Source organism: uncultured Citricoccus sp. (assembly GCF_937871995.1).
Lineage (GTDB): Bacteria > Actinomycetota > Actinomycetes > Actinomycetales > Micrococcaceae > Citricoccus.
Map to the genome: position 1 here is coordinate 1 of NZ_CALMQR010000059.1, position 56,976 is coordinate 56,976.

Sequence of the window (56,976 nt, forward strand, 5' to 3'; positions counted from 1 at the left end):
TCAGTGCCTGCCGTCCGATGACCATGCCCACGCAGAGGTAGACCATCCACATGGCTGCCGGGTAGAAACCGGTCACCAGCATGTCCGAGAGGAACGGCACCGGTTGCTGGGCTGCGGTGACCAGCGTGTAGTCGGCGTCGGGATCGGCCTGTTCCGGGATGAGGCCGTGGAGGTTGAGCAGCTGCCGCAGGAGGGGTCCGAGGATGACGAAGACGGCCGCGGCCACGAGCAGGACGCGCGAGGACCGGCCGTAGAACGGCAGGGCCAGCAGGAACAGGACGCCGAAGTAGGGGATGATCGTGGCGATCGGGGTGTCCAGGTGCCCCAGCATCAGGCCGACCAGCAGGATGAGCAGGCCGCGGACGGCCAGGGCGGCCCGGTCGGCGGCCAGGGCGCGGCGCGAGTTGTCTCCGCGGGATCGTTTCTCCACGAACGCGATGGACACCCCGGCAAGCAGGGCGAACAGGGCAGAGGCCCGGCCGCCGGCGATGCCGAAAACCCAGGTCATATCGCCCTCGGGGGTCTCTTCAGGGAAGACATGGACAGCGATCATGCCGATCAGGGCCAGGGCCCGGGCCACGTCAACACCCAGGGCCCGTCGCGATGACGATGACGCGGCAGACTCCGCCAGACGAGCGGCGGGTTCACCAGTGGGGGCCGTTCTCGGCTCTTCAACGCCCATCAGGGTCCTCGAAACTCTTACCAGCCAGAGAGTGTCAGAGTAGTCCCAGCATTGCTCGGGGCGTCAAGACATGAGCACTGACCGGGAGCAGAACCGGACAAACGTACCGAGCGCCCACAGGACGGACAGCGCGTCAAATCGTGCGCACGCACGTACAGGCGCCGGCTGGATTGCAGACAGGCGCTCTTCCCCGAGGTTGGGTGAAACGGATCTACGTGGGCAGCAGCCCCCGGGGAACATCGTCACTCACCTCAGCGAAATCGATGCGGGTTGGCTCGAAGATGCGGCGCCACGGCTGGCCCCGCCGCGCCCAGCGTCCGTGAGAGGATCCCGTACCGGCACGGCAGTTTGCTGCCAGGTATTGCGGTCAGGCCTAGTCAGATCAAATGATGGGGCCATACCAGCGAGGCCGCACATGCGCTGAGCTCACCGAAACATGCGAAGGAGCCGCTGTGGCCCTGACAAGTACCTCGCAGGCCCGCGCCAAGCAGGTGCAAATCGCCGGTGGCGTCCTGATCGTGTGCCTGGGGCTGGTTCCCTGGGTAGTGAGCTGGCCCTACCTGTTTAGCCCCGACGCGGCCGCCCGCATGGTGGCGTGGCTAGCGGCAGCGTGTGGGACCGTGGCGATTGCGGCCGCGATCTTGATCCTCATCGGGATCGGGCTGCGGTCTCGGGGCCGGGCCCCGGAGCTCACGGGCCAGCGGTCGAGGTACATCTGGGCCGGGGTGATGGCGGCAGGCTCCCTGCTCATACTGTTCCTAGCACTGGGTGCATCACAGCCCCAGGTGATGACCGGGGTTCCCGCCCTGTTGATGGTCACCTCTGTCACATGGCTGTTCCAGCCGGCCGGCAACGCTCAGTAACCGGCCGACCCCCTGACGCCAACCCAGCACCACACCTGATTGCGGATCCTGGGCGCGAGCCTGGCCGCGGGGCTCGTGCTGGTCGACGCCGGGGTTTCAGGCCTGGCCTGCCCACGTGATTCCCGCTTCCCTTCGGAGTGATGCTCGTGGTCTTCGCGGTCCACATGGGGGGGCACCAGTCCTCCGCCCCCAACGCCGGGCCCTGCAGGACAGGCCCGAATAATCGACCCACAAACCGACCCCGGATGACGATCGGCATTAGGGATGGTAAGCCACGCGGCTGACCCACTCGAGGTTGTCCTCGTCGAGTTCTTCGGCCACGACGATGTCGAGGACTTCAGCAGCGTCGAGCTCCTCGAGGCCGGCGGCCATGTGCAGGACGTGGGCGCGAAAGCTGGGCGGCCAGGTCGCCATGCATGATCGAGGCGGGCCAGCAATGCCGTAGGAAAGGATCTCCTGTCCAATCGGTTCAGTCATCGGTGGACTCCGGGGCAAGATCGAGGTGAATACGGAAACCGCCTGGCCGGGCTGTCATGAGCAGTTGCTCGGGTTCCCATCCCGAGGGCAATGGATGCCCGGCGGCCACTCGGAGGGCGCCAGCGACCGCTTGGGGTGTGGCGGAAGCGCTGTAGTCCCATGTGAAACGCCTTCGGGAGTAACCATGCGAGTCAGTCATCGGGGCCTGTCCTGAGTCCGGGTGGGCGGTGTGGAGGTTCCCATTCTGGCCCGGTGCGTATTCCGGAGTTAGTCGCCGCGCTGGCCCGGGGATCGCGTTACCGATAACCGCCCGCGCCAGACTGCAACGAGGTACGCCGAAGCAGTGCCCTAAGGGGATCCCCTTGCGAACACGACTGGACGTAAACGGTCAGATAGCTCTGCGAAAAACCGGCCACTTATCTCTGCGATTCACAGCGTGATTCCGGGCCGGCTTTGTCTCAGAAACGGTCTCAGTATCGAAACCTCGGGGTGGACGGGGTTATGCGTCCGGGGTGTTCCAGTCGATCCGCACCTGCTCCGGGGCGAACTTGATCCCCGGTCCGGTCGGGAGGATCGTCACGGTTGCCACCTCCCGCAGGACGGCGCGGCGCTTCTCCAGGGATGCGGCCCACCATGCGGCCTCGGCGCCCTCCCCTGTCATGCCGTCCAGGATCTGCACCGGCTGTAGCTGGGCCACCCGGCGCTCGGCGGTTTCAAGCTCCCCCTTGAGCCGGTCAGTGATTCGGGCCAGCTGCCTTGCCGTGATCGTCCCCTCCGCGTACTCGTCCGCGGCAGTGTCCATGCGGGCGGCAATGGCGTCACGGGCGTCCATGGCGTCCCGGAGCGCGCTGGGGTCGGTAGACAGGTCCAGGGCTACGTCCGGCCGGGACAGGCGGGCGATCATGACGGCGTTCACCACCTCGTCCACGGCTTCGAGCTTGCGGGTGAGTCGGTTGCATCCGGGGCATCCGTAGGTCGGTGCCCGGTAGTTCGGTGAGTCTTTCGCTTGCACGATGGGGCGCAGTCCGGTCCCGCAGCGTCCACACAGGTAGATCCCGGATCCGAGGTAGCGGGGCTCGGGGCCACGGGTGGGGCGTCGGTTTGGGTCCGTGAGGATTGCCGTCACCCGGTCGAAGGTGTCCCGGTCGATGATGGGTTCCCAGTTGCCGGGGCCAACGACTTCCCCCTTGTGCGTGCGCAACCCTAGGTAGGTGGGTCGGCGTAGTGCCCGGCCGATGCTCACACCGGGCCACGGGTTCCCCTGGCGGGTGCGGATGCCGCGGGCCTTGGCGTCTTTGGCGATCGACCGCAGCGTCTCCCCTGACAGCACGCGCCGGTACCATTCGTGGATGATGGCGGCTTCCTCCGGGATGATGACGTCCCGGTTCCCGATGGGCCGGCCCTGGTCGTCGGTGATCTTCTCCCTCCGATATCCGAAGGGGACCACGCCGTGCGGCTGACCCTGTGCGGCGTTCGCTTGAAACTTCCGCTTGAGCCGGCGCGACTGCTGTTCCACCTCGTGCCGGGCAACGCTGCCCTTGATCCGTGCCGTGAGCCTGCCCTGTGGTGTGGACAGGTCCACGTCTCCCCCGACCGATGCGAGGGCCACGGTGTGACGGTCTGCCAGGTCGATGAACGACTCGAGCTCAGCGGGTGTGCGGGTGAGCCGGTCGACGTCCCAGACCACCAGCGCGTCGATGGCACCGGCCCTAATGGCGGACATGAGGGCCTCGTACTCGGGCCGGAAGCGGCCGCTGGATGCGCTCACGTCGTTGTCGATGAACTCGCGGGTGATGGGCCAGCCTCGGCGCTCAGCTTCCCGGCGGCAGTCGTCTAGTTGTCGCCCTACGCCTAGTGCGGTGCCGTCGTCGTCGCGGGATATGCGGGCGTACACTCCGCAGGACTGGACCTGTGCCATTTCCCCATGCTAGCGGGTGGATACATCTATGGAGACTTGACAGGGGCGTTGATCCAGATCTCCTCGACAGAGTCGTCGTCCAGCAGCGGTTGCAGTGCGCCGTACCCGGCCACGGCGTCGAAGACCGTCCGGGCCGCCTCGTCCCAGTCTGCCAGCAGCGGCAGGGAACCGATGAGCGAGCGCGCGTCGTAGTCGGCAGTGGCGTCCAGCACCAGGCGGCGTACCTCGTCCGGTTCGCTCAGCGGATCCATGCCGCGTCGGCGGATCAGTTCGCGGACCTCATCGGTCAGTATTCGGACGGCGTCCATGGTTCCCCCTCCATGCATGCCCTGTTCGGGCCTCATCCCTCCCATCGAGACTACCGACCCCCTCGGGGAACGCGCATGTCACCTCAGCATTGGCTGTGGACAATCCGACCCGCGGCACGGCCGGGCCACGTCCACCGGGCGTGTCGTCCACACCCTGACGGCGAGCGCGCGCGACGTGTCTTTTCCGTGGATGAGAGTGGGCCCGGGACAGTGGCATCGCCTGCGAACACAGGACTGGTGCCCGCCACGGCGATCGGGACCGGAGGAGGTGGCATCCATGCGAGTGCGCATCCTGGGCCTTGCGGACGGCGTGCCGTGCTGGTGGTCGGCACGGAACATGGAGGGTTCCGATGGGCCGCGATGGGACGCACTGTTACGGCGTCGACTGCCCGGGTACCGCTTCTCGGTGTGCGGCAGACCGCTGGAAGAGGCGGGAACCGACGTCCTGGGTCCGAGCCCCACCCTGTGCGTGGTCGCCCGCCCCTCAGTACGTCCGGTCACCGGGCGCGAGAGTGGCCCGGAGGTCGTGCTGGTGGTCGAGGACGGGCCCGACGCCGGGCTGCTGGCTCCCCTGCCCCGGTCCGGGGTGTCGGTGGGCCGCAACCACTCCGAACTGAGGATCGCCGACCCCTTCCTGTCCGCACCCCACTTCCGGGCCGTCGTCGAACCGGACGGCGTCCGGATCGTCCGCCTCGCCGGATCCCGCGCCAACCCGGCCACCGACGGCGACGGCCCGCCCCGGACGGGTTTCTCCCCGTGGAGGGAGGGCAGTTCGGGGTTCCGCCTCGTTCGGGGACGGCCCGAACCGTTGCCCGCCAGGGCACCGTTACCGTCACTCACCCTTGATCCCGGCCAACAACCTACGCGCCCGAACGTCGTCATGCAGGCCGTCATGGCCCTGGGGCCGTTGGTCATCGGTCTCGTGCTGGCCGTGGTGACCGGTCACTGGTACTTCCTGTTGTTCAGTCTCATCTCGGTGGGGGTTGCCGGCGTGATGTGGGCCCAGCACCGTTCGGCCCGGTCCGCACACGGCCGCCGGATCACCGCGGAGGCCGCTCGCCTCGGGGAACGGTTGGAGGCGTTGGCCCCCGCCCCCGGCGCGGTGGCCCTTGCGGCCCGGTCGGCCGCCACGGATCGTTTCGGCACCCTCGGACCGGCCGCTGCGCCGCCACTCATCCGCTGGGGTACCGGCACCGCCACGCTGCCTCTGGCGACGGGCCGGGAGGGTGCCGACTGGTCGGCGTGGTCACGGGCCACCCTGCCAGTCATCACCGACCTGCATCCCGGGGGGACGACCCGGGTCATCGGGCAGCGTTCGACGGTGGAGGCGATCTCCCACTGGCTGGTGGTCCAGCTGTGCCGGGACGCGGTTGCCACGTCCCGCGGCGTCCTCGTCCGGAGGGCGGCTGGCGACGCCTACTTCGGGGGCGGCATCACGGCGGCCGAGGGCACGGCCGTCCTGCACGCCGGAGCAGCGGAGGGAGCCTTACCGGCGGGCTGGCACCGCGTCGTGCTCGGCGGCGCGGAGGATGGCGGGGACGACCGGACCGGGGGTGATCGGATACTTCCCGATCAGGCCCGCGCCACCGTCGGCGGCCTGGACTATGAGGACCTCCGGTGGCACGGCATGTCCGCCTCGACCGCGGGCTGGCTCGTGGACGAGCTCGGTGGTTCCCCGCGCCCTCGCGTGCCCCCGTCACCGCCCCGCATGGAGCTCCCGCTGCGCGACCGCCCCGACACGGCGGTGTCGTCCTTGCGGTCACCGCTCACCGGTGGCACCGATCCGGTCCGCCTCGACCTGGTCCGCGAGGGTCCGCACGCCTTGATCGCGGGGACCACGGGATCGGGCAAGTCCGAGCTGCTGCTCACCGTCCTCACCGGGCTGGCCGCGGCCTACCCCCCGGGCGAGGTGTCTTTCGTGCTGATGGACTTCAAGGGCGGATCATCGTTCGCGCCGCTGTCCGGACTCCCGCACACGATGTCCGTCGAGACCAACCTGGTGGAGGCCGAGTCCTTGCGGACCTTCGACGCCCTCACGGCCGAATTGCGTCACCGGGAAGAACTCTTCCTGTCGGCCGGGAGCGTCGACTACGCCGCGTACCGCCGTTCACACCCTGGAGAGGTGCTGCCCCGGCTGGTCGTGGCCATCGACGAGCTTCGTGTCCTCGTCGAGGACCATCCCCAGTCGGCAGCGGTCCTGGCGCGGCTGGCGGCCACCGGCCGCTCCCTCGGTTTCCACCTCGTGCTCGCCACCCAGCGAGCCCAGGGCGCGGTGGGCCCCGACGTCCGCTCCAACCTGGGCACGATCGTCTGCCTGAGGACGGCCACCGAACAGGAATCCTGGGATCTGCTCGGATCCCCCCAGGCGCACTCCATAGGCCCCGACTCCCCCGGGCAGGCCTTCATCCGGCACGGCGGCGCGCCTCCCCGGGCCTTCCGGGCCGGCCGGTTCACCGCACCGCCAGGTCCACCAGACCTGGTCCCCTGGGACGGTCGCGACGGTGCTCCAGGGGGTGACCCGGGTGGGGGCGGGCCGGCCGACTGGCCCGGCATCGTCGACCGGATCCGCTGCGGCGTCGAGCGAGGGAGACTCGCCATACCCGAACCGGTCGTCATGCCGGCCTTGCCCGATCGCTGGTGCCCGACGGCTGCCGAGCGCCTCGCACACCCCGGTGCCGTCGTCGTGGGGCTGGCCGACGCCCCGGGTGCACGACGACAGGGGCCCGTGGTCTGGAGTCCGGGCCGGGACGGCCCGGCGGCCTGGATCGGGACGGACACCGGCGGGATCCGGGACGCGGCACGGTCCACCCTCCGTCAGCTGGTCGGCCTTTCGGTGACACCCACCGGATCGCCCACCGCTCCACGCACCGTGGTCCTGGACGGCGATGGCGACATCCTTCCCGAGGGGGTCCCGTTCAGCATCGGAACTGGTGAACACCGCTCCCCCGGCCGGTGGACGGTCCTCTCCCCGGCGCTGGCCGTTGCCGAGCAGCTCGGGGCTGTGCTGGCGGACGTCCGGGAGGACCTGGCGGCGCGACGGCCGGTGCGCCTGGTCGTCACCGCCTGGGGCCGGTGGGCAGGATTGCGCGTCGGGACCGGATACGAGACCGCGGAGGAACACCTGTCGCTGCTCCTTCGCGATCACCCGCCGTCCCTGCTCGCCGTCGCCCTGTTCGGTGGCCGCGAGCTGGCCGGCGGGCGCGTGCTCGGACAGGTGCCGACCCGCTTCTATCTCCCCGCCGGCTCCACCCCCGAGCAGCGGATGGTCTGGCCCACTCTCCACCGGGTCCGAGAGGTTCCGGGACGAGCCGTCATGGTCACGTCCGAGCACCCCGCCCCCGGCGTCGCGGTCCAGCTCGCACTGGACGTCACCGAGCCGGGGTCAGCACCACCGGCACCGACGAGAACCCACCGTTCGGCGTGATGGACCGCTCGGGCCGGAGGACGGGGTCGAGGGTGATGTCCGCGAAGGCCGCCACGATCTCCTCCACCGCCACGCAGAGTTCGAGGGTGGCCAGGGGCCGGCCGGGACACACGTGCGGACCCGTGCCGTACACCAGGTTGTTCCCGGCGTTGCCGTCCGGATCGAAGCGGTCGGGGTCGCCGAAGACCTCCTCGTCGCGGTTCGCCGACGTCCAGTTCAGGACCACCCGTTGGCCCGCGGCCACCTGGAGTCCGCCCCGGGAGACCGGGCAGGTGGTCATGCGCCGGTTGGCGACGAACGGGTCGTCGATCCTCAGGATCTCGTCCACGATCGCGGTGAGCTCGCGCCGAGTGAGGCCCGATCGGATCCGGGCCTGGAGCACCCGGTGGGTGGCCAGGTAGTGCAGGACCACACCGAGGCTCAAGGCGATGGAACCCAGGTCCCCACCGGTCCAGTTCCGCAGGACGGAGACCAGCTCCTCGTCCCGGAGCGGCCGGCCCAGTGCCCGGTCACTCATCAGCTCCGCCGTCACGTCCTGGCGACTGCCGTCCGCGTCACCGCCCCTGCCGCGCCGCGGTGCCAGCACGGACCGGATGATCTCGTCATACCGCCGGGCCACGTCCGCGGTGGCGTCCAGCCGCCCGGACCGGGTGGCCGTCTGGTTGTCCGCCATCCACTCCAGCAGGGTCGGTTCCAGGCCCGCCGGCCACCCGAGCCATCGCATCATCGCCCGCACGGCGAACCGGGAGCCGAGTTCGCCGACCGCGTCACACCCCACGGCCCCGGTGCCCACCCCCGCCGCGCCCGTCACCTCAGCGCACACCTGCCGTGCGGCCTCGCGCACCCCCGGTTCCAGGGCAGCCATGCGCTCGGCGGTGAAGTACGGCTCGATCAGGCGGCGGAACGCGGCGTGTTCCTCCCCGTCCAGGCCGTTGGGCAGTTGCAGGAACCGGGAGACGGCCGAGGAGAACACCTCGGGGTCCCGGGCGGCCGCGACCACGTCGACATGCCGCAGCAGCACCATCGCCCCGGACGAGGACAGCGCGATCCGCGCATCGGGCCGGATGGCGTCCGAGACGGCGCGCGGATCGTGGCTCGGGACGGGGAAATCCGGCAGGTCGACGGCCGGGGCCGCCGTGTGGGCACAGCGATCGGCGGCGTGGTCCTCAGCGCTCACGGTGCCGACCGTACCACCGGGGGCCGCGAGTCGGGTCGACCCCGGGATGCCCGGCCCGTTCAGCCCTCGCCGTCCGCGAGGCGTCCGGTGGCCTGCCGCGGCGCCAGCCTGCCCGAGCCCTTAGGCCCGGGCCCTGCGGCGCCGCCGCAGCATCGTCCGTGCCAGGACCGCGAGTCCCACCATGAGCAGCGCCACGGCCGCGGCGAACACGTAGCCCGCCTCGGCCGAGATGCCGTCGATGAACGCCCCGGCGGCGGGGGCACCCAGGGCGGCCCCGGCGGTCATGGCCGATCCGTAGTAGCCCATGGCCTCGCCGCGGCGGTCTTCGGAGACCACGTGCGCCATCAGGGCGGAGGCGGCCGCCAGCGTCGGAGCCGTGAACAGTCCCCCGATGAGGGAGATGACCGCCAGGGCCCACACGCCGTCCACCAGGGCCATCGGCAGGGTCCCCAGGGCGAACAGCGTCAGGAGCAGCAGCGGCGAGAGCCGACGGCCCAGCGCGCCGTAGAGGATGCCGCCCACCGCGGAGGCACCGCACCAGAACGCAATGACGACGCCGGCCTGGGCGGCCTGCCCGGAGCGCTCCAGTTCGGCGACGATCGCCACCTCGGTGCCGGACATCAGCATGCCCGAGCCCATCGAGACCGCCAGGACCGCGAGCGCAGTGCCGCTGAGCCAGCCGAACGAGGCCTTTAGGCGGGCGAACGGGCCGGTGCGGACGCCCTCGTCCGCCCCGGTGCCGGGCCGGTGGTCCTCCCCCCGGATGACGGGGATGGCGCCCGTGGGCACCTCGGTGGCGGTCAGGTCCAGGTGGGCCGGGGCACCGTGGACGGCGCCGTCCACGGCCCGGCGCAGGTCCTCCTCGGCCGTGTACTCCCCACTGCTGCCGGGGCGGGCGAGCTGCGAGGAGCGAGTGGGCGGGTTGAACCACATCAGGTAGAGCCCGGCGAGCGTCGCGGACCACCCGACGATGGCCATCCCCCAGGCGCTGGACCAGGCCGTGGCGACGACGGCACCGACGGCGGGGCCGATCATGAAGATCGTCTCGGTGATGATCGAGTCCAGGGCGAAGGCGGTCTCGCGCCGCGCGCCGTGCGTCAGCACGCCGATGGACTGGCGCACCAGGGAGAAGACGGGCACGGCGAACAGGCCGCCGAGGAAAGCCCCGACGAGCAGCCAGGCGAAGGGCAGGAACGGCACCGCGGTCCAGATGACCCCCAGGGTGACCACGGACGGCACCAGGGCCCGGCGCAGGCCGAGCCGGTCCACCAGCCGGCCGCGCCACGGGGAGCCCACGGCCATGCCGAGGGTCATGGCCGCCACGGCGAGCCCCGCCGCCCCGTACCCCTCCCCCAGGGTCACGGCCACGTGCAGGGTCAGGATGATGCCCAGGGCGGCGTTGGGAAACCGGGCGACGAACCCGACGCCGAGGACGCGGCGGATCCGCTGGTCCCGCAGCAGGTGTCCGTAGGCGGCGAAGTTCACCCCAGCATGCTATCCGGGTGGGGTGGCGAACGCGCAGGTCGGCCCGGGGCACCCGGTGGCCCGCCCGGACGGGTCGGTGACCTCGGGGCCCCCTCGGCCGATCGCGCACCCGGAGCGCACCCGGTCCGTTGCGGGGCCCGGCCGCCGTCGGGAATAGTCCTGCCCAGGGGACGGTTGTACAGGTGATTCAAATTTGCACTAATCTGATGGCAGGCCACCAGAGCACCGGCACACCACTCGAGGAGCAACCATGCAGTTCGGCGTCTTCACCATCGGTGACATCACCACCGATCCGACCAACGGCACCACGCCCACCGAACACCAGCGCATCAAGGACACCGTCAGGATCGCCCAGCACGCCGAGCAGGCCGGGTTCGAGGTCTTCGCCACGGGCCAGCACCACAACCCGCCCTTCGTGGCCCCCGGCAACCCGCCGACCCTGCTCGCGTTCCTGGCCGCCCAGACCCAGAAGCTGATCCTGTCCACGGCGACCACCCTGATCACCACGATGGACCCGGTGCGCCTGGCCGAGGACTACTCCTACCTCCAGCACCTGGCCGAGGGCCGCGTGGACCTGACCATGGGCCGCGGCAACACCGGCCCGGTCTACCCCTGGTTCGGCAAGGACATCCGCCAGGGCATCCCACTGGCCGTGGAGAACTACCACCTGCTGCACCGGCTGTGGCACGAGGAGAACGTCGACTGGCAGGGCCGCTTCCGTACCCCGCTGCAGGACTTCACCCTGACCCCCCGGCCGCTCGACGGCGTCGCGCCCTTCGTCTGGCACGGTTCCATCCGCTCGGCCGAGATCGCCGAGCAGGCCGCCTACTACGGCGACGGCTTCTTCCACAACAACATCTTCTGGAACAAGGAACACGTGATCCAGATGGTGCAGCTCTACCGCCAACGCTACGAGTACTACGGCCACGGCAAGGCACACCATGCCTACGTGGCCCTGGGCGGCCAGGCGTTCATGCGCAAGAACTCCCAGGACGCCGTCAACGAGTTCCGCCCCTACTTCGACAACGCCCCGGTCTACGGACACGGCCCGTCCCTGGAGCAGTTCACCCGGATGACCCCGCTGACCGTGGGCTCCCCGCAGCAGGTCATCGAGCGCACCCTGTCCTTCCGGGACTGGGTGGGCGACTACCAGCGCCAGATGTTCCTCATCGACCACGCGGGACTGCCCACGGACGTGGTGCTGGAGCAGATCGACCTGTTCGGCGAGGAGGTCCTGCCCGTGCTGCGCAAGGAGTTCGCCGCCCTGAAGCCCGCCGACGTCCCGGAGGCCCCCACCCACGAGTTCCTGGTGGCCCGCCACGAGCGCGGCGAGGACCCGGTGCCCGGCGGCGCGGAGGGCTCACAGGCCTGGAAGGACGCCCAGGAGCGCGCCGAGAAGGCCCAGGCCTCCGAGAAGGCCGGGGCCTGAGCCGTGGAGGAGCTACCGGACCTCGGCGGCCCGGAGGCGTTCGGCGCACCCGAGTCCACCGACCCGTTCACCCCGCAGGCCCGGCACCTGGTGGTGGTCTCCGGCGGGCTGGGCGACCCGTCGTCATCCCGCCAGCTGGCCGACCGGCTGGCCGCCGCCGCCTCTGACCGCCTCTCCGCCGAGGAAATCGTCCCGGAGGTGCACGTGGTGGAGCTGCGCCTGCTGGCCACGGACATCGCCGAGGCGATGGTCAACCCGTCACGGTCCGAGGCGCTGCAGGCGGCCCTGGAGGAGGTGTCCCAGGCCGACGGCATCATCGCCGTCTCCCCCACCTTCAAGGCCAGTTACTCGGGGCTGTTCAAGTCCTTCTGGGACCTCGTGGAGGACGACGCCGTCCGGGACGTCCCGGTGCTTCTCGGCGCGACCGGCGGCACGCCGCGGCACTCGCTGATGATCGACACGGCGATGCGCCCGCTGTTCAGCTACCTGCGCACCAAGGTGCTCTCCTCAGGGATCTTCGCCGCCTCGGACGACTGGGGCGAGGTCGAGGGCGGCCAGGCCTCCACCCGCACCACGCCGTTGCAGACCCGCATCGCCGCGGCCGGGGCGGACCTGGCCTCGGTGGTCGGACGGTTCCCCGCCCGCCCGCGCCGGGCCTCCGGTGCGCCCGCACCCCTGGAGGTGATTCCCTTTGACCAGCTCCTCCGCGGAGAGTGACACCGGCTCGTGGTCCCGCAGCGCGGTCCCGGGACGGCAGCCGGCGGACACCTCCCGTCAGGCCTGGCGCGCCTACTTCGAGGCGACCGCCCTGCTGCAGGACCGCCTCGAGCGGAGCCTGAAGGCGGGTGTGGACCTGCACCTGGCCGACTACAACCTGCTGCTGCTGCTCACCGAGGCCCCGGGCGGGCACCTGCGCATGGGCGAGCTGGCCAGCCTGATGGTGTTCTCGCCCTCGCGGGTGACCTATCAGGTCAAGACCCTGGAGAAGCGCGGGCTCGTGGAGCGTCGCGCCTGCGTGGAGGACGGCCGTGGCTCGGAGGCCGTCATCACCGACGCCGGCCGGAGCCTGTTCCGCAAGGCAGCGACCCTGCACGCGCGCCAGGTGAAGGACCTGTTCATGGACCGGCTCGACGAGCAGGAGACCGAGACCCTGCTGCGGGTCTTCTCCCGGCTGGGCTGCGCCCTGGAGGACGGCGAACGGGTACCGGAGGGTCCCGGGACTACCGGCTGACCGTGATCTCCACGGAGTCGGCCCGCTCGGCCAGGGCCGGCACCTCACCGAGCACCTGTTGCAGGGTGGCGGCCATCAGCCGCAGCGCGGCCTCGTCGCCGGAGGTCGCCAGCGCGGGGTCCGGGTAGGCCACCAGCCGCAGTTCCGGTCCGGAGCCCCCACCGGGCAGCACGGCGCCGGAGGCGGTCCGGGAGGCCACGCCGGCCCCCGGCGTCAGCGCGATCCTCGCGAGCCCGGGCACCAGGTCCACCACGGACGCCAGTTCCTCGGCCAGCTCGGTGTCCTGGTAGGACGGGATCCAGGCCTGCTGCCGGGCCAGTGCCCAGACAGCCGGGCGGCGCACCACGAACGTGCGCTCGGCTGCCGGGTCCACGACGACCAGTTCGGCACCCTCGTCCACGGCGGACAGGCAGGCCCGCGGCATCCAGGTCGCCACCGGCCGCGCCTCGGGGTGCCAGGCGGTCAGCGCCGGGACGTGGGTGAACACGGGCAGGGCGGCCCGGCCGTCGGGGGCCCTGAGCGTCACCAGCGCGACGTCCGCCTCCTTGTCCCCGTGCGGTCCGTCCCCGTGCGGCCCGTCACCACCGTGGTCGTCGTGCTCGGCCACGGTCGGCAGCACGGCGGCGAAGACCCGCATGCGGGACAGGGCGTCCACGACCTCGGCCTCGCCGGCCTCACCGGCCGCCAACCGGTCCAGGACCGGGCCCCAGGCCGGGTCCGCGGTGCCGTCGTCGGTGTCGAAGGCGTGCAACGGGTTGGCCGAGCCGTCGATCCCGGCCCCGCCCAGGTCCCGGCCCTCCCAGGCGACGCCCGCGGAGTCCGCCGGGCGGCCGGACTCGTCCCGGTGCTGGCGCTCCAGGTTGCGCCGGATGGCCGCCTCGATGTGCCCGGGCAGGTGGCGCTCCCGGTCCTGGCCGGTCACTGGATGGGGGCCTGCTTCACGGCGTCCTCCACGCTCACGCCGCGGGACACGAGCAGGGCCTGCTCCAGGCTGAACCGGCCGGCGTACAGGGCCTTGCCCATGATGGCGCCCTCCACGCCCCGGCCGACCATGGCGTACAGCGCGGCCACGTCCTCCAGCGAGGAGATGCCACCGGAGGCCACCACGGGCTTCGGCGTCTTGGTGCACACCTCGGCCAGCAGCTCGGTGTTCGGGCCCCTCAGCGTCCCGTCCTTGGTGACGTCCGTGACCACGTAGCGGGCGCAACCGGCCTGCTCGAGGCGGTCGAGCACCTCCCAGAGGTCACCGCCCTCCTTGGTCCAGCCGCGCGCGGCCAGGGTGGTGCCGCGCACGTCCAGGCCGACCGCGACCTGGTCGCCGAAGCGCTCGATGACCCGCGCGGTCCACTCCGGGTCCTCCAGGGCCGCCGTGCCGAGGTTCACGCGCGTGGCACCCATCGCCAGGGCGTTCTCCAGCGAGGCGTCGTCCCGGATGCCACCCGAGAGCTCGACCTTCACGCCGAGCTCGTCCACCACGCGGGACATCACGTCCCGGTTGTCCCCGCGGCCGAAGGCGGCATCCAGGTCCACCAGGTGGATCCACTCGGCGCCGGCCTTCTGCCAGGCCAGGGCGGCCTCGAGCGGGTCGCCGTAGGAGGTGGCGGAGCCGGCCTCGCCCTGGACGAGGCGCACGGCCTGGCCGTCCTGGACGTCGACGGCGGGCAGCAGTTCCAGCGCCGGTGCGCTCTGCGGGGTCTGGCTCATGAGGGGGTTCCTCTCGGTTCGATCGGACGAGGTGGTCTAGGACGAGGCGGTGACGAAACCGGCGATGATCGCCAGCACGGCGCACACGAGGAAGCCGACCTGCAGCCATACGGGCGCCTTCTGCTGGCGCAGCGACCAGGCGCCACCGATCAGCAGCCCGCCCAGGGCGATGAGCAGGGTGGACCAGAAGGGCATCAGAGGGTTCCGAGCCAGTTGGCCAGCAGCTGCATCCCGGCGTCACCGGACTTCTCGGGGTGGAACTGGGTGGCGGCGAGCGGGCCGTTCTCCACGGCGGCGATGAAGTCCCCTCCGTGGTTCGCCCAGGTCACCTTGGGCGGGGCGATCTTCTCGTGGGCCTGGTCGAACTCCCACTTCAGGACGCCGTAGGAGTGCACGAAGTAGAAGCGCTCGTCCTCGATGCCCCGGAAGAGCGCGGAGCCCTCGGCCGGGCGCACGGTGTTCCAGCCCATGTGGGGCACGATCGGCGCCGGCAGGGCCTCGACCACGCCGGGCCACTCGCCCATGCCCTCGGTGCGCACGCCGTGCTCCACGCCGGCGTCGAAGAGGATCTGGTGACCCACGCAGATGCCGAGCACGGGCCGGCCCCCGGCCACCCGCCGGCCGATCCACCGGGTCGCGCCGAGGTCCTTGAGGGCGGCCATGACGGACTGGAAGGCGCCCACTCCGGGGACCACGAGCCCGTCGGCGTTCATCACCTCGTCCGCGTCCGCGGTCAGTCGTGCATCCGCCCCGGCGCGCTGGAGGGCGCGCACGGCGGAGTGGGTGTTGCCGGACCCGTAGTCCAGGACGGCGACGGTGGGACGGGCGGCGCCGGTGACACCGGCCATCAGAGCGCACCCTTGGTGGAGGGCACCCCGGTGACCCGGGGGTCGTCCTCGACCGCGGCCCGCAGGGCGCGGGCGAAGGCCTTGAACTGGGCCTCGACGATGTGGTGCGGGTCCCGGCCGCGGACCAGGTCCATGTGCAGGCAGATGGAGGCGTGGTAGGTGATCGACTCGAACACGTGCCGGGTCATGGACCCGGTGAAGTGTCCGCCGATCAGGTGGTACTGCTGGCCCTCGGGCTCGCCCTCGTGCACCAGGTACGGTCGGCCGGAGACGTCGACGACGGCGCGCGCCAGGGCCTCGTCCAGCGGCACCGAGGCCTCGCCGAAGCGGCGGATGCCCCTCTTGTCCCCCAGCGCCGTCCTGAGCACCTCGCCGAGGGTGATGGCCACGTCCTCGACGGTGTGGTGGACGTCGATGTGGGTGTCCCCGGTAGCGCGGACCGTCAGGTCGATCTGCGAGTGCCTGGACAGTGCCGTGAGCATGTGGTCGTAGAACGGCACCGAGGTGGAGATCTCGGAGGTGCCGGTTCCGTCCAGGTCCATCTCGACGTAGACGTCGGACTCGCTGGTGGTGCGCTGCATCCGCGCCTTCCGGCCGGAGATCAGCTCTGCGCCCATGCTCTGTCAGCTCCTTGCTGTTGGGGGGATCCGGTGGTCCAGTCTACCGGGCCGGTCACTGGCCGGACGTCGTGGCGGGTGCCTCGGCCAGGACCTCCCGCAGGGCGGTGAGGAACGCCGTGGTCTCCGCCTCGGTCCCGGCGGTGACACGCAGGTGGTGCGGGATCCCGACGTCGCGCACCAGGACCCCGTGCTCGAGCAGGCCCTGCCACACCGCGTGGGAATCGGCCAGTCCGCCGAAGAACACGAAGTTGGAGTCCGAGACGGCCGGGGCCAGACCGAGATCGCGCAGCCCCTCCACGATCCGGTCGCGCTGGGCCTTGATGTCCTCGACGTTCTCGAGCAGGACGTCGTAGTGCTGCAGGGCGGCGTTGGCCGTGGCCTGGGAGACCGCGGAGAGGTGGTAGGGCAGGCGCACCAGGCGCAGGGCGTCGGTGACCTCCGGTGCGGCGGCGAGATAGCCCAGGCGGGCGCCGGCCAGCGCGAAGGCCTTCGACATGGTCCGGGAGACCACCAGGCGCGGCCGGCCCGGCAACAGGGTGAGCGCGGAGCGCGTGCCGGCGAGGGCGAACTCGGCATAGGCCTCGTCCACGACCACCATGCCCCCGTAGGCCTCGGTGGCGTCATAGACGGCCTGCACCACGTCCAGCCCCAGGGCGGTGCCGGTCGGGTTGTTCGGGGAGCACAACAGGACCACGTCCGGCCGGTGCTCGGCGACCTGGGCCGCCGCGGAGGCGGCCGTCAGGGAGAAGTCCTCCCCGCGGACACCGGCCACGTACCGGGTGTCCGTGCCGGCGGCCAGCAGCGGGTACATCGAGTAGGTGGGCGGGAAGCTCATCACGGTGCGCCCGGGCCCACCGAAGGCCTGCAGCAGTTGCTGCAGGATCTCGTTGGAACCGTTCGCGGCCCACAGGTTCGCCGCGGACAACCCGTGCCCCAGGTACTCCGCCAGGCGCTTGCGCAGTTCGGTGAACTCACGGTCCGGGTAGCGGTTGAGCGTCACGGCGGCAGCGGCCACCGACTCCGCGATGGCGGCGACCACCTCGTCCGGGACCGGATGGGTGTTCTCATTCGTGTTCAGCGCCACCGCCACGTCCAGCTGGGGCGCACCGTAGGGGCTCAGGCCCCGCAGGTTCTCACGCAACGGCAGGGCGGCCAGGGCCTCCGGATTCGAGATCGCATCCTCATCACTCACCCGAGACAGCCTAGGCGCTCAGTCAGTCCCCCGAGCCCCGGTGACGTCCGTGCATGGCACGCCACGGTCCCCCCTCTGACGCGGCTCGAACCGGGCGACGGGCCGGCCGAGGCCGCGGACGTTCCGGTGGTGCCCGCGTCAGCCCCGGGGGACGAAGAGGACCTGCCCCGGCTGCAGCTCGGAACCGGTCAGGTCATTGAGCTCGCCGATCCGCAGGATGGTCTGATTGCGCGGAGCGTCCGGGGCCACCTGGCCGGCCACGGACCACAGGGTGTCACCGTAGTCCACGGTGACGGACTCGACCGGGGCGACCACGGGGCGCTCCGGCGATGCTGCGGCCGGGGCCACGGCATGGGCGCCCAGGAACACGGCGGCCGCGGCCGCCAGCGCGGCCACGACGAGGATCGGGAGTCCGACGAAGAGGAAACGGCCACGACGGTTCAGGTGGAATCCGGCCGAGCCGGCGGTGCGGGTCACGACCGATGCTGCAGTGCTCATGCTCTTCAACCTCTCCGCCCGGGGCGACCGGGCTGTTCGAACGTGTGTTCTATCCGTTCGCCCTCTTGTCTAGCACGTCTGTTCGAAACACGCCAAACATTATTCGAACATATCTTTGAATCCGCCCTGCCCCTCCGGTAGCCTCTGAGGCACGTGATGGCCCGTCAACTCCCCGCGGGCCGACCATGAGACATCTCAACCGGCACCACGGACACGCTAAGAACGGATCTTCGAATGGCCTCCCGGACTCCCCGACCCGAACCGGACTCCCAGCCCGCCCCTGCCGCCCGGACGCTGACCGCGCGCCAGCGGGTCATCCTGGGGTCGATCCGCTCGGCCATCGCGCAGCACGGGTACCCGCCGTCGATGCGGGAGATCGGTGACGCCGCCGGACTGGCCTCGCTGTCCTCGGTGACCCATCAGCTGGGTCAACTGGAGAAGTGGGGGTACATCCGCAAGGATCCGGGACGGCCCCGCGCCATGGAGGTCCTGCTGGACGAGGACGGACAGCCCGTGTCGACGGCCGCGGCCGGCGCCCCGGACACCGCCGACCGCCCGGCTCCGGTCACGGCCCTGCACACCGGTGCGGTGGAGGGCACCTCCGTCCCGGTCCCGCTCGTCGGTCGCATCGCCGCCGGCGGGCCGATCCTGGCCGACCAGCAGGTCGAGGACGTCATGACGCTCCCCCGCCAGCTCACCGGCGAGGGAGAGCTGTTCATGCTCAAGGTCTCCGGTGACTCGATGGTCGATGCCGCGATCTGCGACGGGGACTGGGTGGTGGTCCGCCAGCAGAACTCGGCCCAGAACGGTGACATCGTGGCGGCCCTGCTGGATGATGAGGCCACCGTCAAGACGTTCCGGCAGCGCGACGGGCACACGTGGCTGCTGCCGCAGAATTCGGCCTATGAGCCGATCCTCGGAGACGAGGCGACGGTCATGGGCAAGGTGGTCACGGTCCTGCGGGCCCTCTGACCGGGACACTGATGCGGAGCGCGGCGATGAACCACCGTCCCTTCCCGAGAGGCGTCCGGGTGGCGGACGCCGAGCGCTTCGTCTACACCCGGGGACGGCTCCTGGAGCGTCGTCGCCTGGACCTGCTGTTGCACGGGGGCGGTCCCGAGGGCGTCCTGGCGGCGCTGGGCGCGTATCGCAACCCCGACGGCGGATTCGGTCACGGCCTGGAGCCCGATGTCCGCTCCCCGGTGAGCGAGCCCCTCGCCACCCTCACCGCCCTCGACCTGCTGGCCGGGTGGGACCTGGCCGACCATCCCTGGTTCCGCAGCGCGCTCGAGTGGGCTGCCTCGGCGTCCGGGCTCGACGGTTCGCTGCCCTTCGTCACCGAGCCCTCCCTGGCCTGGCCGCACGCGCCCTGGGTACAGCTGTGGCCCGGAGGATCACACCTCACCTTCGGCTTCGCGGCCGCCGCCCTCCGGACCGGCTTCGTCGGCGGGTGGGCCGAGGCGGCCACGGAGTGGTGCCGCTCCCAGCTGCGGGAGGGTGGGCTGTCGGCCTACGCCGTCAAGTACGCCCTGCGCTTCCTGGCCGCGGACCGGGGTCCCCGCACCGAGGGTCCTGCCGAGACCGCGGCGATCGAGACATGGCGCTCCCGCCTGGACCGCGACGGTGCGCTGCCGGTGGAAGGCGGGGCCGAGGGCGAACGACTGCACCCCTGGGACCTGGCCGCCGACCCGTGGTCGGCCCCGGTGATCGAGCCGGGGGCCGCGACCCCCGCGCGCCTGCTCTTCACCGACAGGCAGCTCCGGGCAGACGTCGACCGGGTCGTCATGGGCCAGCAGTCCGATGGGGGCTGGCACGTCGACTGGGCCGCGTGGTGCCCGGGCCAGGGCCTGGACTGGCGGGGCATCCGAACGGTCGAGGTGCTGGAGCTGCTCTCGGCCGTCGACCGCTCGTGATCCCTAGGCCGGGTCGCGCAGGCGTTCCAGCACGCCCCGCACCACAGCCGGGTCGGTGGTCGGCCAGAAGTCCGGCAGGGTGGACCGCAAGAACCCTCCGTAGCGTTCGGTGGCCAGCCGGGGGTCCAGCACCGCCACGACGCCACGGTCCGTGGTGGTCCTGATCAGCCGGCCGGCGCCCTGGGCCAGCCTCACGGCGGCGTGGGCGGCCGAGACGGCCATGAACCCGTTGCCGCCGTGACGGCTGACCTCCCGGGTGCGTGCGGTCCCCAGCGGGTCGTCCGGACGGGGGAACGGGATGCGGTCGATCACCACCAGACGGCAGGCCGATCCGGGCACGTCCACGCCCTGCCACAGGCTCATGGTCCCGAACAGGCAGGTGTCCGGTTCGGAGGCGAACTGGCGGACGAGGGCCGAGAGGGTGGCGTCGCCCTGGCAGAGGATCTGGGGCGCCGCCCCCAGCCTGCTGCGCATCTCCGCGGCGGCGTCCTCGGCCGCGCGCCTCGAGGAGAACAGGCACAGTGCCCCTCCCCCGGAGGCGCGCAGCAGGGACTCGAGCTCGTCGTAGGCGTCCGGGGAGGAGGTCCGGCCGGGCCGGGGCAGGTGCCGGGCCACGTAGAGCACGCCCTGGCGCGGGTAGTCGAAGGGGCTGCCCACGTCCACCCCGGTCCATCGCGGAGCGCCCGGCCCGAGCAGGCCGAGCGAGCCCGCCACGGGGTCGAAGGACTCCCCCACCGTCAAGGTCGCGGAGGTCAGTACCGTGGTCGCCTGGCCGAACAACCCCTCCCGGAGCCGGCCGGCCACCGACAACGGGGCGACGCACACCACCGGCGCGGCGGTCTCGTCACCCGGGACCCATCCGGTCCCCGGCTCGAAGCGGCCCGGACGGGAGGCCCACAGCACCTCGGGGTAGTCCGCGTCCGGGACGGCGTCGAGCATCCTCTCGGCCACCTCGAGGACCTCCTGGAGCCGTGAGCGTGCCATCTGCCGGCCACCGTCGGCCGCCTCGGCGGAACCGCCTGCCCCACCGGGCCCCTTGGAGTCGCTGAGCCCCTGCCGCGCCGCGTCCCGGACCGCCCGCAGGGCGTTCTGCTGGACCTCGTCCGGCCCGCGCGGGATGAGTCCCGTGGGAGTGGCGGCGAACGCCGCGTCCAGCCCGACGCCGGCCTGCATCAGGTCCTCGACCGCGATCGCCGTGTGCTTGCGTGCCGCGGAACCGGCCGCCTGGACGATGGCTCCGGACAGTTGTCCGGTCACCGCCCCCGTGACCCGGTCCTGCAGCTCGTGGGCCTCGTCCACGATCACCGCGTCGAACTCCGGCAGGACGGCCAGGCCCTCGAAGGCACTGATGGCCAGCAACGCGTGGTTGGTCACCACCACGTCGGCCTCGGCCGCATCGGCCCGCGCCCGTTCCGAGAAGCACTCCTCGGCCATCGGGCAGCGCTGGGCGCCGATGCAGTCGACCGCCGAGACCGAGACCTGGCGCCAGGCCCGGTCACTCACCCCGGGCTCGAGGTCGTCCCGGTCCCCGGACTCGGTCTCCTCGGCCCAGTCGCGCAGCCGCTTGACCTCCCGGCCCAGCGGGCTGGTCGGTCCCGCGTCACCGGTGACCATCGCCTCACCGTCGTCGGCCAGGCCGAACAGGGCCTGCCCGTCCTCCTCGGGGAAGCCCCCGTCGATCTTGTGCCGGCACAGGTAGTTGGAGCGGCCCTTGACGAGTGCCACGGTCATCTCCCGGGGCAACTCGTCCTGCAGGGCCTCCAGCAACCGCGGGGCGTCCCGGCGCATGATCTGCGCCTGCAGGGCCAGGGTGGCGGTGGCGACCACGACCGGGGCCTCGGCGTCCACCGCGTGCTGCAGTGCCGGCACCAGGTAGGCCAGCGACTTCCCGGTGCCGGTGCCGGCCTGTACGAGCAGGTGGGTCCCGGACTCCAGGGAGCGGGCCACCTCCACGACCATGCGGCGCTGGCCCTCGCGGTGCTGTCCGCCCGTCGCCTCGACGGCCGCGTCCAGCCACTGCAGGGCCTGCCGCTCGGCCTCGGTCCGGGCGAGCACGTCCTGATCCGGAGCGGTGTGCTGTGCCGTGTCCGTCATGCCCCGGCCGGTTCCGGCCGGTCGACGGAGAAACGCCGCAGGTCATCGGCGAGGTCCTCGCGGACCAGCACCCGCAGCCGGGTGCCTCCCGACTCATAGGTCTCGGAGATGATGTCCGCATCCGGGGAGTGCAACCGGGAGACCACGTCCCCGTCCGTGAACGGGATGAGCAGGTCCAGGGCCACGTCCGGACGCGGGATGGCGTCCGCGATGGCCCGCTCGAGCTCGGCGATGCCCTCACCGGTACGTGCGGACACCACCACCGAGCGGGGTTCGCGCTGGCGCAGCCGGGCGATCGCCACCGGGTCCGCGGCGTCGGCCTTGTTCAGCACGATGATCTCGGGGATCCGGCGCGCGTCCACCTCGGCCAGCACGGTGCGGACCGCGGCGATCTGGCCCTCCGGGTCCGGGTGCGAGGCGTCCACGACGTGCAGGATCACGTCCGCGTCCGCGACCTCCTCGAGGGTCGAGCGGAACGCCTCGACCAACTGGGTGGGCAGGGACCGCACGAACCCGACCGTGTCCGAGAGCGTGTAGCCGATCCCGTCCGGGGTGACCGCCTTGCGCACGGTGGGGTCCAGGGTGGCGAACAGGGCGTTCTCCACCAGTACCCCGGCATGGGTCAACCGGTTCAGCAGTGAGGACTTGCCGGCGTTCGTGTATCCGGCGATCGCCACGGACGGCACCCTGTTGCGGCGGCGGTTGGCCCGCTTGGTCTCGCGGGCGGGCTTCATGGCCGCGATCTCCCGGCGCAGCTTGGCCATCCGGGTCCGGATCCGCCGGCGGTCCAGCTCGATCTTCGTCTCACCGGGACCGCGGGAGCCGATGCCCTCGCCGGCGGCCGCCCGGCCACCGGCCTGACGGGACATGGACTCACCCCAGCCGCGCAGTCGCGGCAGCAGGTACTCGAGCTGGGCCAGCTCCACCTGGGCCCGGCCCTCACGGGACTTGGCGTGCTGGGCGAAGATGTCCAGGATCAGGGCGGTGCGGTCGATGACCTTCACCCGGACCACGTCCTCGAGCGCACGCCGCTGGGAGGGCGCCAGCTCCGAGTCCACGACCACGGTGTCCGCGCCGGTCATCGCGACGATGTCCCGCAGTTCCTCGGCCTTGCCCTTACCGAGGAAGGTGGCCGGATCGGGGGTGTGGCGGCGCTGGATGAGGCCGTCGAGCACCTCGGAGCCCGCGGTCTCGGCGAGCGCCGCCAGCTCGCGCAGGGAATTCTCGGCGTCCGCGGCGGTGCCCTCGGACCAGAGCCCGGCCAGCACGACGCGCTCGAGGCGCAACTGCCGGTACTCGACCTCGGACATGTCCTCGAGCTCGGTGGAGAGCCCGGTGACCCGGCGCAGGGCCTGGCGCTCGGCGAGGTCGAACTGCTCACCGTCGGCCTCGGTGTGCCCGTCGTCGCCGTCGGACAGGGCCAGGGCACGGCCCTCGGTGGGCCTGACGCCGTGCTCGACGGAGGCACTGGCCGCATCGGCGGCCAGGATACGTTCGATCACGTCCTGGATCTGGGTCTCGTCCGGCTGGTCGTTCCCGTGCTGGGGGTTCTCGGTCATGGTCTCCTTGGAAGATGCGTGGTATCTAGGGTAGTCGCTCGGACGGACGCCCGAAGGGTCTGGCGTGCCGCTGGGGATGGGGTTGTTCGGGGCCATGGGTGGACCTCCCGGGGAATCGGCCGTCGGCCGCGGCGCTGCGCGGGGCCGAGCGGGTGCACGTCGAACGACGCCGATTCCGCGGCGGGGCGTTCGGGACGGTGCTGGATGGGTGGGTTGCCATCACGGAGCGATCCTCGACCCGTCAGCGCGGGGAGTCATCGGTCCGGAGCCGTGAGCAGTCGCTCACGCCAGCTCAGCGCAGGAAAATCCACATGCCGTCCAGTATATGGCCCCTGTCAAGTAACATCGGGCGGTGATGGACTCCGCACACTACTTCTCCGCCGACCCCGCCACGCCCGAGCGTCGACGCCGGATCACGCTCACCCTGGCCGGCCGGGAGGTCGCGGTGCAGACGGCGAACGGCATCTTCTCGCCGGAGGGCCTGGACAAGGGCACGGCGGCGATGCTCCGCACCGTCCCCGAGCCGCCGCCGTCGGGCCGGTTCCTGGACATCGGCTGCGGCTGGGGACCGCTGGCGCTCACGCTCGGGCTGTCCAGCCCGCAGGCGGAGGTCACCGCCGTGGAGGTCAACGACCGGGCGGCCCATCTGTGCCGGGACAACGCCGCCGCCCTCGGCCTGGACCGCGTCACCGTGTGCCGGCCGGAGGACGTGGCGGAGTCCGCCCGGTTCGACCTGATCTGGTCCAACCCGCCGATCCGCGTGGGCAAGGAGGCCCTGCACGGGATCCTGCTGCAGTGGCTCCCCCGGCTGGCACCCGGAGGCCGGGCCTTCCTCGTGGTCCAGAAGAACCTGGGGGCCGACTCCCTGCTCCCCTGGATCCGGTCCGCCCTGGAGGAACGGCACCCCGGTGAGTTCAGCGTCTCCCGGCACGCCACGGAGAAGGGGTTCCGGATCCTGCTGGTCGAACGCGCCTGAGCCGGCCCGTCCGGCCGGGGCGGGGTGCGGGAACGCGCCGGCCGCGCGGAGGACAGCGGGTCATCCCGGCCGTTGCCCTCGGGCGGTGACCCCCGCCGGTCCACGGATGCGTGCTCAGACCCCGAACGCGGGCGGGTAGGCGATCGGTCCGGAGGGCACCGGTTCGCCGAGCACGAGCGCCATCATCGCCTCGTCCGGCGCCTCGAACGGCGCGCTGATCCCGAGGCCCGACGCCGGCCGGAACCCGAAGCGCGGGTAGTACCCGGCGTGCCCCAGCACGAGGACGAGGCGTTCCCCGGCCTCCCGCGCGGCCGAGAGCACGGCCTCGATCACCGCGGTGCCCGCCCCGCGGCCCTGGTGGTCAGGGAGAACGGAGCAGGGGGCGAGGGCGGCCGCCGGTTCCCCGCCCACGTGGCACCGGGTGATCAGTGCATGTCCCACGGGGCCGGCGTCGGGGTCGCGGGCGTCCGCGACGACCCAGGACAGCCCGGGCAGCCAGGCGCCCGGATCCCTGCGCAGGGCGTCCACGAGGTCGGCCTCGGCCGGCGTCGGGAAGGCGGCCTCCACGACGCGGCGGACGGCCGCCCGGTCCCCTCCTCCGGAGTCCTCGGGCCGCACCGTCCAGCGGACCGGGCTCACAGCACCGTGCCCTCGAAGACCAGCTCGGCCGGACCGGAGAGGATCACGTGCTCGGTGCCGTCGGGCTGGGCGCGGAAATCCACGCCCACGAGGCCACCGGGCACCCCCACCTGCCACCGGGTGGCCGTCTCGTCCCCGGCCCAGAGGCGGACGGCGGCCGCGGCCGCGCAGGCACCGGTACCGCAGGACAGCGTCTCGCCCACGCCGCGTTCGTGCACGCGCAGGTCCACCCGGCCGACGTCGCCGTGGAACAGCGGGTCGGCCGCGACGACGAATTCGACGTTGGTGCCGTTGGGCGGCACCGGGTCCACGGACGGCTGCTGGGTGAGGTCCAGGGCCGCCAGTTCGGCGGGCTCGGCGAGCGCCACGACGGTGTGCGGATTGCCCAGCGAGATGCTCAGGGCGGGCCGCGGGTCCACCAGCCCGGCCGCGAGCACGAGCGAGTCGGAGGCGCTCTCGCGGGCCAGTTCGGGATCGATGAGACTCCACAGCCCCATGTCGATCGCGTAACCGTCCTCCAACCGGGTCACGGTGCGGACCCCGGCGCGGGTCCCGATGGTGAGTTCCTGCCCCGGTGCCAGGTCCACCAGGCCGCGTTCGGCGAGGTAGTGCACGAAGACGCGGACGCCGTTGCCGCACATCTCGGCCACGGAACCGTCCGAGTTGCGGTAGTCCATGAACCAGACGGCCTCCGGGTGGTCCTGCAGCAGGTCGCGTCCCTCGATGAGATGAGAGGACTCCACCACCCGGATCAGCCCGTCACCGCCGACGCCGAAGTGCCGGTCGCACAGGGCGGCCACGTGGTCCGGGGACAGCTCGGTCTCCCCGTCCGGATCGGGCACGAGCACGAAGTCGTTGCCGGTGCCCTGTCCCTTGGCATAGCGCAGGCCGCCCAGTTGGTCGAGGGCGGTCCGCAGGCGGTCGGGGTCCTGGGCGATCGGCAGGGTCATGGAGCCAGTCTAGGCGGGACCTGTCCGCCCAGGTGCGCCAGCACCCGGTCCAGCAGGTGCGGCTCGGTCGGGTCGAACCACGTCACGCGAGGGTCGGCCCGGAACCAGGTCAGCTGCCGGCGGGCGAAGCGGCGCGTGGCGGTCGCGGTGTCCTCGATGGCCCAGTCCAGGTCCGCCTGACCGTCGAGGACCTGCAGGACCTGGGCATAACCGATGGCCCTGGACGCGGTCTTCCCCGTCCGCAGGCCGGCGGCGTCCAGGTCCCGGACCTCGTCGACGAGCCCGGTCTCCACCATGCCCACCACGCGCCCGTACAGGCGGGCATGCAACCGGGCGCGGTCCAGGTCCAGGCCGATCTGGACGGTGGGCCGCAGATAGGTGCGCCGGGGCATGAAGGAGGAGAAGGGCCGGCCGGTGAGCTCATGGACCTCCAGGGCACGGACCACGCGGCGGACGTCGCCCAGCCGCTCCGCGCTGGCCGGGTCGACGTCGCGCAGTCGCTCGCGCATCCCGTCCAGGCCCACCCGCGCGGCCAGCTCCTCGAAGCGGGCCCGGACGACCGCGTCCGTGGGCGGGAACTCGAGCTCGTCGAGGGCGGCCCGCACGTAGAGCCCGGACCCGCCGACGAGGACCGGCCTCAGTCCCCGCCGGGTGATGTCCTCGATCACCTCGCGCGCGGCACCCTGGAACCGTGCCACGGAGGCCTCCTGGGTGACCTCCAGGACGTCCAGGAGGTGGTGCCGGATCCCCCGCCGCTGGGCCGGGGGCAGCTTGGCCGTGCCGATGTCCATGCCGCGGTAGAGCTGCAGGGCGTCCGTGTTGACGATCTCCCCGCCCAGGCGTTCGGCCAGGTCCAGCGCCAGGTCGGACTTCCCGGTCCCGGTGGGCCCGACGACGGCGATCACCTCCTGCATGGACCGGCTCAGGAACCGACGCGCAGGGAGGGCATGCCCAGGCTCACCCCGGCGGTCCCGGCGGCACCGGCCACCCCGCCCGGTGCGGGCACGCCGCAGGACTCGGCCTGGGCACGGTCCCAGGCGTCACCCGAGCGCGACCGGCGCAGGAGGTAGTCCTGGGCCGTGGGGTCGGCGATGAGATGGTAGGGGTGCGACTCGGTGATGGTCACGGTGACGAAGTCCCCGGGGCGCGGCGCCTGCTCCCCCGCCGGGACGCTGAAGTGCACGAGGCGGTTGTCCGGGGCGCGGCCGGCGAGCCGCCCGGTCTCCGCGCCCTTGCTGCCGGGCTGGTTGGTCACCAGCAGTTCCTGGCGGGTGCCGAGCAGCTTCGCCGTCTCCTCCGCGCTGATCCTGTCCTGCAGGGCGGTCAGCCGTTCGAAGCGCTCCTGCACGATGTGCTTGGGCACCTGGTCCTCCATCTCGCCCGCGGGCGTCCCGGGGCGGATGGAGTACTGGAACGTGAAGGCGGAGGAGAACCGGGAGGCCTCCACGACGGCCAGGGTGTCCTGGAAGTCCTCCTCGGTCTCCCCGGGGAAGCCGACGATGATGTCCGTGGTGACGGCGGCGTGCGGGATCCGGTCGCGGACCTTGTCCAGGATGCCGAGGAACCTCTTCGACCGGTAGGACCGGCGCATGTCCTTGAGCACCTTGTCCGAGCCGGACTGCAGGGGCATGTGCAGCTGCGGCATCACGTTCGGGGTCTCGGCCATCGCCTCGATGACGTCATCGGTGAAGGAGGCCGGGTGGGGGCTGGTGAACCGCACCCGCTCCAGGCCCTCGATCCCGCCGCAGGCCCGCAGCAGCTTCGCGAAGGCCCCCCGGTCCCCGAACTCGACGCCATAGGTGTTGACGTTCTGGCCGAGCAGGGTGACCTCCACGGCGCCGGCATCCACCAGCGCCTGCACCTCGGCGAGGATCTCCCCGGGGCGGCGGTCCTTCTCCTTGCCGCGCAGGGCGGGGACGATGCAGAAGGTGCACGTGTTGTTGCAGCCCACCGAGATGGAGACCCACCCCGAGTAGGTGGAATCCCTCTTGGTAGGCAGGGTGGACGGGAAGACCTCGAGCGACTCGAGGATCTCCAGCTCCGCCTGCTGATTGTGCCGGGACCGTTCCAGCAGCACCGGCAGGGAGCCGATGTTGTGGGTGCCGAAGACCACGTCCACCCAGGGCGCCTTCTCCAGGATGGTCTTCTGGTCCTTCTGGGCCAGGCAGCCGCCCACCGCGATCTGCATGCCCGGGTGGTTGTCCTTGACCGAGCGCAGGTTGCCCAGGTTGCCGTAGAGGCGGTTGTCCGCGTTCTCCCGGACGGCACAGGTGTTGAAGACCACGAGGTCCGGCTCCGTGGCCTCGTCTGCCGGGGAGTACCCGGCGGATTCGAGCAGACCGGAGATGCGCTCGGAGTCGTGCACGTTCATCTGGCAGCCGAAGGTGCGGACCTGGTACGTGCGGTCATCGGGGGGCAGGAGGGCAGAAGTCACCGCAGCATTCTAGTCGTCGGGCTCCAGCCCGCCCAGCACGTCCTTGACCACCCCGAGCGCCATGCCGGGTGCGTAGCCCTTGCGGGCGAGCATGCCGGCGAGCCGTCGCACGACCTTGTCCCGCTCCGCCCGGGACTCGGGGTCATCCCCGGAGGGCACCGGGCGTCCGCGGAGTTTCTTCTCCACCAGTTCGATGGCGGCGGCCCGCTCGCTGTCCTCGCTGATCGTCTCCAGGGCGTGCTCGGCGGCCTCACCGGTGACGCCCTTCTGCTGCAGCTCCCGCCGCAGCGCGCCGCGGGCCAGGCCGCGGCTGCGCTGCCGGGAGGCGACGTAGGACTCGGCGTAGGCCTCGTCGTCGACGAGCCGCACCGCCTCCATCCGGTCCAGCACCGCGGACGCCACCTCGGGCGGCACCTGACGCTCTGCCAGCTTCTCCTCGAGCTGCCGGCGGGACTTCGGCGAGGCGGTGAGCTGGCGCAACACGATGGACCGGGCCACCTCCTCGGCGGCCGGTTCCGGATCGTCCGCGAGATGCTCGGGAAGGTCCGGATCCGGCACCACGCGAAGATGGCGGCGGGTCATCGGGCCGGGGACTCCCCGGAGACGGCCCGCAGCTGAGGCTCAGCGGCCGAGTCCTCCTCGGGCGCGACGCCGATCCCGAGCTTCTCCAGGATCCTGGTCTCGATCTCGTCCGCCAGGTCCGGGTTGTCCTTCAGGAACCGACGGGCGTTCTCCTTGCCCTGGCCCAGCTGGTCGCCGTCATAGGTGAACCAGGCGCCGGACTTCTTGACGATGCCCTCCTCGACGCCCATGTCGATGAGCGAGCCCTGGCGGGAGATGCCCTCGCCGTAGATGATGTCGAACTCGGCCTGCTTGAAGGGCGGGGCCATCTTGTTCTTGACGATCTTGGCGCGCGTGCGGTTACCGACCGCGTTGCCCGCCTCCTTGAGCGTCTCGATGCGGCGCACGTCGATGCGGACCGAGGCGTAGAACTTCAGCGCCTTACCACCGGTGGTGGTCTCCGGGCTGCCGAAGAACACGCCGATCTTCTCGCGCAGCTGGTTGATGAAGATGGCCGTGGTCTTGGTCTGTGCCAGCCGGCCGGTGATCTTGCGCAGCGCCTGGGACATCAGGCGGGCCTGCAGGCCGACGTGGCTGTCACCCATCTCGCCCTCGATCTCGGCGCGGGGCACCAGGGCCGCCACGGAGTCGATGACGATGATGTCCAGCGATCCGGAGCCCACGAGCATGTCCATGATCTCCAGGGCCTGTTCTCCGGTGTCCGGCTGGGACACCAGCAGCGCGTCGGTGTCCACGCCGAGCTTCCGGGCGTACTCCGGGTCCAGCGCGTGCTCGGCGTCGATGAACGCCGCGATCCCGCCGTTGCGCTGCGCGTTGGCCACGGCGTGCAGAGCAACGGTGGTCTTACCCGAGGACTCCGGTCCGTAGATCTCCACGACGCGGCCACGCGGCAGGCCGCCGATACCGAGGGCGACGTCCAGGCCCACCGAACCGGTGGGGATCACCTCGATCGGTGCGCGCGCGTCGTCGCCCAGGCGCATCACCGACCCCTTGCCGAACTGCTTGTCGATCTGGGCCAGTGCGGCTTCCAGTGCCTTCTCGCGGTCGTTGGCTGACGCCATGATTCACCCCTGGGTCTGTGTTGGTGACGGGCGGCCGTCGGGGCCGATCCCTTGTGCTGTAGAGAAACCTATCGGCCCGCCCGGACGAGTTAACGGGACAGGACGGTCGCTGTGGATGACATACCCGGGTTCCGGCTCCGGAGAAGTCCTGTGCAGGAGACTACCGTCATTCGAACGTATTTTCGAATAGCCGTCCGGCGTGTCCACCGGTTCCCGGGAGTTCAGTCCCTGGGCGGGATGTCGCGGCCGAGCCGGCGGTCCTCGGGAACACCCTGGAGGTCGCAGACGTCGAGCCAGACGCTGCGGGGATCCCACCCGGCGTCCAAGGCCTGGTCCGCCGTGGTGTCCAGGGTGGGCAGGACCAGCGACGAGGCGATCACCCCGGCGTTGGCCGGGCCGAACTCCTCGTCCATCAGACGACGGAATTCACTCAGTCTCATGGGTTCCCTTCCGCACCGCACACGAACGTGGCCGCAGACCCCGGGGGTCTGCGGCCGCGTCGGTGGTCAGTGGCTGCCGGCCAGCTGGCCGAGATCGTCCGGGACCTCGTCCGGCAGTGCGTCGACGAGGGAGTCCCGGCGGTAGCCGGCCTCGAGGTCCGCCGGTATGTGGTCCGGGATGTGCACGCCCTCCTGAAGGGCGATGCGGTCCGACACCTCACGCAGCATGAGGGACATCGGGACGTTCAGGGCCCCGCAGATCGAGGACAGCAGCTCGGAGGAGGCCTCCTTCTGGCCGCGCTCGACCTCGGACAGGTAACCGAGGGACACGCGGGCGTGGTGCGAGACCTCACGAAGGGTGCGCCCCTGGCGCTGACGCACGTCTCGCAGCACATCTCCGATTTCCTGGCGAAGGACTGGCACGGCGTGCTCCTTGGTCTCTGGAGTGGCTGCTGGAATGTTCTCTCCGGTCGCCAGCCAACGGGTGATTCCGTTGATGGTAACCGGTTGTTTCATCATGTCTACTGGTTTCTCCTGTACGAGTTCTGGGAACGCGCACTCGCCGGTGGTGCGGCGGGCGCCGGGTCAACTGTCCTGTATAACCGGCTCGGCACCGGTTTTTGTTCCCGTGAGCACCCCGGCGACGGCGGGTTCCCAGCGGATTCACAGCCACGACCGCCGGCCCCCGGCCCCGCCGGATCCTCGTGTCCCACACTAGCGACACCCTGGCACCCCGTGACAAGGCCCCACCGGACCGGTCGTGGATCGTGACGCCATCGTCATGGTCCCGTCCCGTGGGCGCGGTGCTCGGGTCTCTCATCCTCCCGTTCCTCGAGCCTCTGGTGCAGGGCCCGTCGTTCGGCCTCCCGCAGGGAGTAGGTGGCGTTGCGGATGGCCTCGTCATCGTCGAAGCTGGACCCGATCGCGCCGGCGATGAGGCCCAGGCTGGCCGCCAGCCAGGACAGCTTGAGGTAGTGCTGGATCCCGGCCTCCACCCCCAGCGTCTCCGTGAGGTAGTGCGGCGGGACCACCACCACGGAGGCCACGAACAGCAACAGGAACAGTCCCGCGTAGATCATCAGCGCGGCGACGGCCACGGTGATGACGGTGGCCAGGTTGTCCATCGCCGCCCACCGCCGGGTGGACCAGTCGCTGCGGCGGGCCCACAGCCCGTTCGTCGCGATCAGCCAGGTCGTCATGCCGATGACGGCCAGCACCGTGACCACCGAGAGGCGGTCCACGCCCATGTCCGCGGCGAGGGTCCAGATGCTGCCGAAGAAGACGCCGTACGCACCCGCCGCGGACGCGGCGGCCGCCGAGGCGGTCATCGCGGCCGGCAGGCGCCCGGGGCGGTTGGACTGGACCATCCCGGTCAGCAGGCGCGGAACGGCCCAGGGACCGGTCGCGTACACCTGCTCGGAGGCCTCCGCGGACTCGGACGTCGTGTCGGACAGCGGCACCAGGGCGTTGAGCGCCTCCGGGTGCTCCGGATCCCGGGTCACGGTCCGGCCCTCCGGCCCGACGTCGACGGCACCCCGGTAGAGGTGCCCCACCAGGCGGGACATCGTCTCCACGACCCGCCGCTCCAGCCGGAAGACTCCGAGCACGGGCAGGAACAGGACGGCGGCGTTGTCCCGCCGTGAGATCTCGGCCACCACGGGACGCCCGTTCTCGTAGCGCGGGAGGTCCGTGATGTAGATGACCATCTCCCAGTCGTGGCGCGCGTCGACCTGCGTCGTCCAGCGGACCAGGTCCACACTGCCGTCGGCGTCGAGGGGGACGATCTCGTCCACCACGTCGATCCGCCACTCCGTGCTGTCGTCCACCCTGTGGGACAGCTCCGCCTGGAGGGCCTCGCGGATCCGGCCGGCCACGATCGCGGGCGTCCCGGGGTCGGCCATCAACCCGATCGCGGTCGTCATGCCCGTGCCTCCCGGTCCAGGCGCCGCAGCACGCTGCGCAGGGCGGCCTCGACCGTCCCGCGGCGGATACCCTCCCGGTCCCCGTCCAGGTGCAGTTCCTCGGCGGCGGGACCGGGCAGTCCGGCGATGCCCAGGTAGACGGTCCCGACGGCCCGGCCCTGGTGCGGCTCGGGCCCGGCCACCCCGGTGGGCGCCACGCCGATGTCCGCGCCCAGCCTCCGGCGGGCCCCCTCCGCCATCTGGGCGGCGACGCCGGCGTCCACGGCCCCGTGGCTGGCGAGGCGTGACGGGTCCACGCCCAGCAGTCGCTCCTTGACCTCGTTCTGGTAGGCCACGACCCCTCCCTGCAGGGTCGCGGAGGCACCGGGCACGTCCGCGATCGTCGCCGCCAGCAGTCCCGCGGTCAGGGACTCGGCGGTCGCGATCCGCAGCCCGCGCCGGATCAGCTCCGTCACGACGTCGGCCGGCAGGCTCATGGGCGTGCCCCGCCGGTCTGCGCGGACCGGCGCATCCGGACCGCCTTGAGGACGTAGTCCGCGCCGGTGACGAGCGTGACGACCAGGGCGGCACCCATCGCGGTCCAGCCGACCCAGGGGTACCAGTCCCCCAGCAGCGGGGTCAGCGGGGCGAGCATCAGCAGCAGCGCCCCGGCCTGCAGCACGGTCTTGAGCTTGCCTCCCCGCGAGGCCGGCATGACCCCGTAGCGCAGCACCACGAAGCGCATCAGGGTGATCCCCCACTCGCGCAGCAGGATCAGGATGGTGACCCACCACCACAGCTCCCCCAGCATCGAGAGCACGATGAAGGCCGCGCCCGTGAGCAGCTTGTCCGCGATGGGGTCGGCGATCTTCCCGAAGCTCGTGACCAGTCCGCGGGCCCGGGCGATGTCGCCGTCGAGCTTGTCCGTGTACATGGCCACGGCGAACACCGCGAAGGCGGCCCACCGCATGCCCGGGGAGTCCTCGCCGGCGGGGCCTCCGGCCACCAGGAACCAGACGAAGAACGGGACCAGCAGGATCCGGACCGTGGTCAGGACGTTGGGCAGGTTCCAGTTCTCGTTCATCCCTGCAGTCTACGGACCCGCCGGTTCCTTCCGCGGCTCACCGGCCGGTGAGCTGCCAGGCGTCCTCCGAGCCCTCGTCCTCCTCCTCGTCGTACCAGTCCTGGGCCGAGCGTCGCCCGGCCAGGTCCTCGGCGACGAGGTCGCGGCCGTAGCCGTCGTCCTCCGGGAGCGAGCCCCGCACCAGTTCCTGGTCGGTGGCACCGCGCACGGGCGGGCGGCCGGCCTCGTGGTCGGAGTGGACCACGTCCTCGGCATAGGCCTCGGGGGCGTCCTCGCTGGGCGCGGCCGCCGGCGGCGTGTCGCCGCGGATGGTGGCGAGCACCCCGGCCAGGTCGTCCGGCTTGACCAGCACGTCCCGGGCCTTGGACCCCTCCGAGGGGCCCACCACGCCGCGGGACTCCATGAGGTCCATGAGCCGCCCGGCCTTCGCGAACCCGACGCGCAGCTTGCGCTGGAGCATCGAGGTCGAGCCGAACTGGGTGGTGACCACGAGCTCGGTGGCCTGCAGCAGCAGGTCCAGGTCGTCACCGATGTCCTCGTCGATGACCTTCTCGACCTTCTCCGGCACCACGTCGTCCCGGTACTGGGCCTGCATCTGGCCCTTGACGTGTTCCACCACGGCGTGGATCTCGGACTCGTTGACCCAGGCGCCCTGCACGCGCATCGGCTTGGACTTGCCCATCGGCAGGAACAGGGCGTCGCCCTGACCGAGCAGCTTCTCGGCACCGGGCTGGTCCAGGACCACGCGGGAGTCGGTGACGGAGGACGTCGCGAACGCCATGCGGGAGGGCACGTTGGCCTTGATCAGGCCGGTGACCACGTCCACGGAGGGCCGCTGGGTGGCCAGCACCAGGTGGATGCCGGCGGCGCGGGCCAGCTGGGTGATGCGCACGATCGCGTCCTCGACGTCGCGGGGGGCGACCATCATCAGGTCGGCGAGCTCGTCCACGATGACCAGCAGGTACGGATACGGCTTGAGGACCCGCTTGGAGTCCGGCGGCAGGGTCACCTTGCCGGCGCGGACGGCCTTGTTGAAGTCGTCCACGTGCTTGTAGCCGAAGGCGGCGAGGTCGTCATAGCGCGTGTCCATCTCGCGCACCACCCACTGCAGCGCCTCCGCGGCCTTCTTCGGGCTCGTGATGATGGGGGTGACCAGGTGGGGCACGCCCTCATAGGCGGTGAGCTCCACGCGCTTGGGGTCCACCATGACCATGCGCACCTCGTCCGGGGTCGAGCGCATGAGGATCGAGACGATCATGGAGTTCACGAAGGAGGACTTGCCGGCACCGGTGGCGCCGGCCACCAGCATGTGCGGCATCTTCGCCAGGTTGGCCATCACGTAGCCGCCCTCGACGTCCTTGCCCACGCCCATCACCATCGGGTGGTCGGTCTTGCGTGCCGCGTTCGAGCGCAGCACGTCGCCCAGGGCGACGACCTCCTTGTCGGCGTTGGGGATCTCGATGCCGATCGCGGACTTGCCGGGGATCGGCGAGAGGATCCGCACGTCCGAGGAGGCCACCGCATAGGAGATGTTCTTGGACAGCGCCGTGACCTTCTCCACCTTGGTGCCCGGCGCGAGCTCGATCTCGTAGCGGGTCACCGTCGGCCCGCGCGAGAAGCCGGTGACCTCGGCGTCCACCTTGAACTGGGTCAGCGTCTCGGTCAGCGCGGCGACCACCTGGTCGTTGGCCTCGGTGCGCTCCTTCGGGGGCGGGCCCGCGGGCAGCATCGTGGAGTCCGGCAGCGTGTAGGTGACGTCCCCGCCCAGGTGCAGCTGCTCCGAGCGGGCGGGCATCGGCGGCAGCTCCGCGGGCCGGGAGACGGGATTCGCCGGCACGGAGGGTGCGACCACGCCGATGGGCTCGGTCGAGGGGCCGGCGTCCTCGGTCTCCTCCGGCTTCGGGATCCTGACCCCGGCCGCCTCCTTGGCGCGGGCGATGGCCAGTTCCCCGGCGGTGGGACGCCGCACGCCCGCCGGGACGGCCGGGGGCTGCTCGGCCACCTCGTCCTGCGGCCGCTCGGCCACCACATCCTGCGGCTTCTCGTCGATGACGGCGGTCTCGTAGGCCTCGGTGCTGGGGGTCCCGGCGTCGTCGAGGACCTCGGTGGGCGTCTCGTCGCGGCCGAACAGCCGGACGCCCTTGCGCTTGCCGGCCTTGCCGTCCTTGCCGGTCTTGCCGCTCTTCGCGGCCTCGCCGGCCTCGAGCTCCGTGCCGGCCGTGCGCTCCTTGCCGGCCGTACGGTCCCTGCCGGCACGGGATCCGCGGCCGGAGGGGCGGTCATGCTCGGTGAGGTAGGACTGGTCGTGTCCCCCACGCGCGCCGTCCCGGGAGCCGGGGGCACCGCCGTCGGGCTGGCCGGTGAGCCAGGCGTAGGCGTCCCGGATCCGCTGCGGGATCTGGCCCACCGGGGTGGCGGTGACGATCAGCACCCCGAACAGGGCCAGCGCCACCATCAGCGCCCACACGGGCCAGGGGGTGACGAGCGAGGCCAGCGGCGTGGTGACGAGGTAGCCGACGATGCCCCCGCCGGCCAGGAGCTCGGCGAAGGAGTCGGCGACGGTGGGCAGGCCCGCGACCAGATGCGCGATACCGGCGACGGCCACCGTCACCACCAGCAGGCCGATGGTGATCCGGCCGTTGTCCCGGTGCTCCTGGGGGGTGCGGAAGTAGCGCACGGCGACGGTCAGCAGCACCGCGGGGAAGATCAGGGCCGCCCAGCCGAGGGTGCCGGCGGCGATGTTGTGGACCACGGTCCCGTAACCGGGGGTCCCGCGCAGGCCCCACCACTCCACGGAACCGATGACCGCGGCCAGGACCACCAGGAAGAACCCGGTGCCGTCACGGCGATCCTCCGGCGCGATCCTCGCGTCGCGGCCGATCTTGCGGACCCCGGCGCCGACGGGCGTGGCCATGGCCATCCAGAATCCGCGCAGCGCACGCAACAGGACCGGCGCCTGCGGCTCTGCGTGCGCCTCGGGCACCGCGGATGCGGTGCGGTTGCGCTGGGTGGAACCGGACGAGCGCGCAGACGACTTGGCGGACTTCGGTTCCGCGCCCTTGCGGGCGGGGGACGTCGAGGACCGGCCGGACTGCGAACGCGTCGGGGAAGTACGGGTCGCCATGCAAGTACGGTACCGCCCGGCGACGGCCCCGGCCCGGACCAACACAGGCTTTCCGGGCCGGAGCGCCCGTCGCCGGGCCCGTCTAGGCCTCCAGGACCACCGGGACGATCATCGGGCGGCGTCGCAGCTTGCGGTTCACCCAGGTGCCGATGACGCGGCGCACGACCTGCTGCAACTGGTGGGTGGTGTGGTCCGCGTTGGACTGCACCGCCTCCTCGAGCGCGCGGGCGATACGCGGCTTGACGTCGTCGAACACGGCATCGTCCTCGGCCACGCCACGCGCGTGGATGTCCGGGCCCGAGACGATCGTGCCGGTCTGGCGGTTGACCACGGAGATCACCGAGATGAACCCCTCCTCGCCGAGGATGCGCCGGTCCTTGAGGTCGGCGTCGGTGATCTCGCCGATCGAGGAGCCGTCCACGTAGACGAAGCCGCACTCGACCTGGCCGCTGACGCGGGCCACCCCGTCCTTGAGGTCCACCACGGAACCGTTCTCCGTCAGCAGGACGTTCTCCCCGGGCACGCCCGTGGCCTCGGCGATCCGGCCGTTGGCGATCAGGTGCCGGGTCTCACCGTGGACCGGCATGACGTGGGTGGGCCTGACGATGTTGTAGCAGTACAGCAGCTCGCCCTGGGAGGCGTGCCCGGAGACGTGCACCTTGGCCATCCCCTTGTGGACGACCTCGGCGCCCAGTTTCATCAGGCCGTTGACCACGCGGAACACCGAGGTCTCGTTGCCGGGGATCAGCGAGGAGGCCAGCACCACCAGGTCTCCGGTGTCCAGCTGGATGCGGTGGTCACCGTTGGCCATCCGGGACAGGGCCGCCATCGGCTCGCCCTGGGAACCGGTGCACATCAGCACCACCTCGTGGTCCGGCAGCCGGTCGACCTCCTTGAGGTCCACCAGGGTCCCCTCCGGGACGTCCAGGTAGCCCAGCTTGGCGGCGATGCCCATGTTGCGCACCATGGACCGGCCGACGAAGCACACCTTGCGCCCGTGCGCGCCGGCGGCGTCCAGGACCTGCTGGATGCGGTGGACGTGGGAGGCGAAGGAGGCGACGATGATGCGCTTGTCCGCCCGCGCGAACAGTCCCTCCAGGACCGGGCCGATCTCCTTCTCCGTGGTGGTGAACCCGGGGACCTCGGCATTGGTGGAGTCGGTCAGGAACAGGTCCACGCCCTCCTCGCCGAGCCGGGCGAAGGCGCGCAGGTCGGTGATGCGCCCGTCCAGGGGCAGCTGGTCCATCTTGAAGTCACCGGTGTGCAGGATGGTGCCGGCCGGTGTCTTGAGGGCCACGGCCAGGGCGTCCGGGATGGAGTGGTTGACGGCCACGAACTCGCACTCGAAGGGACCGAGGTGCTCGGTGTCCCCCTCCCTCACGGTGAGGGTGATCGGCCGGATCCGGTGCTCCTCGAGCTTGGCCTCGATCAGGGCCAGGGTCAGCGTGGACCCGATCAGCGGGATGTCCGGCCTCATCCGCAGCAGGTACGGCACCGCGCCGATGTGGTCCTCGTGGCCGTGGGTCAGGACCACGCCGATCACGTCGTCCAGGCGGTCCCGGATGTACTCGAAGTCCGGCAGGATCACGTCCACGCCGGGCTGGGTCTCCTCCGGGAACAGCACGCCGCAGTCGACGATGAGGATCTTGCCGTCCAGCTCGAAGGTCGTCATGTTCCGGCCGACCTCCCCGATGCCGCCGAGCGGCACCACCCGGCAGGTGCCGGGCTTGAGCTGGGGCGGGGTGGACAGGCGGGGGCCTGGTGCCATGGGATTCGGTCCCTTCTAGAAGGTGAGTCCGGCCTCCGCGAGGTCGGCGCGGATGACGGTCTGCTCGTCCTCGGTGGCCGGCGTCAGCGGCAGGCGGACCGTGGCACTGGGGAGGATGCCCTGCCACTGCAGGATCGTCTTGGTGGACACGGCACCCTGGATGTGGGTCATGACCGCGCGCTGGTACGGGTCCAGTTCGAAGTGCAGGGCGCGCGCGGCCGCCAGGTCCCCGGCGGCCATCGCGTCCACGAGCCGGCGGTAGAGCCGGGGGGCCACGTGGGCGGTCACCGAGACGACACCCACGGCGCCGAGGGCCATCAGCGGCAGGGTCAGCGCGTCCTCACCCGAGTAGATGTGCAGGTCGGTGTTGGCGGCCACCAGGGTGGTGGACTGGAAGTCGCCCTTGGCGTCCTTCAGGGCCACGATGTTCGGGTGCGCGGCCAGGGCGATGATGGTGTCCGGCTCGATCGGCATGACCGAGCGGCCCGGGATGTCGTAGAGCATGACCGGCAGGTCGGTGGACGAGGCGATGGTCTCGAAGTGCGCCCGGATCCCGGCCTGGTTCGGCTTGTTGTAGTAGGGGGTGACGAGCAGCAGGCCGTCGACGCCGGCGCGCTCGGCCAGCAGGGACAGGTGCGCCGAGTGCCCCGTGTCGTTCATGCCGGTGCCGGCGATGACCTTCGCCCGGCCGCCCACGGCCTCGACGACGGCCTCGAACATCGCGATGTTCTCCTCGTCGCGCAGGGTCGAGGTCTCCCCCGTGGTGCCGGTGACGACCAGTCCGTCCGCGCCCTCGTCCACCAGGTGGGCGGCCAGCTTCTGGGCCGAGTCCAGGTCCAGGCTGCCGTCCTCCGTGAACGGCGTCACCATGGCCGGGACCAGGGTGCCGAAGGGCAGTTCGGAGCGTGCGGCAGGGGTGTCGATCATGGCGTCCAGCCTACCTGCGAGAATGTCCTGCGGTGCGTAAGTCACGCACGAGGACCTGATCACAGGAGGGGTGCATGGCGCTGCGCACGGAGGTCTCACGCCGCATCCCCGGCGTGGACGCCGCGCGGGGCATCGCCCTGCTGGGCATGATCGCGACCCACCTGATGGTGCTGGTCTCCGCCGACGGGACGGGACCGACGACGGTGGGGCTGGTGTTCGCGGGGAAGTCCTCGGCCCTGTTCGCCACCCTGGCCGGCGTCGGGCTGGCCCTGCTCACCGGTGGTGCGGGCGCCCGGCGTGCACCCCACCAGCAACCGCGCCTGGGGTGGGACCGGCGCCAGGTGGCCGTCCGCGCGGGCCTGCTGTTCGTCATCGGCCTGGCCTGCGGCTCGCTGGACACGAACGTGGCGGTCATCCTGGCCCACTACGCCCTGTTGTTCCTCGCCGCACTGCCGTTCCTGCACCTGGGGGCCCGGGCGCTGGCCGGCTGGGCCGCCGGGTGGCTCCTGCTCTCCCCCGTGGCGGCGAGCCTGCTCTCCGCGGTCATGCAGTCCGCGGTGGGCGCCACGGCGTACGTGGAGCACTGGCGCATCTGGCACACTCCCGCCCTGCCGGACCTCGTGGTCCAGCCGGGGTTGCTCGCGTGGGACCTGCTGTTCACCGGGTACTACCCCGTGCTGCAGTGGCTCGGCTACGTGCTGTTCGGGCTGTTCCTCGGACGACTGCGCCTGGAGCGCATTCGGGTGTCCGCCGCACTGGCCGCCGGCGGTGCGGCGCTGGCCGCCACGGCGTTCCTGGTCTCCCGGGGCCTGCAGTCGCTGCCGGGGGTGCTGGAGGCGATCGCCGCCGGCACCGGGGTGGGCCCGGCCCGGCTCGAGGCACAGCTGCTGACGGGCGCCGCGATCTCCACGGAGGCGATCCAGGCCCATCCGGTGTGGTTCACCCTGGCCACCCCGCACTCCGGGGCCCCGTTGGACCTGCTGCTGACCTGCGGCACCTCGGCCATGGTGCTGGGGGTCTGCCTCCTGCTGTGCACCGTGGGCCGGGGGGTGCTGGCCTACCCCCTGATGCCCCTGATCGGGGCCGGTTCGATGACCCTGACCCTGTACGTGGGTCACCTCGTGGCGCTGGACGCGTTCGGGTCCGCCACCGCCGGCTGGCCCCGGTCGGGGCTGCTCATCGCCTACTGGGTGGGCTGCCTGGTCGCCGGGACCATATGGCGCGGCTTCGGCTGGAAGGGCCCGCTGGAGTGGGGGGTCTCGACGGTCGCGTCCACCCTGGCGGGGCCCCGGCCCCAGGGGTCCTAGGGGTCCTAGGGGTAGAGCCGGATCGCGTCCCGCATGGCCCGGCGGGCCCGGGTCCGGTCGCCCGAGGCGTCATAGCCCAGGGAGAGCCGGTACCAGGAACGCCAGTCCTCCGGGGCGGCCTCGGCCTCGGCCCGGAAGACCTCGAACTGCGCGTCCGCCACGGTGCGGTCGATCCGCCCGCCGGGTGAGCGCGGCAGGTCGTCGACGGGCAGGCCGCCCTCGGCGGCGAGCGTGCGGCCCAACCGCTCCATCATGATCCCGAAGCGCAGTTCACGCCACAGCGTCCACAATCCGACGGCCACGATCCCCAGGGTGGCCACCCCGAGCACCTTGGCCACCGGCTGCGGCGCCTGCATGAAGCCGACCGCCGAGACCACGGCGAGCACGGCGAACAGCAGCATGAGGGCGACGATCGCGCCCACACCGATCTTGGTCTTCATCAGGTCCCGTCAGTCCAGGTCGAGGTAGCCGTCGAGGCCGTAGGTCAGTCCCGGCCGCGAGGCCACGGTGCGCAGCCCCAGCAGCACCCCGGGCATGTACGCACCGCGGTCGAAGGCGTCGTGGCGGACGACCAGCTGCTCGCCCGGCCCGCCCAGGAGCACCTCCTGGTGGGCCTCCAGCCCGCGCAGCCGCACGGAGTGCACCCGGACGCCGTCCACGAGGGCCCCGCGCGCTCCGTCCGGATCATGGGTGGTGGCGTCCGGGGAGGGCCCGACACCGGCCGCGGCCCGGGACTCGGCGATCAGTCCCGCCGTGCGCACGGCCGTGCCCGAGGGGGCGTCCACCTTGGCCGGGTGGTGCATCTCGATGAGCTCCACCGAGGGGAAGTACTTGGCGGCCTTGGCCGCGAAGGCGCTGGCCAGGACCGAGCCGAGGGCGAAGTTGGGGGCGATGAGGACCCCGACCCCGGGGTGTCCCGCGAGCTGCCCGGCCAGCACCGCCCGCCGTTCACCGGACCAGCCGGAGGTCCCGACGACGGTGTGCAGGCCGTTCTCCACGGCGAAGGCCACGTGATCGGGCGATGCGTCCGGGACCGAGAGGTCCAGGACGTGGGTGGCGCCGGCCTCGAGCACGGACTCCATCCGGTCCTTCGAGCCGAGCCGGGCGACGAGTTCCAGGTCTGCGGCGTCGTCGACCGCCTCGACGGCGTAGTGGCCCATCTTCCCTGAGGCGCCCAGGATGGCGACGCGGATCGAGTCTTGAGTCATGGACTCCAGTCTATGGCGCTACACCGCGGCCGCCGACGCCGCCTGCCGCTCATCGACCCTGCCGCCGTTGCGGACGGTGAAGGTCAGCGCCAGTGCCACGAGCGCGAAGGTGGCCAGCAGCATCAGCCCCACGAAGTAGCTGTTGTGCTCCTCGTTGTAGGTGGCTCCCATCACCAGCGGCGGGAAGTACCCGCCCAGCCCGCCGGCCGCGGCGATGATGCCGCCGATCGTCCCGACGTCACGCGGGTCCGCGGCGCGGCCGACCCAGCCGAACACGCCGCCGGTGCCCAGTCCCAGGAACAGGGCCATGAGCAGGAAGACGGGTCCGTAGACGCGTTCGGCGCCGGGCTGCAGGGCCACGATGACCGCCATGACCGCGGCCCCGGCGAACGAGGTCAGCGTGACGGCCCGCGGGCCGAGCCGGTCGGCGAGGGTGCCACCGACCGGCCGGGCGACCACGGCGGCCAGGGCGAAGCCGGCGGTGCGCCAGCCGGCCTCGGTGGCGGCGTAGTCGTAGATGTTGCCCAGGTAGGTGGGCAGGTAGTTGGAGAAGGCCACGAAGGCACCGAAGACCACGCCGTAGAGGAAGCAGAGCTGCCAGGTGACCAGCTGGGAGAAGGCCCGCCGGAGCTTGGGCAGCGCCGGGGTGGGCGTGGTGCCGGCCCGGGCGGGAGACTCCCGCAGCAGCAGGGCGCAGAGCACCGCGACCACCGCGACGATGACGGCCACGAGGACGTGGGTGGTCAGGTAGCCGATCCCGGCCACCAGTTGCGGGGTGGCGAAGGCGGAGACCGCGGTGCCGACCATGCCCGCCCCGAAGATGCCGGTGGCGAAGCCCTTGCGGTGCGGCGGATACCAGGCGGAGACGAAGGGGATGCCGATCGCGAAGACCGCTCCGGCGATGCCGAGGAAGAACGCCACGACCAGCAGCGGGACGTAGGCACCCAGCGACCCGACCAGGCCGGTGACCAGCACCAGTGGTGCCGTGAGGCCGAGCAGCACGGTGAACATGAGGCGCCCGCCGTAGCGGTCCGTCAGCACCCCGACCGGAACGCGGGCGACCGCGCCGACGAGGATCGGCATGGCCACCAGGACCGCGGTCTGGGTCGGGGCCAGGCCCATCTGCTCGGTGTAGCGGGCGGACAGCGGGCCGATCATCGTCCAGGCCCAGAACCCGACGGTGGAGGCCAGCGTGGCCAGCCACAGGTTCAGGGTCTGGCCCCGCAGGTCGGCGTCGCGGGCGGCGGGTGCGGTGGCGCTCATGGTCTGGCTCCTGGTTCCTGGTCCTGGTTCCTGGTCCTGGCGGCGGGTCCTAGCGGCGGGTCCGGGTACGCTCGCGGTCCGGGGTTCCCACGGGGTCCCAGCCGCGGCGGACGGGGACCGTCCCGCGGCCGGGCCGGCGGCTGTCCCGGGAGCGGTAGACGATGTAGGGACGGAACAGGTAGTGCAGCGGGGCGGTGAAGGCGTGCACCAGCCGGGTGAACGGCCAGACCGCGAACAGGGCGAACGCCCACAGCACGTGGACCTTGAAGCCCAGGGAGGCGGCGGCCATCGCGGCCACGTCCGGCTGCAGGATCCAGATGGAGCGGAACCACGGGGACACGGTGCTGCGGTAGTCCGTCACCGAGTGGTCGAACACGGAGATCGCGGTGACGGCCAGTCCCGCCAGGATCGCCCCCACCAGCAGCACGTACATGAACTTGTCGTTCTTGGTGGTGGCCATGAAGACGGGTCCCGTGGTGCGGCGGCGGTAGACGAGCAGCACGATCCCCACGAGGGTGCCGATGCCGGCGATCGAGCCGATGCCCAGGGCCATCACGTGGTACATGTCCTCCGTGACCCCCAGCGCGTCCGTCCAGGCCCGCGGGATCACCAGTCCCACGATGTGGCCGACCAGCACGGCCAGGATGCCGAAGTGGAACAGCGGGGACGCCCAGCGCAGCAGCCGCGACTCGTACAGCTGGGAGGACCGGGTGGTCCAGCCGAACTGGTCGTAGCGGTAGCGCCAGACGGTGCCCCCGATGAAGAAGGCCAGGACGATGTAGGGCAGCACGCCCCAGAGCAGTACGTCCCAGATGCCGACGGGGGCCTCAGCGCCGTCCATGTCCTGATCCTTCCGAGGTGGGGGTGAAGGGGAGCAACCGCGGGTCGGAGGCGTCCAGCCCGACCGTCTCGGCGGGCGGGCCGTACCCGGCCATGGCCTGCACGGCGCTCTTGTCCGCGGGCGAGGGGCCGGGCAGGGTGGAGCAGACCAGGGCGACGATCCCCTGCTGGGGCAGCGCGTCGTCCCGCAGGGCCAGGCGCAGCAGTTCCAGGGAGGGCCGGTAGCGCTGGAGCAGCTCGTAGCCGGCGTCCGGACTCACCCGGGCGGCGAACTCGAGCACCAGCGGGAGGTAGTCCGGCAGCTCGGCGTCGTCCGGTGCGCAGCCGTGGGAACGGTAGACCTCCTTGAACGCGGCCAGCGCCTCGCCCCGGCGGCGCGTGTCCCCGTCCGTCCAGTAGGTCAGGTGCAGGCTGTGCCGCCGGGACAGGTCGTACTCCCGGACGTAGTCGGACTGGACCTCGTGCAGGGGCCGGGCGGTGAGCCAGTCGACCAGTGGCTGGGTCAGGGCCGGTTCCACGCCGACCTCGGCGAGCGCCGCGCGCACCGGCTCGATCCGCTCCAGCAGCTCCTCGTCCGGATAGGACAGCAGCACCGCCGCCGCCTGCCGCACGACCGCGCTGCGGACCGGGTCGGGGTCCGTGAAGTCCTCCGGGTCCAGGCTGCCCCTCCCGGGCTTGCCCAGCAGCCGCTCCAGGAGCCTCATGCCGTCTCACCGCTTCGGGTGGTGGTGCCGTCGGCCGGACCGGGCGGTTCCTCCACCTGGCCCACGTCCTCGGCCGTGCGGTGCGGGAACAGGCCCTCGGGCGTGCCGTGGCCGTCCCAGTTGAGCAGGTTCACGCGGCCGGCCAGCTGGGTGTTGCCGGTCGGGTCGTCGGCGGTCTGCCGGGCCTGCAGGGCCATGAACGTCTCCTGGGCCACCGGGACCGGCCGCCCGGAGGCCTCCCCGAACCCGCCCATCTGGCCCATGCCGGGGCCACCGTCCACGTCCAGCGAGCAGCCCAGCTCCTCGAGGTTGTGGGCGTCCTCCACGTGGGCCGAGGGGATGACGTAGCGCTCGCCGTACTTGGCGATCGCCATCAGCCGGTACATCTCCTGGACCTGGGCCCCGGTCATGCCGACGGCCCGGGCGATGGACTCGTCCGCCTCCCGGCCCAGGGTGATGTCGCGCATGTAGGAGCGCATGGCGGCGAGCCTGCGCAGCACGTCCGTGACCAGCCGGGTGTCACCGGCGGTGAACAGCTCGGCCAGGTACTCCACCGGGATCCGCAGCGACTCGATGGCCCCGAACAGGTTCTCGGCGTCCTCGCCGTCGTGGCCCTGGTCCTTGAGCAGGTCGACCACCGGGGACAGCGGCGGGACGTACCAGACCATCGGCATGGTCCGGTACTCCGGATGCAGCGGCAGGGCCACCCGCATCTCCTTGGCCAGCTTGTACACCGGCGAGCGCCGGGCCGCGTCGAGCCAGTCCTCGGGGATGCCCTCGGCCCGCGCCGCCTCGATCACGACCGGGTCGTGCGGGTCCATCATGAGGTCGAGCTGGGCCTCGTACAGGTCCTGCTCGTCCGGGACCGAGGCGGCCTCGGTGACCCGGTCGGCGTCGTACAGGAAGATGCCGATGTACCGCAGCCGGCCCACGCAGGTCTCCGCGCACACCGTGGGGATGCCCACCTCCACGCGGGGGTAGCAGAACGTGCACTTCTCGGCCTTGCCGGACTTGTGGTTGTAGTAGATCTTCTTGTACGGGCAGCCGGTCACGCACTGGCGCCAACCGCGGCAGCGGTCCTGGTCCACCAGCACGATTCCGTCCTCGGCGCGCTTGTAGATGGCCCCGGAGGGACAGGAGGCCATGCAGGAGGGGTTCAGGCAGTGCTCGCAGATCCGCGGCAGGTAGAACATGAAGGTCTGCTCGAACTCGAACCTGACCTTGTCCTCCGACTCCCTCCGGACCTTCTCCACGATCGGGTCCAGGTGGCCGGACCCGGCGGTGCCACCCAGGTTGTCGTCCCAGTTCGCCGACCAGGAGATCCTGGTGTCCTTCCCCGTGATCAGTGACTTGGGTCTGGCCACCGGGAAGTCGTCCCCGGCCGGGGCGTTGATGAGGTTCTCGTAGTCGTAGGTCCACGGCTCGTAGTAGTCCTTGAGCTCGGGCTGCACCGGCGAGGCGAAGATCCCGAACATCTTGGCCAGGCGACCCCCGGACTTGAGCCTGAGGTTCCCCCGCCGGTTCAGCTCCCAGCCGCCCCGCCACTTCTCCTGGTCCTCGTACCGGCGCGGATAGCCCTGACCGGGGCGGGTCTCCACGTTGTTGAACCACACGTACTCGGTGCCGGCACGGTTGGTCCAGGCCTGCTTGCACGTCACGGAGCAGGTGTGGCAGCCGATGCATTTGTCCAGTGCCATCACCATGGCGGTCTGGGCCATGATCCTCATCAGTACTGCACCTCCTGGGAGCGCTTGCGGACCACCGAGATGATGTCCCGCTGGTTGCCGGTGGGGCCGAGGTAGTTGAACGCCCAGGACAGGTGCGCGTAGCCGCCGATCATGTGCGTGGGCTTGACCAGGATCCTGGTCACCGAGTTGTGGATGCCCCCGCGCCGTCCCGTGGCCTCGGACTTCGGCACGTCGATGGTGCGTTCCTGGGCGTGGTGGACGTACACGACTCCCTCGGGCATCCGGTGGGAGACGATCGCCCGGCCCACGAACACCCCGTTGTTGTTGACGCACTCCACCCAGTCGTTGTCCGTCACCTCGATGAGCGCGGCGTCCTGGGCGCTCATCCACACGGAGGTGCCGCCGCGGGAGAGCGAGAGCATGAACAGGTTGTCCTGGTACTCCGAGTGGATGGACCACTTGTTGTGCGGGGTCAGGTAGCGCAGCGAGATCGACAGCTCCCCGCGCTCGCCCAGCTTCGGCTCGCCGAACAGGCGGTGCATGTCCAGCGGCGGCCGGTACAGCGGCAGCATCTCCCCCATGTCCTTCATCCAGTCGTGGTCCAGGAAGAAGTGCATGCGCCCGGTCAGGGTGTGGAAGGGCTTGAGGCGCTCGATGTTGACCGTGAACGGGGCGTACCGCCGCCCACCCGTCTCCGAACCGGACCACTCCGGGGAGGTGATCACGGGCACCGGCGCGGCCTGGGTGTCCGCGAAGGTGATCCGCTTCTCCTGGCTGCCGGCGGCCAGGTCCGCCAGCGGCACCCCGGTGCGCTTCTCCAGGGTCTCGAATCCCTGCACGGCCAGTTCCCCGTTGGTGGTCCCGGAGAACATCAGGATGGCCTCGGCCATCCGCGCGTCGGTGTCCACGGCCGGGCGGCCGGCGGCGGCACCGGAGTCGAACACCCCGTGCAGCCGGCCGAGCAGCTCGACCTGCTCGGTGACGTCGTACGTGATGTGCTTGGTCGTGAAGCCCAGCGTCTCCGCCAGCGGCCCGACGGCGGTGAATTTGTCCCCGATGGCCGTGTAGTCCCGCTCCACGATCTTCAGGTTCGGCAGGTTCCTCCCGGGCACGGCCGGCAGGTCGGTGCCCTTCCACTCCGGGACGATGCCCCCGGGCTGGGCGATCTCGCCCGGGGTGTCGTGCGTCAGTGCCGTGGCGACGACGTCCCGGCGCACCCCCAGGTGGGTCCTGGACTGGCGCGAGATCTCCTCGGCGAGCAGCCGGAACAGGTCGTAGTCGGTCTTGGCCTCCCACGGCGGGGTGATCGCGGGGGTGAAGGCGTGCACGTAGGGGTGCATGTCCGTGGAGGACAGGTCGTGCTTCTCGTACCAGGTGGCGGCCGGGAACACCACGTCCGAGAGCAGCGTGGAACTGGTCATCCGGAAGTCCGCGGAGACCAGCAGGTCCAGCTTCCCCTCGGGGGCCTCCTCGTGCCAGCGGACGTCGCGCGGCCGGGACTCGCCGTGGTCCCCGCCCAGCACGTTGTGGTGGGTGCCCAGCAGGTGCTTGAGGAAGTACTCCTCCCCCTTGGCCGAGGACCCGAGGAGGTTCGAGCGCCACAGCACCAGGGTGCGCGGCCAGTTGGCCTCGGCGTCCGGGTCCTCCACCGCCATCTGCAGGGACTCGTCCTTGAGCCGGGCGGCGATCCACTCGGCCTCGGTGGCGGCCTCGCCGTTCCCGACGGCGGCCGCGGCCCGGTCCGCGACGTCCAGCGGGTTCTGGGTGAACTGCGGGTAGAACGGCATCCAGCCCAGGCGGGTGGACTGGGCTATCACGTCCGCGGTGTGCTTGCCCGTCAGGTGGCCCTCGGCCAGCGGGGACTGCAGTGAGTCCGTGGAGTAGCCGTCCGAGCGGAACTGGTCCGTGTGCATGTACCAGAAGGCGGTGCCGATCATGAACCGCGGCGGGCGGGTCCAGTCCGAGGCGGCCGCCATGGCGGCCCAGCCGGTGATGGGCCGGGCCTTCTCCTGGCCGACGTAGTGCGCCCAGCCGCCGCCGTTGCGGCCCTGGCAGCCGCACAGCATCAGCAGCGCCAGGATGGCGCGGTACGTGGCGTCCCCGTGGTACCACTGGCAGATGCCGGCGCCGAGGATGATCATGGACCGCCCGCCGGAGTCCTCGGCGTTCTTGGCGAACTCGCGGGCGGTGCGGATGGCGGCCTCGGCGGGCACCGAGGTGATGTCCTCCTGCCAGGCCGGGGTGTAGGGCGTGTGGGGGTCGTCGTAGCCGCCGGCCCACTGGCCCGGCAGGCCGGCGCGGCCGACACCGTACTGGGCGAGCATCAGGTCGAACACCGTGGTGACCTTCCTCCCGGCCACCTCGGTGACCGGGACCCCCCGGCGGATCACCGACCCGGAGCCGTCCGCGGCGGTGAAGGCGGGCAGGTCCACCACGGAGGCGCCGCCGTCGTACCCCGCGGTGTCCGCCACCGACAACGAGGGCCGCACGCCCTGCAGGTCCAGGTTCCAGCGCCCCTCGTCCCGCTCGTTGTACCGGAAGCCCACGGAGCCCTGCGGCACCACCGGGGTGCCGGCATCCCGGTCCATCAGCACCGTCTTGAAGTGCGGGTCCGCCGCGTCGGCCTCGGCCCCGCCGAGGTCGGCGGCCGTGAGGAACTTGCCGGGCACCACGGTGCCGTCCGCGCGCTCGTCGAGGGTGACGAGGAAGGGCAGGTCCGTGTACTGCAGCACGTAGTCCTCGAAGAACGGCACGCGGCGGTCCACGAAGTTCTCGCGGAGCACCACGTGCCCCATGGACATCGCCAGGGCGGCGTCCGTGCCGGCCTGGGCCGGCAGCCACTCGTCCGCGAACTTGGTGTTGTCCGCGTAGTCCGGGCTGACGGAGACGACCTTGGTGCCGCGGTAGCGCACCTCCGCCATCCAGTGGGCGTCCGGGGTGCGGGTGACGGGGACGTTGGAGCCCCACATCATCAGGTAGGTGGCGTCCCACCAGTCACCGGACTCGGGCACGTCGGTCTGGTCGCCGAACACCTGGGGGCTGGCCACCGGGAGGTCCGCGTACCAGTCGTAGAAGCTGTTCATCACCCCGCCGATGAGGTTGATGAACCGCGCGCCGGCGGCGTGGGAGACCATGGACATGGCCGGGATGGGCGAGAAGCCGGTGCAGCGGTCCGGGCCGTAGGTCCTGATGGTGTGCACGTGGGCGGCCGCGGAGAGCTCGATCGCCTCCTGCCAGCTGGCCCGCACGAGACCGCCCTTGCCGCGGGCCCGCTGGTAGGTGCGGCGCCGGTCCGGGTCCTCGACGATGGACCGCCAGGCCGTCACCGGATCGCCCCCGGTGGCCTTCTTGGCGTCACGGTACATCTGCAGCAGCGTGCCGCGGACGTAGGGGTAGCGCACGCGGGTGGGCGAGTACGTGTACCAGGAGAACGCGGCGCCGCGGGGACAGCCGCGCGGCTCGTACTCGGGGCTGTCCGGGCCGACCGAGGGGTAGTCTGTCTCCTGGGCCTCCCACGTGATGATCCCGTCCTTGACGTACACCTTCCAGGAACAGGACCCGGTGCAGTTCACCCCGTGGGTGGAGCGGACCACCTTGTCGTGACTCCACCGGTTCCGGTAGAACGCGTCACCGTCCCGGCCCCCCTCCCGGAAGACCGCTCGGCCGTCCTCCGTCTCGTCCCACCGGGTGAAGAACCGACCGATGCTGAGCAGTGCCTGAGTTGCCGGACCATCCATTCCGGGCTTGACCGGGGTCACCATGGGGCCACTGTAAGCATGACGAGGCCCCCAGCGGCAGACCCCAGTCATGGGATCGGCCTCCGGAGGCCTCGTGAGGGGCGATGGTCCACCGGTCGGTCACCTGACCGGGTCGTACAGCCCGGTCAGGCCCGTGCGCGTGCCCTCATCGCGCCCGGTCGTGGTCCGCGGGTCCGGGCCCGGCGTCGCCCTCCCGGATGCGCTCCGGGTTGAGCGAGCGGCCGGTGTGCGTGCGGGAGGAGCCGACGACGTTCCCGGACTTCCAGTCCGCCCAGCCCGGACGATCGACCATGAAGTCCTCGATCTCGGCGGCGGAGGCCACGAGCTTCGGGTCGTGCTTGAGGTAGTGACGGGTCTCCCGGGCGATCAGGCCGGACAGGATGAGCAGGCCGATGAGGTTCGGCAGGGCCATCAGGCCGTTCATGATGTCGGAGAAGTTCCAGACGACCGCCAGCGGCACGGTGCAGCCGATGAAGACCACGAGCGAGAACACGACGCGGTACGGCATCACCAGCCGCTGGCCGAAGAGGCGCTCGACGTTGCGCTCGCCGTAGTAGGACCAACCCAGGATGGTGGAGAAGGCGAACATCACCAGGCCGAGGGTGACGATCCAGTGGCCCCACTGGCCCGGCAGGCCGGTGGAGAACGCCTCGCCGGTCATCAGGGCCGCGGAGACCTGTTCGCCGGTCTCCTCGTCGACGCGGTTCCAGGCGCCGGTGGTGATGATGACCAGGCCCGTGCAGCTCACGACGATGATGGTGTCGATGAACGTCTGGGTCATCGAGACCAGGCCCTGGCGGACCGGGTGCGTGGTCTGCGCGGCAGCGGCCGCGATCGCGGCAGAGCCCATGCCGGACTCGTTCGAGAACATGCCGCGGGCCACACCGTACTGGATCGCGATGATCAGGATCGATCCGGTGAACCCGCCGACGGCGGCGGTGCCGGTGAAGGCATCGGTGAAGATCAGGGCGAGGGCGGCCGGGATGTCCACGACGTTGGCGATGAGGATGTACAGCGACGCCGCCACGTAGAAGACGATCATGACCGGCACGAACCCGGCGGTGACCCGGCCGATGGACTTGATGCCGCCCACCAGCACGAGCAGGGTCATCACGGTCAGGATGATGCCGGTGATCCAGGGCAGCAGGCCGAAGGACTCCTCGACGTTGGCCGCGATGGAGTTGGCCTGGGTCATGTTGCCGATGCCGAAGGAGGCCAGGAAGGCGAAGACGGCGAAGGACAGCGCCAGGATCTTCCCGAGCGGGCCCTTGATGGCCTTCTGCAGGTAGTACTGCGGCCCGCCGGACTTGTCCCCGGCCTCGTCGGTGGTCCGGAACCGGACGGCCAGATAGGCCTCCGAGTACTTCGAGGCCATGCCCACCAGGCCGGTCACCCACATCCAGAACAGGGCGCCCGGCCCGCCGATGCCGATGGCGGTGGCCACGCCGACGATGTTGCCGGTGCCCACGGTGGCCGCCAGGGCGGTGGTGAGGGCCTGGAACTGCGAGATGTCACCCTCCTCGGAGTCATCCCGGCGCCGGATGATCCCGAGGTTCAGAGCGGGGAAGAGCTTGTGGAATTGCAGGAACCCCAGCCGGATGGTCAGGTACAGGCCCGTGCCGAGCAGCAGCGGGATGAGAAAGAAGGGCCCCCAGACGAAGGACCCGATGTCTCCCAGGACTTTTTCCAGTTGTTCCATGACGATGGACCGGTCTTTCTCTCACAGGGTGCGATGCCCGTCCCCCACGGGCCTGAACCGGCCACCGCAGCGGCCGGAACGTCCAGAATGTGTCATGCACCACGGCCAGTCAAGCGACGTGCCGACGAATGCGGGAACCTGAACATGATGGACATGTTCAACCGTTCCGTCAGGAGTCGCGGGGCCCGTCCGGCCCGACCACGATCGTGGCCCGCGGCGACTCCGCCAGGCGCCGGGCCACCGCGCGAACCTGCTCGGACGTGACCTGGCGCCACCGGTCCAGGGCGCCGTCCAGGTCCACGAACTCACCGGTCACGAGCTCTGCGCGTCCCAGCCGGGACATCCGGGACCCGGTGTCCTCCAGGCCCAGGACCGTGCCCCCGGACAGCTGTCCGCGGGCGCGGTCGAGCTCCTCGTCGGTGATGCCGTGCTCGGCCAGGCGTTCCAGTTCCCGCACCATCAGCCCGGCCACGGAGTCCGCCCGGGCCGGGGAGCAGCCGGCGTACAGCCCGAAGTAGCCCACGTCCGAGTAGGAGGCCGAGAACGAGTACGTGTTGTAGGCCAGTCCGCGCTTCTCCCGGACCTCCTGGAACAGCCGGGAGCTCATGCCGCCGCCCAGGGCCGAGTTCATCACGGCCAGGGCGAACCGGTCCGGATCCAGGGTGTGCACGGAGCGGCCTCCGACGAGGACCGAGGCCTGCTCCACCGGGCGTGCCACCCGGTGCACGCCCTCGGTGATCCCGGCCCCGGTGTAGACGTGGCTGCGCCGCGGGGCCGGTGCGGCGCCCTCGGGCAGGTCCCAGCCGGAGCGCTGCAGGGCCTGCAGGACCAGCCGGCACACCTCCTCGTGGTCCAGCCCCCCGGCCGCGGTCACCACCAGCTCGTCCGGCCGGTACCACTGCCGGTAGTGGTCCACCACGCGGTCGCGGGAGATCACCCGGATGGCGTCCGGGGTGCCACCGATCGGGCGGCCGAGCGGGTGCCCGTCCAGCAGCCTGATGGCCAGCTCCTCGTGGGCTGTGTCGACGGGGTCGTCGGCGTCCATGGCGAGTTCCTCGAGGATGACGCCCCGCTCGGTCTCCAGTTCCACCGGGTCGATCAGCGCCGAGGTCACCATGTCGGTGATGACCTCGATGGCCATCGGCAGGTCGGTGTCCAGCACCCGTGCGTGGTAGCAGGTGGACTCCTTCGCGGTCGAGGCGTTGGACTCCCCGCCCACGCGGTCGAACGCGGTGGCGATGTCCATCGCGGACCGGTGCGGGGTGCCCTTGAAGAGCAGGTGCTCCAGGAAGTGCGTCGAGCCGAAGCCCCCCTCGGCCTCGTCGCGCGATCCCACGGCGATCCAGAAGCCGATCGTCACCGACCGCTGCTCCGGCATCGACTCCGTGAGCACCCGGACGCCCCCGGGCAGCACGGACCGGCGCACCACGGAGCCGTGCCCGGCGTCCTGGATGGTGCCGGTGAAGTCTGCGGGGATCGGGATGGTGGGAGTCATGTGCCTGAAACTACCAGCGCGCGCCCACGGTTCCGGCCACCGCGCCTGCTCCCGGGTACGCGACAGGCCGGTGGGCCGCACTCTCGTGCGGCCCACCGGCCTGTCAGGACGCGTTCACCCCTCCTCCCGCGGTCCCCGCCCCAGGCGCGGCACCGGCCGGAGCCGGGCTGCGCCGTCGTCGGGACGTCCGGGAGGACCGGCGGGAGGGAGCGTCAGCCCTCCTGGTCCGCGCCCTCGGACTCCTCGGAACCGGACCCGCCCTCGGACGAGGCGCCGTCCTCGACCACGGGGGCCAGGGAGAGCTTGCCGCGGTCGTCGATCTTGGTGATCTCCACCTGGATCTTCTGGCCGACCTCGACGACGTCCTCGACGTCCTCGACGCGCTTGCCCTCGTTGATCTTGCGCAGCTCGGAGATGTGCAGCAGCCCGTCCTTGCCCGGGGTCAGGGACACGAAGGCGCCGAAGGTGGTCAGCTTCACCACGGTGCCGAGGTAGCGCTCACCAACCTCGGGGACCTGCGGGTTGGCGATGGCGTTGACCGCCGACCGGGCGGCCTCGGCCTGCGAGCCCTCGGTGGCGCCGATCAGCACGGTGCCGTCGTCCTCGATGGAGATGTCCGCGCCGGTGTCGTCCTGGATCTGGTTGATCATGGCGCCCTTGGGGCCGATGACCGCACCGATCTTGTCCACCGGGATCTTGATGGCGATGATCCGCGGCGCGTACTGGCTCATCTCGTCCGGTGCGTCGATCGCGGCGTTCAGGACGCCCAGGATGTGCAGCCGGGCCTCACGGGCCTGGGTCAGGGCGGCCGCCAGCACGGAGGCCGGGATGCCGTCCAGCTTGGTGTCCAGCTGGATCGCGGTGACGAACTCGGAGGTGCCGGCCACCTTGAAATCCATGTCACCGAAGGCATCCTCGGCGCCGAGGATGTCGGTCAGGGCCGCGTACCGCGTCTGGCCGTCCACGGTGTCCGAGACGAGGCCCATGGCGATGCCGGCCACGGGGGCCTTCAGCGGCACGCCGGCGTTGAGCATCGACAGGGTCGAGGCGCAGACCGAGCCCATGGAGGTGGAGCCGTTGGAGCTCAGGGCCTCGGAGACCTGGCGGATGGCGTAGGGGAACTCCTCGCGGGAGGGCAGCACGGGCACGATGGCCCGCTCGGCCAGTGCGCCGTGGCCGATCTCGCGGCGCTTCGGGGAACCCACGCGGCCGGTCTCGCCGGTGGAGTACGGCGGGAAGTTGTAGTGGTGGATGTAGCGCTTGGAGGTCTCCGGGGCCAGCGAGTCGATCTGCTGTTCCATCTTGAGCATGTTCAGCGTGGTGACACCCATGATCTGGGTCTCCCCGCGCTCGAAGATGGCGGAGCCGTGCACGCGCGGCAGGACCTCGACCTCGGCGGTCAGCTTGCGGATGTCCGTCAGGCCACGGCCGTCGATGCGGACCTGGTCCTTGAGGATGCGCTGGCGCACGACCTGCTTGGTGACGGCACCGTAGGCCTTGGCGACCTCCTGGCGGCGCTCGGCGAAGGCCGCGCCCTCACCGGTCAGTGCCTCGATGACCTCGAGGTGGTAGGCGTCGGAGGCGTTCTGGCGCTCCTGCTTGTCACCGATCGAGTAGATCTCGGTCAGCCGGGCGGCGGCGAACTCCTCCACCGCGGCGTAGGCGTCGTCCTCGTAGTCCTTGAAGACGGGGACGTCCACCGGGGCCTTGGCCGCGCGGGCGGCCAGGTCGGCCTGGGCCTCGCACAGGGCCTTGATGAACGGCTTGGCGGCCTCGAGGCCCTCGGCCACGATCTCCTCGGTGGGGGCGGTGGCGCCCTGGTCCTTGACCAGGCTCCAGACGCCGGGGGTGGCCTCTGCCTCGACCATCATCACGGCGATGTCGTCACCGGCCACGCGGCCGGCCACGGCCATGTTGAACACGGCGTTCTCCAGCTGCGAGTGCTTCGGGAAGGCGACCCACTGGCGGTTGCCGGCGCCGTCGTCGATCAGGGCGACGCGCACGCCGCCGATCGGGCCGGAGAACGGCAGGCCCGAGAGCTGGGTGGACATGGACGCGGCGTTGATGGCCACGGTGTCGTAGATCTCGTCCGGGGCGATCGAGGTGACGGTCACGACGACCTGCACCTCGTTGCGGATGCCCTTGGTGAAGGCCGGGCGCAGCGGACGGTCGATCAGGCGGCAGGTGAGGATGGCGTCCGTGGTCGGACGGCCCTCACGCCGGAAGAACGAGCCGGGGATGCGGCCGGCGGCGTACATCCGCTCCTCCACGTCCACGGTGAGCGGGAAGAAGTCGAAGCCCTCGCGCGGGGACTTGCCGACGGTGGTGGCGGACAGCATCGACGTCTCCTCGTCGATGTAGACCATGGCCGCACCGGCGGCCTGCTGGGCCAGGCGGCCCGTCTCGAAGCGCACGACGCGCTGGCCGTAGGAGCCGTTGTCGATGACGGCTTCGGCGAACTGGATCTCGGGACCCTCCATGGGTGGGTGTCCTTTCGTAGCGGCCCGCCGCGTCACCACCCGGTCTTCGATCGAAGCCCCCGGACGCTTGGGTTCCGGAGGCCACTGTCGAGGACCGCGAACGGCGACTCGTGAGCGGGCATGGATAGAGATGGTGGGAGCCGTGCGCTCGGCGCGGTCCCCCGGATAAGACTAGAGGCGGCGACCCGCTGGGGGGAAACCCCCACGCGGACCGCCGCCCCTACGTCACGTCACTTACGCAGGCCCAGACGCTCGATCAGGGCGCGGTAGCGCGCGATGTCGGTCTTCTCGAGGTAGCCGAGCATGCGACGACGGCGACCGACCAGGGCCATCAGGCCGCGGCGGGTGTGGTGGTCGTGCTTGTGCGACTTCAGGTGCTCCGTCAGGTCCTTGATGCGCCGGGACAGCACGGCGATCTGGACCTCGGGGGAACCGGTGTCACCCTCGTGGGTGGCGTATTCCTTGATGATGGACGTCTTGACGGCGGGGTCGAGTGCCACGCGAACTCCTCATGAGTTGTGCCGCGATCAGAGAGGACGGTCCCGCCACCGCGGACTGCAGCGGGCGCCAGCCGTCCATCCTAGCAGAGGGGCCGGACCTCGCAACGCCACGCGCTCGTGACGTACGGCAGCTCCAGCAGCTCCCCGGGCGCGTGTCCCAGGTGCTCGAGGAGGTACCAGTCCAGGTTGGCGCGCATCCGGTCACGCACGGCGTCCGTGGCGCGCAGGTGGTAGGACCGGGTGGCCATCAGGTCGTGGAGCCCCTCCGGGGTGATCGGCTGGGTCCAGTGCCACCACCGGCCCTCGGGTGCCGTGAACCGCTCCCCCACGGCCGGAGGCTGCCGCGGCGGGTGCACGTCACCGGCGTGCATGATCCGGCTGAGCCGGTGGACCCAGGGCACCGAGGTGTCCAGCTGGTTGGAGACGATGCCCAGCACGCCGCGCCCGAGCAGCCGTGCGGCCTCCCCGGCCCCGGCCTCGGGATCGATCCAGTGCCAGGCCTGGGCGGCGGTCACCACGTCCGCGCAGCCGTCCGGCAGCCCGGTCCGCTCGCCCTCGGCCTGCACGGTGCGCACGCGGGGCAGTGCGGCCCGCAGGACCTCGAGCATCGCCGCGGAGGGATCGACGGCGCTCACCTCCAGTCCGTGGGCGTCCAGCAGGGCGGTGAACAGTCCCGTGCCGGCCCCGAGGTCCACGGCGGTCCGGGCGCCGGCGGGGACCAGGAAG

49 protein-coding genes and 1 pseudogene (1 of these 50 only partly in view) are annotated in these 56,976 nt (G+C 71.2%); 9 read left to right on the forward strand and 41 right to left on the reverse strand.

The genetic code is table 11. The annotated features are described in order from the left end of the window. Window positions 1-682, reverse strand: a 682-nt coding sequence (locus Q0283_RS06665) for a heparan-alpha-glucosaminide N-acetyltransferase domain-containing protein (RefSeq protein ID WP_366134079.1), incomplete at its 3' end; no start/stop codon positions are given. Window positions 683-1,134: 452 nt separating this feature from the next. Between Q0283_RS06665 and Q0283_RS06670 the strand changes: the two genes are divergently transcribed. Beyond that, window positions 1,135-1,545: a hypothetical protein gene (locus Q0283_RS06670; protein WP_298043894.1), complete on the forward strand. Its 411-nt coding sequence runs from the start codon at window positions 1,135-1,137 to the stop codon at window positions 1,543-1,545. A gap of 258 nt (window positions 1,546-1,803) precedes the next feature. Here Q0283_RS06670 and Q0283_RS06675 read toward each other — a convergent pair whose 3' ends face one another. The 3 genes and pseudogenes from Q0283_RS06675 to Q0283_RS06685 all read right to left on the reverse strand — a co-directional run. Continuing rightward, entirely contained in the window at window positions 1,804-2,022 is a 219-nt protein-coding gene (locus Q0283_RS06675) for a hypothetical protein (RefSeq protein ID WP_298043897.1), read from the reverse strand. Window positions 2,023-2,521: 499 nt separating this feature from the next. Beyond that, entirely contained in the window at window positions 2,522-3,940 is a 1,419-nt protein-coding gene (locus Q0283_RS06680; RefSeq protein WP_298043900.1) for a recombinase family protein, read from the reverse strand. 41 nt (window positions 3,941-3,981) lie between these two features. Then, window positions 3,982-4,248, reverse strand: a pseudogene (locus tag Q0283_RS06685) (CpaF family protein); the annotation flags it as partial. Between the two features lie 277 nt (window positions 4,249-4,525). Here Q0283_RS06685 and Q0283_RS06690 point away from each other — a divergent pair. Further along, window positions 4,526-7,672, forward strand: a complete 3,147-nt coding sequence (locus Q0283_RS06690) for an FtsK/SpoIIIE domain-containing protein (RefSeq protein WP_298043903.1) — start codon at window positions 4,526-4,528, stop codon at window positions 7,670-7,672. Here the strand turns inward: Q0283_RS06690 and Q0283_RS06695 are convergent. Both Q0283_RS06695 and Q0283_RS06700 read right to left on the reverse strand, forming a co-directional pair. Beyond that, window positions 7,617-8,849 (reverse strand): cytochrome P450, encoded by a 1,233-nt coding sequence (locus tag Q0283_RS06695; RefSeq protein WP_298043905.1) that lies wholly within the window; start codon window positions 8,847-8,849, stop codon window positions 7,617-7,619. The genes Q0283_RS06690 and Q0283_RS06695 overlap by 56 nt on opposite strands. A 120-nt stretch (window positions 8,850-8,969) precedes the next feature. Then, window positions 8,970-10,334 (reverse strand): MFS transporter, encoded by a 1,365-nt coding sequence (locus tag Q0283_RS06700; protein ID WP_298043908.1) that lies wholly within the window; start codon window positions 10,332-10,334, stop codon window positions 8,970-8,972. 250 nt (window positions 10,335-10,584) lie between these two features. On the opposite strand from Q0283_RS06700, the gene Q0283_RS06705 reads away from it, so the two are divergent. From Q0283_RS06705 to Q0283_RS06715, 3 genes are read left to right on the forward strand one after another with little or no spacing between them, the layout of a single operon-like run. Further along, window positions 10,585-11,763: an LLM class flavin-dependent oxidoreductase gene (locus Q0283_RS06705; protein ID WP_298043910.1), complete on the forward strand. Its 1,179-nt coding sequence runs from the start codon at window positions 10,585-10,587 to the stop codon at window positions 11,761-11,763. A 3-nt stretch (window positions 11,764-11,766) separates the two neighbouring features. Next, on the forward strand, window positions 11,767-12,480 hold the full coding sequence (locus Q0283_RS06710) for an FMN reductase (RefSeq protein WP_298043913.1): 714 nt from the start codon (window positions 11,767-11,769) through the stop codon (window positions 12,478-12,480). Beyond that, window positions 12,455-12,994: a MarR family winged helix-turn-helix transcriptional regulator gene (locus tag Q0283_RS06715; protein ID WP_183524400.1), complete on the forward strand. Its 540-nt coding sequence runs from the start codon at window positions 12,455-12,457 to the stop codon at window positions 12,992-12,994. Before Q0283_RS06710 ends, Q0283_RS06715 begins: the two co-directional genes overlap by 26 nt. Here the strand turns inward: Q0283_RS06715 and Q0283_RS06720 are convergent. The 7 genes from Q0283_RS06720 to Q0283_RS06750 form a co-directional block, all read right to left on the reverse strand. Beyond that, a complete protein-coding gene (locus Q0283_RS06720; RefSeq protein WP_183524397.1) occupies window positions 12,984-13,916 on the reverse strand; it encodes an SseB family protein in 933 nt (310 codons plus the stop codon). The two genes, Q0283_RS06715 and Q0283_RS06720, sit on opposite strands and share 11 nt — an antisense overlap. Beyond that, window positions 13,913-14,698, reverse strand: coding sequence for a bifunctional 1-(5-phosphoribosyl)-5-((5-phosphoribosylamino)methylideneamino)imidazole-4-carboxamide isomerase/phosphoribosylanthranilate isomerase PriA (priA, locus tag Q0283_RS06725; RefSeq protein WP_183524394.1), 786 nt, complete (start codon window positions 14,696-14,698; stop codon window positions 13,913-13,915). Before priA ends, Q0283_RS06720 begins: the two co-directional genes overlap by 4 nt. 36 nt (window positions 14,699-14,734) lie before the next feature. Then, window positions 14,735-14,893 (reverse strand): hypothetical protein, encoded by a 159-nt coding sequence (locus Q0283_RS06730; protein ID WP_183524391.1) that lies wholly within the window; start codon window positions 14,891-14,893, stop codon window positions 14,735-14,737. After that, window positions 14,893-15,546 carry an imidazole glycerol phosphate synthase subunit HisH gene (gene hisH, locus Q0283_RS06735; protein WP_183524388.1) on the reverse strand — a complete coding sequence of 218 codons (654 nt, stop codon included), beginning with the start codon at window positions 15,544-15,546 and terminating at the stop codon, window positions 14,893-14,895. The genes Q0283_RS06730 and hisH overlap by 1 nt, the downstream gene beginning before the upstream one ends. Further along, the gene (hisB, locus tag Q0283_RS06740) at window positions 15,546-16,163 is read right to left on the reverse strand and encodes an imidazoleglycerol-phosphate dehydratase HisB (RefSeq protein ID WP_183524385.1); all 618 of its coding nucleotides are present in this window, start codon (window positions 16,161-16,163) and stop codon (window positions 15,546-15,548) included. Before hisB ends, hisH begins: the two co-directional genes overlap by 1 nt. Window positions 16,164-16,218: 55 nt before the next feature. After that, complete coding sequence (locus tag Q0283_RS06745; protein WP_183524382.1) at window positions 16,219-17,358, reverse strand: histidinol-phosphate transaminase; 1,140 nt, start codon at window positions 17,356-17,358, stop codon at window positions 16,219-16,221. Window positions 17,359-17,496: 138 nt separating this feature from the next. Then, window positions 17,497-17,856 (reverse strand): LysM peptidoglycan-binding domain-containing protein, encoded by a 360-nt coding sequence (locus Q0283_RS06750; RefSeq protein WP_183524379.1) that lies wholly within the window; start codon window positions 17,854-17,856, stop codon window positions 17,497-17,499. A gap of 234 nt (window positions 17,857-18,090) precedes the next feature. Between Q0283_RS06750 and lexA the strand changes: the two genes are divergently transcribed. Both lexA and Q0283_RS06760 read left to right on the forward strand, forming a co-directional pair. Next, window positions 18,091-18,828: a transcriptional repressor LexA gene (lexA, locus tag Q0283_RS06755; protein ID WP_183524376.1), complete on the forward strand. Its 738-nt coding sequence runs from the start codon at window positions 18,091-18,093 to the stop codon at window positions 18,826-18,828. Between the two features lie 26 nt (window positions 18,829-18,854). After that, window positions 18,855-19,769, forward strand: coding sequence for a hypothetical protein (locus Q0283_RS06760; RefSeq protein ID WP_183524374.1), 915 nt, complete (start codon window positions 18,855-18,857; stop codon window positions 19,767-19,769). 3 nt (window positions 19,770-19,772) lie between these two features. On the opposite strand, the gene Q0283_RS06765 is transcribed toward Q0283_RS06760, so the two are convergent. Both Q0283_RS06765 and hflX read right to left on the reverse strand, forming a co-directional pair. Continuing rightward, window positions 19,773-21,863: an ATP-dependent DNA helicase gene (locus tag Q0283_RS06765; protein ID WP_183524371.1), complete on the reverse strand. Its 2,091-nt coding sequence runs from the start codon at window positions 21,861-21,863 to the stop codon at window positions 19,773-19,775. Further along, complete coding sequence (hflX, locus tag Q0283_RS06770; protein ID WP_183524368.1) at window positions 21,860-23,422, reverse strand: GTPase HflX; 1,563 nt, start codon at window positions 23,420-23,422, stop codon at window positions 21,860-21,862. The genes Q0283_RS06765 and hflX overlap by 4 nt, the downstream gene beginning before the upstream one ends. A 355-nt stretch (window positions 23,423-23,777) precedes the next feature. Here hflX and Q0283_RS06775 point away from each other — a divergent pair, with 355 nt between their 5' ends. After that, a complete protein-coding gene (locus tag Q0283_RS06775) occupies window positions 23,778-24,398 on the forward strand; it encodes a class I SAM-dependent methyltransferase (RefSeq protein ID WP_183524365.1) in 621 nt (206 codons plus the stop codon). A 114-nt stretch (window positions 24,399-24,512) separates the two neighbouring features. On the opposite strand, the gene Q0283_RS06780 is transcribed toward Q0283_RS06775, so the two are convergent. From Q0283_RS06780 to dapA, 14 genes are all read right to left on the reverse strand, one after another. Further along, window positions 24,513-25,037, reverse strand: a complete 525-nt coding sequence (locus Q0283_RS06780) for a GNAT family N-acetyltransferase (protein ID WP_298043929.1) — start codon at window positions 25,035-25,037, stop codon at window positions 24,513-24,515. Beyond that, entirely contained in the window at window positions 25,034-25,987 is a 954-nt protein-coding gene (dapF, locus tag Q0283_RS06785) for a diaminopimelate epimerase (protein ID WP_298043931.1), read from the reverse strand. The genes Q0283_RS06780 and dapF overlap by 4 nt, the downstream gene beginning before the upstream one ends. Beyond that, on the reverse strand, window positions 25,984-26,901 hold the full coding sequence (gene miaA / locus Q0283_RS06790) for a tRNA (adenosine(37)-N6)-dimethylallyltransferase MiaA (protein WP_298043934.1): 918 nt from the start codon (window positions 26,899-26,901) through the stop codon (window positions 25,984-25,986). The genes dapF and miaA overlap by 4 nt, the downstream gene beginning before the upstream one ends. 8 nt (window positions 26,902-26,909) lie before the next feature. Then, on the reverse strand, window positions 26,910-28,421 hold the full coding sequence (gene miaB, locus Q0283_RS06795; protein ID WP_298043936.1) for a tRNA (N6-isopentenyl adenosine(37)-C2)-methylthiotransferase MiaB: 1,512 nt from the start codon (window positions 28,419-28,421) through the stop codon (window positions 26,910-26,912). Between the two features lie 9 nt (window positions 28,422-28,430). Then, window positions 28,431-29,003 (reverse strand): regulatory protein RecX, encoded by a 573-nt coding sequence (locus Q0283_RS06800; RefSeq protein ID WP_221243334.1) that lies wholly within the window; start codon window positions 29,001-29,003, stop codon window positions 28,431-28,433. Beyond that, the gene (gene recA / locus Q0283_RS06805) at window positions 29,000-30,064 is read right to left on the reverse strand and encodes a recombinase RecA (RefSeq protein ID WP_010145162.1); all 1,065 of its coding nucleotides are present in this window, start codon (window positions 30,062-30,064) and stop codon (window positions 29,000-29,002) included. The genes Q0283_RS06800 and recA overlap by 4 nt, the downstream gene beginning before the upstream one ends. A 221-nt stretch (window positions 30,065-30,285) precedes the next feature. Next, window positions 30,286-30,504: a DUF3046 domain-containing protein gene (locus Q0283_RS06810; protein ID WP_183524349.1), complete on the reverse strand. Its 219-nt coding sequence runs from the start codon at window positions 30,502-30,504 to the stop codon at window positions 30,286-30,288. 66 nt (window positions 30,505-30,570) lie between these two features. Next, a complete protein-coding gene (locus Q0283_RS06815; RefSeq protein WP_183524346.1) occupies window positions 30,571-31,023 on the reverse strand; it encodes a helix-turn-helix domain-containing protein in 453 nt (150 codons plus the stop codon). Window positions 31,024-31,283: 260 nt separating this feature from the next. Next, window positions 31,284-32,426, reverse strand: a complete 1,143-nt coding sequence (locus Q0283_RS06820) for a hypothetical protein (protein WP_183524343.1) — start codon at window positions 32,424-32,426, stop codon at window positions 31,284-31,286. Further along, complete coding sequence (locus tag Q0283_RS06825; protein WP_298043944.1) at window positions 32,423-32,902, reverse strand: CinA family protein; 480 nt, start codon at window positions 32,900-32,902, stop codon at window positions 32,423-32,425. The genes Q0283_RS06820 and Q0283_RS06825 overlap by 4 nt, the downstream gene beginning before the upstream one ends. After that, window positions 32,899-33,489, reverse strand: a complete 591-nt coding sequence (gene pgsA, locus Q0283_RS06830) for a CDP-diacylglycerol--glycerol-3-phosphate 3-phosphatidyltransferase (protein ID WP_183524337.1) — start codon at window positions 33,487-33,489, stop codon at window positions 32,899-32,901. Before pgsA ends, Q0283_RS06825 begins: the two co-directional genes overlap by 4 nt. A 37-nt stretch (window positions 33,490-33,526) precedes the next feature. Beyond that, a complete protein-coding gene (locus Q0283_RS06835) occupies window positions 33,527-36,613 on the reverse strand; it encodes a DNA translocase FtsK (RefSeq protein WP_298043948.1) in 3,087 nt (1,028 codons plus the stop codon). An 82-nt stretch (window positions 36,614-36,695) separates the two neighbouring features. Then, the gene (locus tag Q0283_RS06840) at window positions 36,696-38,381 is read right to left on the reverse strand and encodes a ribonuclease J (RefSeq protein WP_298043951.1); all 1,686 of its coding nucleotides are present in this window, start codon (window positions 38,379-38,381) and stop codon (window positions 36,696-36,698) included. 15 nt (window positions 38,382-38,396) lie between these two features. Further along, the gene (dapA, locus tag Q0283_RS06845; RefSeq protein ID WP_298043954.1) at window positions 38,397-39,308 is read right to left on the reverse strand and encodes a 4-hydroxy-tetrahydrodipicolinate synthase; all 912 of its coding nucleotides are present in this window, start codon (window positions 39,306-39,308) and stop codon (window positions 38,397-38,399) included. Between the two features lie 74 nt (window positions 39,309-39,382). Between dapA and Q0283_RS06850 the strand changes: the two genes are divergently transcribed. Continuing rightward, the gene (locus Q0283_RS06850) at window positions 39,383-40,615 is read left to right on the forward strand and encodes a heparan-alpha-glucosaminide N-acetyltransferase domain-containing protein (protein WP_298043956.1); all 1,233 of its coding nucleotides are present in this window, start codon (window positions 39,383-39,385) and stop codon (window positions 40,613-40,615) included. 5 nt (window positions 40,616-40,620) lie between these two features. Here the strand turns inward: Q0283_RS06850 and Q0283_RS06855 are convergent, their stop codons facing one another. From Q0283_RS06855 to Q0283_RS06910, 12 genes are all read right to left on the reverse strand, one after another. Beyond that, the gene (locus Q0283_RS06855; protein ID WP_298043959.1) at window positions 40,621-41,055 is read right to left on the reverse strand and encodes a hypothetical protein; all 435 of its coding nucleotides are present in this window, start codon (window positions 41,053-41,055) and stop codon (window positions 40,621-40,623) included. A gap of 9 nt (window positions 41,056-41,064) precedes the next feature. Continuing rightward, window positions 41,065-41,823: a 4-hydroxy-tetrahydrodipicolinate reductase gene (gene dapB, locus Q0283_RS06860; RefSeq protein ID WP_298043962.1), complete on the reverse strand. Its 759-nt coding sequence runs from the start codon at window positions 41,821-41,823 to the stop codon at window positions 41,065-41,067. 18 nt (window positions 41,824-41,841) lie between these two features. Next, on the reverse strand, window positions 41,842-43,086 hold the full coding sequence (locus Q0283_RS06865) for a nitrate/nitrite transporter (protein WP_298043965.1): 1,245 nt from the start codon (window positions 43,084-43,086) through the stop codon (window positions 41,842-41,844). A 49-nt stretch (window positions 43,087-43,135) separates the two neighbouring features. Continuing rightward, entirely contained in the window at window positions 43,136-43,927 is a 792-nt protein-coding gene (gene narI, locus Q0283_RS06870; protein ID WP_183524317.1) for a respiratory nitrate reductase subunit gamma, read from the reverse strand. Continuing rightward, the gene (gene narJ, locus Q0283_RS06875) at window positions 43,914-44,630 is read right to left on the reverse strand and encodes a nitrate reductase molybdenum cofactor assembly chaperone (RefSeq protein WP_183524313.1); all 717 of its coding nucleotides are present in this window, start codon (window positions 44,628-44,630) and stop codon (window positions 43,914-43,916) included. Before narJ ends, narI begins: the two co-directional genes overlap by 14 nt. Then, window positions 44,627-46,357, reverse strand: a complete 1,731-nt coding sequence (gene narH, locus Q0283_RS06880; protein ID WP_298043970.1) for a nitrate reductase subunit beta — start codon at window positions 46,355-46,357, stop codon at window positions 44,627-44,629. Before narH ends, narJ begins: the two co-directional genes overlap by 4 nt. After that, window positions 46,357-50,079: a nitrate reductase subunit alpha gene (locus tag Q0283_RS06885; RefSeq protein WP_298043973.1), complete on the reverse strand. Its 3,723-nt coding sequence runs from the start codon at window positions 50,077-50,079 to the stop codon at window positions 46,357-46,359. Before Q0283_RS06885 ends, narH begins: the two co-directional genes overlap by 1 nt. Before the next feature lie 142 nt (window positions 50,080-50,221). Further along, window positions 50,222-51,775 carry a sodium:alanine symporter family protein gene (locus tag Q0283_RS06890; RefSeq protein ID WP_298043975.1) on the reverse strand — a complete coding sequence of 518 codons (1,554 nt, stop codon included), beginning with the start codon at window positions 51,773-51,775 and terminating at the stop codon, window positions 50,222-50,224. 169 nt (window positions 51,776-51,944) lie between these two features. Next, complete coding sequence (locus Q0283_RS06895) at window positions 51,945-53,270, reverse strand: pitrilysin family protein (protein WP_298043977.1); 1,326 nt, start codon at window positions 53,268-53,270, stop codon at window positions 51,945-51,947. 212 nt (window positions 53,271-53,482) lie between these two features. Further along, window positions 53,483-55,750 (reverse strand): polyribonucleotide nucleotidyltransferase, encoded by a 2,268-nt coding sequence (locus Q0283_RS06900; protein ID WP_183524297.1) that lies wholly within the window; start codon window positions 55,748-55,750, stop codon window positions 53,483-53,485. A 230-nt stretch (window positions 55,751-55,980) separates the two neighbouring features. Then, window positions 55,981-56,250: a 30S ribosomal protein S15 gene (rpsO, locus tag Q0283_RS06905; RefSeq protein WP_010145185.1), complete on the reverse strand. Its 270-nt coding sequence runs from the start codon at window positions 56,248-56,250 to the stop codon at window positions 55,981-55,983. 80 nt (window positions 56,251-56,330) lie between these two features. Further along, window positions 56,331-56,976: the 3' portion of a class I SAM-dependent methyltransferase gene (locus Q0283_RS06910; RefSeq protein ID WP_298043983.1), read on the reverse strand. It continues 137 nt past the right edge of the window; 646 of the gene's 783 nt are visible here — the last part of the coding sequence; its start codon lies beyond the right edge, outside the window; the stop codon is at window positions 56,331-56,333.

Coding starts and splice junctions, on each gene's coding strand:
- Q0283_RS06765 (WP_183524371.1), bottom strand. CDS start 21,863: ATGACGGACACGGCACAGCACACCGCTCCGGATCAGGACGTGCTCGCC.
- narI (WP_183524317.1), bottom strand. CDS start 43,927: ATGGACGGCGCTGAGGCCCCCGTCGGCATCTGGGACGTACTGCTCTGG.
- Q0283_RS06760 (WP_183524374.1), top strand. CDS start 18,855: ATGAACCACCGTCCCTTCCCGAGAGGCGTCCGGGTGGCGGACGCCGAG.
- Q0283_RS06675 (WP_298043897.1), bottom strand. CDS start 2,022: ATGACTGAACCGATTGGACAGGAGATCCTTTCCTACGGCATTGCTGGC.
- Q0283_RS06840 (WP_298043951.1), bottom strand. CDS start 38,381: ATGGCACCAGGCCCCCGCCTGTCCACCCCGCCCCAGCTCAAGCCCGGC.
- Q0283_RS06885 (WP_298043973.1), bottom strand. CDS start 50,079: ATGGTGACCCCGGTCAAGCCCGGAATGGATGGTCCGGCAACTCAGGCA.
- dapA (WP_298043954.1), bottom strand. CDS start 39,308: ATGATCGACACCCCTGCCGCACGCTCCGAACTGCCCTTCGGCACCCTG.
- Q0283_RS06865 (WP_298043965.1), bottom strand. CDS start 43,086: ATGAGCGCCACCGCACCCGCCGCCCGCGACGCCGACCTGCGGGGCCAG.
- Q0283_RS06820 (WP_183524343.1), bottom strand. CDS start 32,426: ATGACGACCGCGATCGGGTTGATGGCCGACCCCGGGACGCCCGCGATC.
- pgsA (WP_183524337.1), bottom strand. CDS start 33,489: ATGAACGAGAACTGGAACCTGCCCAACGTCCTGACCACGGTCCGGATC.
- dapF (WP_298043931.1), bottom strand. CDS start 25,987: ATGACCCTGCCGATCGCCCAGGACCCCGACCGCCTGCGGACCGCCCTC.
- priA (WP_183524394.1), bottom strand. CDS start 14,698: ATGAGCCAGACCCCGCAGAGCGCACCGGCGCTGGAACTGCTGCCCGCC.
- Q0283_RS06825 (WP_298043944.1), bottom strand. CDS start 32,902: ATGAGCCTGCCGGCCGACGTCGTGACGGAGCTGATCCGGCGCGGGCTG.
- Q0283_RS06895 (WP_298043977.1), bottom strand. CDS start 53,270: ATGACTCCCACCATCCCGATCCCCGCAGACTTCACCGGCACCATCCAG.
- hflX (WP_183524368.1), bottom strand. CDS start 23,422: ATGACCGAGAACCCCCAGCACGGGAACGACCAGCCGGACGAGACCCAG.
- Q0283_RS06680 (WP_298043900.1), bottom strand. CDS start 3,940: ATGGCACAGGTCCAGTCCTGCGGAGTGTACGCCCGCATATCCCGCGAC.
- Q0283_RS06810 (WP_183524349.1), bottom strand. CDS start 30,504: ATGAGACTGAGTGAATTCCGTCGTCTGATGGACGAGGAGTTCGGCCCG.
- Q0283_RS06815 (WP_183524346.1), bottom strand. CDS start 31,023: ATGATGAAACAACCGGTTACCATCAACGGAATCACCCGTTGGCTGGCG.
- Q0283_RS06730 (WP_183524391.1), bottom strand. CDS start 14,893: ATGCCCTTCTGGTCCACCCTGCTCATCGCCCTGGGCGGGCTGCTGATC.
- Q0283_RS06890 (WP_298043975.1), bottom strand. CDS start 51,775: ATGGAACAACTGGAAAAAGTCCTGGGAGACATCGGGTCCTTCGTCTGG.
- lexA (WP_183524376.1), top strand. CDS start 18,091: ATGGCCTCCCGGACTCCCCGACCCGAACCGGACTCCCAGCCCGCCCCT.
- Q0283_RS06800 (WP_221243334.1), bottom strand. CDS start 29,003: ATGACCCGCCGCCATCTTCGCGTGGTGCCGGATCCGGACCTTCCCGAG.
- narJ (WP_183524313.1), bottom strand. CDS start 44,630: ATGAGGCTCCTGGAGCGGCTGCTGGGCAAGCCCGGGAGGGGCAGCCTG.
- Q0283_RS06775 (WP_183524365.1), top strand. CDS start 23,778: ATGGACTCCGCACACTACTTCTCCGCCGACCCCGCCACGCCCGAGCGT.
- Q0283_RS06835 (WP_298043948.1), bottom strand. CDS start 36,613: ATGGCGACCCGTACTTCCCCGACGCGTTCGCAGTCCGGCCGGTCCTCG.
- Q0283_RS06850 (WP_298043956.1), top strand. CDS start 39,383: ATGGCGCTGCGCACGGAGGTCTCACGCCGCATCCCCGGCGTGGACGCC.
- narH (WP_298043970.1), bottom strand. CDS start 46,357: ATGAGGATCATGGCCCAGACCGCCATGGTGATGGCACTGGACAAATGC.
- hisB (WP_183524385.1), bottom strand. CDS start 16,163: ATGGGCGCAGAGCTGATCTCCGGCCGGAAGGCGCGGATGCAGCGCACC.
- dapB (WP_298043962.1), bottom strand. CDS start 41,823: ATGACTCAAGACTCGATCCGCGTCGCCATCCTGGGCGCCTCAGGGAAG.
- Q0283_RS06855 (WP_298043959.1), bottom strand. CDS start 41,055: ATGAAGACCAAGATCGGTGTGGGCGCGATCGTCGCCCTCATGCTGCTG.
- miaA (WP_298043934.1), bottom strand. CDS start 26,901: ATGCAGGAGGTGATCGCCGTCGTCGGGCCCACCGGGACCGGGAAGTCC.
- hisH (WP_183524388.1), bottom strand. CDS start 15,546: ATGGCCGGTGTCACCGGCGCCGCCCGTCCCACCGTCGCCGTCCTGGAC.
- Q0283_RS06690 (WP_298043903.1), top strand. CDS start 4,526: ATGCGAGTGCGCATCCTGGGCCTTGCGGACGGCGTGCCGTGCTGGTGG.
- Q0283_RS06705 (WP_298043910.1), top strand. CDS start 10,585: ATGCAGTTCGGCGTCTTCACCATCGGTGACATCACCACCGATCCGACC.
- Q0283_RS06750 (WP_183524379.1), bottom strand. CDS start 17,856: ATGAGCACTGCAGCATCGGTCGTGACCCGCACCGCCGGCTCGGCCGGA.
- recA (WP_010145162.1), bottom strand. CDS start 30,064: ATGGCGTCAGCCAACGACCGCGAGAAGGCACTGGAAGCCGCACTGGCC.
- Q0283_RS06900 (WP_183524297.1), bottom strand. CDS start 55,750: ATGGAGGGTCCCGAGATCCAGTTCGCCGAAGCCGTCATCGACAACGGC.